This window comes from Saccharomonospora piscinae, assembly GCF_005862235.1.
GTDB classification, from domain to species: Bacteria; Actinomycetota; Actinomycetes; order Mycobacteriales; family Pseudonocardiaceae; genus Saccharomonospora; species Saccharomonospora piscinae.
This window is the reverse complement of sequence record NZ_VCEK01000001.1, coordinates 1,018,252-1,074,357: the sequence shown is the minus strand read 5'-3', so window position 1 is coordinate 1,074,357 and position 56,106 is coordinate 1,018,252. Positions and strand designations below refer to the sequence as shown.

Annotated in this window: 55 protein-coding genes (2 of these 55 cut by a window edge); 37 read left to right on the top strand and 18 right to left on the bottom strand. The window is 71.6% G+C overall.

Annotated features, from left to right (window positions below):
• A protein-coding gene (locus tag FFT09_RS05185; protein WP_024874617.1) for an AMP-dependent synthetase/ligase crosses the window boundary here: on the bottom strand, positions 1–1,378 show its 5' portion. 428 nt of this gene lie to the left of the window's left edge; only the first 1,378 of its 1,806 coding nucleotides appear in the window; the start codon lies at positions 1,376–1,378; its stop codon lies beyond the left edge, outside the window.
• 111 nt (positions 1,379–1,489) lie between these two features.
• On the opposite strand from FFT09_RS05185, the gene FFT09_RS05180 reads away from it, so the two are divergent.
• From FFT09_RS05180 to FFT09_RS05150, 7 genes are read left to right on the top strand one after another with little or no spacing between them, the layout of a single operon-like run.
• Entirely contained in the window at positions 1,490–1,897 is a 408-nt protein-coding gene (locus FFT09_RS05180; RefSeq protein WP_081190952.1) for a polyketide cyclase / dehydrase and lipid transport, read from the top strand.
• Between the two features lie 10 nt (positions 1,898–1,907).
• Positions 1,908–2,696, top strand: coding sequence for a metallophosphoesterase family protein (locus FFT09_RS05175; protein WP_024874615.1), 789 nt, complete (start codon positions 1,908–1,910; stop codon positions 2,694–2,696).
• A 27-nt stretch (positions 2,697–2,723) separates the two neighbouring features.
• Positions 2,724–3,167 carry an SRPBCC family protein gene (locus FFT09_RS05170; RefSeq protein ID WP_024874614.1) on the top strand — a complete coding sequence of 148 codons (444 nt, stop codon included), beginning with the start codon at positions 2,724–2,726 and terminating at the stop codon, positions 3,165–3,167.
• 1 nt (position 3,168) lies between these two features.
• Positions 3,169–4,302: an ArsA family ATPase gene (locus tag FFT09_RS05165; RefSeq protein WP_081190951.1), complete on the top strand. Its 1,134-nt coding sequence runs from the start codon at positions 3,169–3,171 to the stop codon at positions 4,300–4,302.
• Positions 4,299–4,760, top strand: coding sequence for a hypothetical protein (locus FFT09_RS05160; RefSeq protein ID WP_081190950.1), 462 nt, complete (start codon positions 4,299–4,301; stop codon positions 4,758–4,760). Before FFT09_RS05165 ends, FFT09_RS05160 begins: the two co-directional genes overlap by 4 nt.
• On the top strand, positions 4,741–5,682 hold the full coding sequence (locus tag FFT09_RS05155; protein WP_081190949.1) for an ROK family protein: 942 nt from the start codon (positions 4,741–4,743) through the stop codon (positions 5,680–5,682). Before FFT09_RS05160 ends, FFT09_RS05155 begins: the two co-directional genes overlap by 20 nt.
• 40 nt (positions 5,683–5,722) lie before the next feature.
• Positions 5,723–6,613, top strand: coding sequence for an NUDIX domain-containing protein (locus FFT09_RS05150; RefSeq protein WP_081190948.1), 891 nt, complete (start codon positions 5,723–5,725; stop codon positions 6,611–6,613).
• Positions 6,614–6,622: 9 nt separating this feature from the next.
• Here FFT09_RS05150 and FFT09_RS05145 read toward each other — a convergent pair whose 3' ends face one another.
• Positions 6,623–7,189: a hypothetical protein gene (locus tag FFT09_RS05145; RefSeq protein WP_024874609.1), complete on the bottom strand. Its 567-nt coding sequence runs from the start codon at positions 7,187–7,189 to the stop codon at positions 6,623–6,625.
• Positions 7,186–7,947, bottom strand: coding sequence for an alpha/beta hydrolase (locus FFT09_RS05140; protein WP_138381955.1), 762 nt, complete (start codon positions 7,945–7,947; stop codon positions 7,186–7,188). The genes FFT09_RS05145 and FFT09_RS05140 overlap by 4 nt, the downstream gene beginning before the upstream one ends.
• A 235-nt stretch (positions 7,948–8,182) precedes the next feature.
• On the opposite strand from FFT09_RS05140, the gene FFT09_RS05135 reads away from it, so the two are divergent.
• Both FFT09_RS05135 and FFT09_RS05130 read left to right on the top strand, forming a co-directional pair.
• Positions 8,183–8,944: a lysophospholipid acyltransferase family protein gene (locus tag FFT09_RS05135; RefSeq protein WP_081190946.1), complete on the top strand. Its 762-nt coding sequence runs from the start codon at positions 8,183–8,185 to the stop codon at positions 8,942–8,944.
• 50 nt (positions 8,945–8,994) lie between these two features.
• Positions 8,995–9,510, top strand: a complete 516-nt coding sequence (locus FFT09_RS05130) for a polyadenylate-specific 3'-exoribonuclease AS (protein ID WP_138381954.1) — start codon at positions 8,995–8,997, stop codon at positions 9,508–9,510.
• Between the two features lie 76 nt (positions 9,511–9,586).
• Here FFT09_RS05130 and FFT09_RS05125 read toward each other — a convergent pair whose 3' ends face one another.
• Entirely contained in the window at positions 9,587–10,690 is a 1,104-nt protein-coding gene (locus tag FFT09_RS05125) for a 3-deoxy-7-phosphoheptulonate synthase (RefSeq protein WP_081190944.1), read from the bottom strand.
• A gap of 265 nt (positions 10,691–10,955) precedes the next feature.
• Between FFT09_RS05125 and FFT09_RS05120 the strand changes: the two genes are divergently transcribed.
• The 4 genes from FFT09_RS05120 to tesB all read left to right on the top strand — a co-directional run bounded on the left by FFT09_RS05120 (position 10,956) and on the right by tesB (position 16,136).
• Positions 10,956–11,981 (top strand): 6-phosphofructokinase, encoded by a 1,026-nt coding sequence (locus FFT09_RS05120; protein WP_081191042.1) that lies wholly within the window; start codon positions 10,956–10,958, stop codon positions 11,979–11,981.
• 157 nt (positions 11,982–12,138) lie between these two features.
• On the top strand, positions 12,139–13,650 hold the full coding sequence (locus FFT09_RS05115; protein ID WP_138381953.1) for an SLC13 family permease: 1,512 nt from the start codon (positions 12,139–12,141) through the stop codon (positions 13,648–13,650).
• Positions 13,651–13,758: 108 nt separating this feature from the next.
• On the top strand, positions 13,759–15,183 hold the full coding sequence (pyk, locus tag FFT09_RS05110; protein ID WP_024874602.1) for a pyruvate kinase: 1,425 nt from the start codon (positions 13,759–13,761) through the stop codon (positions 15,181–15,183).
• A 47-nt stretch (positions 15,184–15,230) separates the two neighbouring features.
• The gene (gene tesB / locus FFT09_RS05105) at positions 15,231–16,136 is read left to right on the top strand and encodes an acyl-CoA thioesterase II (protein ID WP_024874601.1); all 906 of its coding nucleotides are present in this window, start codon (positions 15,231–15,233) and stop codon (positions 16,134–16,136) included.
• A gap of 33 nt (positions 16,137–16,169) precedes the next feature.
• Here tesB and FFT09_RS05100 read toward each other — a convergent pair whose 3' ends face one another.
• Positions 16,170–16,493, bottom strand: a complete 324-nt coding sequence (locus FFT09_RS05100; RefSeq protein ID WP_244231213.1) for a hypothetical protein — start codon at positions 16,491–16,493, stop codon at positions 16,170–16,172.
• A gap of 230 nt (positions 16,494–16,723) precedes the next feature.
• On the opposite strand from FFT09_RS05100, the gene FFT09_RS05095 reads away from it, so the two are divergent.
• From FFT09_RS05095 to FFT09_RS05080, 4 genes are all read left to right on the top strand, one after another.
• Positions 16,724–17,575, top strand: coding sequence for a helix-turn-helix domain-containing protein (locus FFT09_RS05095; protein WP_024874599.1), 852 nt, complete (start codon positions 16,724–16,726; stop codon positions 17,573–17,575).
• 35 nt (positions 17,576–17,610) lie between these two features.
• On the top strand, positions 17,611–17,820 hold the full coding sequence (locus tag FFT09_RS05090; protein ID WP_024874598.1) for a DUF397 domain-containing protein: 210 nt from the start codon (positions 17,611–17,613) through the stop codon (positions 17,818–17,820).
• 166 nt (positions 17,821–17,986) lie between these two features.
• Entirely contained in the window at positions 17,987–18,184 is a 198-nt protein-coding gene (locus FFT09_RS05085; protein WP_081190941.1) for a hypothetical protein, read from the top strand.
• A 24-nt stretch (positions 18,185–18,208) separates the two neighbouring features.
• A complete protein-coding gene (locus FFT09_RS05080) occupies positions 18,209–21,286 on the top strand; it encodes a helix-turn-helix transcriptional regulator (protein WP_138381952.1) in 3,078 nt (1,025 codons plus the stop codon).
• 6 nt (positions 21,287–21,292) lie between these two features.
• Here FFT09_RS05080 and FFT09_RS05075 read toward each other — a convergent pair whose 3' ends face one another.
• Together FFT09_RS05075 and FFT09_RS05070 are read right to left on the bottom strand one after the other, a co-directional pair.
• Positions 21,293–22,900 (bottom strand): succinic semialdehyde dehydrogenase, encoded by a 1,608-nt coding sequence (locus tag FFT09_RS05075; protein ID WP_138381951.1) that lies wholly within the window; start codon positions 22,898–22,900, stop codon positions 21,293–21,295.
• An 86-nt stretch (positions 22,901–22,986) separates the two neighbouring features.
• The gene (locus FFT09_RS05070; RefSeq protein ID WP_081190938.1) at positions 22,987–23,583 is read right to left on the bottom strand and encodes a TetR/AcrR family transcriptional regulator; all 597 of its coding nucleotides are present in this window, start codon (positions 23,581–23,583) and stop codon (positions 22,987–22,989) included.
• A 95-nt stretch (positions 23,584–23,678) separates the two neighbouring features.
• On the opposite strand from FFT09_RS05070, the gene FFT09_RS05065 reads away from it, so the two are divergent.
• The 7 genes from FFT09_RS05065 to FFT09_RS05040 all read left to right on the top strand — a co-directional run bounded on the left by FFT09_RS05065 (position 23,679) and on the right by FFT09_RS05040 (position 29,019).
• Complete coding sequence (locus tag FFT09_RS05065; protein ID WP_138381950.1) at positions 23,679–24,836, top strand: acyl-CoA dehydrogenase family protein; 1,158 nt, start codon at positions 23,679–23,681, stop codon at positions 24,834–24,836.
• Between the two features lie 23 nt (positions 24,837–24,859).
• Positions 24,860–26,017 (top strand): CaiB/BaiF CoA transferase family protein, encoded by a 1,158-nt coding sequence (locus FFT09_RS05060; RefSeq protein ID WP_081191041.1) that lies wholly within the window; start codon positions 24,860–24,862, stop codon positions 26,015–26,017.
• Between the two features lie 214 nt (positions 26,018–26,231).
• Positions 26,232–26,399, top strand: coding sequence for a hypothetical protein (locus FFT09_RS22855; protein WP_167305332.1), 168 nt, complete (start codon positions 26,232–26,234; stop codon positions 26,397–26,399).
• 316 nt (positions 26,400–26,715) lie between these two features.
• Positions 26,716–27,222 carry a hypothetical protein gene (locus tag FFT09_RS05055; protein ID WP_024874591.1) on the top strand — a complete coding sequence of 169 codons (507 nt, stop codon included), beginning with the start codon at positions 26,716–26,718 and terminating at the stop codon, positions 27,220–27,222.
• A gap of 77 nt (positions 27,223–27,299) precedes the next feature.
• A complete protein-coding gene (locus FFT09_RS05050; protein ID WP_244231212.1) occupies positions 27,300–28,205 on the top strand; it encodes a lytic transglycosylase domain-containing protein in 906 nt (301 codons plus the stop codon).
• Positions 28,206–28,265: 60 nt separating this feature from the next.
• The gene (locus FFT09_RS05045; RefSeq protein ID WP_138381949.1) at positions 28,266–28,694 is read left to right on the top strand and encodes a transcriptional regulator; all 429 of its coding nucleotides are present in this window, start codon (positions 28,266–28,268) and stop codon (positions 28,692–28,694) included.
• Positions 28,675–29,019, top strand: coding sequence for a DUF3817 domain-containing protein (locus FFT09_RS05040; protein ID WP_081190934.1), 345 nt, complete (start codon positions 28,675–28,677; stop codon positions 29,017–29,019). Before FFT09_RS05045 ends, FFT09_RS05040 begins: the two co-directional genes overlap by 20 nt.
• Here FFT09_RS05040 and FFT09_RS05035 read toward each other — a convergent pair.
• From FFT09_RS05035 to FFT09_RS05025, 3 genes are read right to left on the bottom strand one after another with little or no spacing between them, the layout of a single operon-like run.
• The gene (locus tag FFT09_RS05035) at positions 28,997–29,860 is read right to left on the bottom strand and encodes a spermidine synthase (RefSeq protein ID WP_138381948.1); all 864 of its coding nucleotides are present in this window, start codon (positions 29,858–29,860) and stop codon (positions 28,997–28,999) included. The genes FFT09_RS05040 and FFT09_RS05035 overlap by 23 nt on opposite strands.
• Positions 29,861–30,250 carry an adenosylmethionine decarboxylase gene (speD, locus tag FFT09_RS05030; RefSeq protein ID WP_024874586.1) on the bottom strand — a complete coding sequence of 130 codons (390 nt, stop codon included), beginning with the start codon at positions 30,248–30,250 and terminating at the stop codon, positions 29,861–29,863. It lies immediately after the preceding gene.
• Positions 30,240–31,409, bottom strand: a complete 1,170-nt coding sequence (locus FFT09_RS05025) for a type III PLP-dependent enzyme (RefSeq protein WP_138381947.1) — start codon at positions 31,407–31,409, stop codon at positions 30,240–30,242. Before FFT09_RS05025 ends, speD begins: the two co-directional genes overlap by 11 nt.
• Positions 31,410–32,028: 619 nt before the next feature.
• Between FFT09_RS05025 and FFT09_RS05020 the strand changes: the two genes are divergently transcribed.
• The 8 genes from FFT09_RS05020 (at position 32,029) to FFT09_RS04985 (ending at position 43,073) form a co-directional block, all read left to right on the top strand.
• Complete coding sequence (locus FFT09_RS05020) at positions 32,029–35,544, top strand: sensor histidine kinase (RefSeq protein WP_138381946.1); 3,516 nt, start codon at positions 32,029–32,031, stop codon at positions 35,542–35,544.
• Positions 35,541–35,993: a roadblock/LC7 domain-containing protein gene (locus FFT09_RS05015; protein WP_024874583.1), complete on the top strand. Its 453-nt coding sequence runs from the start codon at positions 35,541–35,543 to the stop codon at positions 35,991–35,993. The genes FFT09_RS05020 and FFT09_RS05015 overlap by 4 nt, the downstream gene beginning before the upstream one ends.
• Positions 35,994–36,135: 142 nt before the next feature.
• Positions 36,136–36,510: a DUF742 domain-containing protein gene (locus FFT09_RS05010; protein WP_024874582.1), complete on the top strand. Its 375-nt coding sequence runs from the start codon at positions 36,136–36,138 to the stop codon at positions 36,508–36,510.
• Positions 36,491–37,105: a GTP-binding protein gene (locus FFT09_RS05005; RefSeq protein ID WP_024874581.1), complete on the top strand. Its 615-nt coding sequence runs from the start codon at positions 36,491–36,493 to the stop codon at positions 37,103–37,105. Before FFT09_RS05010 ends, FFT09_RS05005 begins: the two co-directional genes overlap by 20 nt.
• 98 nt (positions 37,106–37,203) lie before the next feature.
• Entirely contained in the window at positions 37,204–40,440 is a 3,237-nt protein-coding gene (gene icmF / locus FFT09_RS05000) for a fused isobutyryl-CoA mutase/GTPase IcmF (protein ID WP_138381945.1), read from the top strand.
• A gap of 40 nt (positions 40,441–40,480) precedes the next feature.
• Positions 40,481–41,314, top strand: a complete 834-nt coding sequence (locus tag FFT09_RS04995) for an LLM class F420-dependent oxidoreductase (protein WP_138381944.1) — start codon at positions 40,481–40,483, stop codon at positions 41,312–41,314.
• A gap of 50 nt (positions 41,315–41,364) precedes the next feature.
• Positions 41,365–42,354, top strand: a complete 990-nt coding sequence (locus FFT09_RS04990) for a TIGR03557 family F420-dependent LLM class oxidoreductase (protein ID WP_081190927.1) — start codon at positions 41,365–41,367, stop codon at positions 42,352–42,354.
• Between the two features lie 122 nt (positions 42,355–42,476).
• Complete coding sequence (locus FFT09_RS04985; protein WP_138381943.1) at positions 42,477–43,073, top strand: DUF5134 domain-containing protein; 597 nt, start codon at positions 42,477–42,479, stop codon at positions 43,071–43,073.
• Between the two features lies 1 nt (position 43,074).
• Here the strand turns inward: FFT09_RS04985 and FFT09_RS04980 are convergent, their stop codons facing one another.
• Together FFT09_RS04980 and FFT09_RS04975 are read right to left on the bottom strand one after the other, a co-directional pair.
• The gene (locus FFT09_RS04980; protein ID WP_138381942.1) at positions 43,075–43,500 is read right to left on the bottom strand and encodes a type II toxin-antitoxin system VapC family toxin; all 426 of its coding nucleotides are present in this window, start codon (positions 43,498–43,500) and stop codon (positions 43,075–43,077) included.
• A complete protein-coding gene (locus tag FFT09_RS04975) occupies positions 43,497–43,745 on the bottom strand; it encodes an antitoxin (RefSeq protein ID WP_138381941.1) in 249 nt (82 codons plus the stop codon). Before FFT09_RS04975 ends, FFT09_RS04980 begins: the two co-directional genes overlap by 4 nt.
• A gap of 58 nt (positions 43,746–43,803) precedes the next feature.
• Between FFT09_RS04975 and FFT09_RS04970 the strand changes: the two genes are divergently transcribed.
• A complete protein-coding gene (locus FFT09_RS04970) occupies positions 43,804–44,547 on the top strand; it encodes an SDR family oxidoreductase (protein ID WP_081190923.1) in 744 nt (247 codons plus the stop codon).
• Positions 44,548–44,569: 22 nt separating this feature from the next.
• Here the strand turns inward: FFT09_RS04970 and FFT09_RS04965 are convergent, their stop codons facing one another.
• Positions 44,570–46,132, bottom strand: a complete 1,563-nt coding sequence (locus FFT09_RS04965) for a putative glycoside hydrolase (RefSeq protein ID WP_081190922.1) — start codon at positions 46,130–46,132, stop codon at positions 44,570–44,572.
• Between the two features lie 142 nt (positions 46,133–46,274).
• Here FFT09_RS04965 and FFT09_RS04960 point away from each other — a divergent pair, with 142 nt between their 5' ends.
• Positions 46,275–47,276, top strand: coding sequence for a polysaccharide deacetylase family protein (locus FFT09_RS04960; RefSeq protein ID WP_138381940.1), 1,002 nt, complete (start codon positions 46,275–46,277; stop codon positions 47,274–47,276).
• 105 nt (positions 47,277–47,381) lie between these two features.
• Complete coding sequence (locus FFT09_RS04955) at positions 47,382–47,939, top strand: MYXO-CTERM sorting domain-containing protein (protein ID WP_138381939.1); 558 nt, start codon at positions 47,382–47,384, stop codon at positions 47,937–47,939.
• Here FFT09_RS04955 and FFT09_RS04950 read toward each other — a convergent pair.
• Complete coding sequence (locus tag FFT09_RS04950; RefSeq protein WP_208544368.1) at positions 47,933–49,138, bottom strand: APC family permease; 1,206 nt, start codon at positions 49,136–49,138, stop codon at positions 47,933–47,935. The genes FFT09_RS04955 and FFT09_RS04950 overlap by 7 nt on opposite strands.
• Before the next feature lie 104 nt (positions 49,139–49,242).
• Here FFT09_RS04950 and FFT09_RS04945 point away from each other — a divergent pair, with 104 nt between their 5' ends.
• Positions 49,243–49,704: a hypothetical protein gene (locus FFT09_RS04945; RefSeq protein ID WP_024874569.1), complete on the top strand. Its 462-nt coding sequence runs from the start codon at positions 49,243–49,245 to the stop codon at positions 49,702–49,704.
• A gap of 200 nt (positions 49,705–49,904) precedes the next feature.
• Entirely contained in the window at positions 49,905–51,125 is a 1,221-nt protein-coding gene (locus tag FFT09_RS04940; RefSeq protein WP_138381937.1) for an MFS transporter, read from the top strand.
• A 195-nt stretch (positions 51,126–51,320) separates the two neighbouring features.
• On the opposite strand, the gene FFT09_RS04935 is transcribed toward FFT09_RS04940, so the two are convergent.
• The 4 genes from FFT09_RS04935 to FFT09_RS04920 form a co-directional block, all read right to left on the bottom strand.
• Complete coding sequence (locus FFT09_RS04935; RefSeq protein WP_138381936.1) at positions 51,321–53,027, bottom strand: fumarate hydratase; 1,707 nt, start codon at positions 53,025–53,027, stop codon at positions 51,321–51,323.
• A gap of 387 nt (positions 53,028–53,414) precedes the next feature.
• Complete coding sequence (locus FFT09_RS04930) at positions 53,415–54,443, bottom strand: sigma-70 family RNA polymerase sigma factor (RefSeq protein WP_081190916.1); 1,029 nt, start codon at positions 54,441–54,443, stop codon at positions 53,415–53,417.
• A 228-nt stretch (positions 54,444–54,671) separates the two neighbouring features.
• On the bottom strand, positions 54,672–55,097 hold the full coding sequence (gene dtd / locus FFT09_RS04925; RefSeq protein ID WP_138381935.1) for a D-aminoacyl-tRNA deacylase: 426 nt from the start codon (positions 55,095–55,097) through the stop codon (positions 54,672–54,674).
• Positions 55,094–56,106, bottom strand: partial view of a N5-glutamine methyltransferase family protein gene (locus tag FFT09_RS04920; RefSeq protein WP_138381934.1) — the 3' portion only. 481 nt of this gene lie beyond the right edge of the window; 1,013 of the gene's 1,494 nt are visible here — the last part of the coding sequence; the start codon falls outside the window, past its right edge; the stop codon is at positions 55,094–55,096. The genes dtd and FFT09_RS04920 overlap by 4 nt, the downstream gene beginning before the upstream one ends.

Genomic DNA, 56,106 nt, shown 5'->3' with positions numbered 1-56,106 from the left:
TGATCTTCAGGAAGCCGTCGTCGTCGAGCTGCCCGAGGTCGCCGGTGTGGAACCAGCCCTCCTCGAGCGACTCGCCGGTCGCCTGCTCGTTGTTCCAGTACGCGCCGAAGACCACGTCGCCCTTGAGCAGCACCTCGCCGTCGTCCGCGATGCGGACCGAGGTCCCGGCGACGGGCCTGCCGACCGTGCCGACCTTCAGGGCGTCCTCGGTGTTGACGTGGGCCGCCGCGGAGGTCTCGGTGAGGCCGTAGCCCTCGTACACCGGAACGCCAACGCCGCGGAAGAAGTGCGCGAGCCGGTCGCCGAGCGGGGCCCCGCCGGAGACCGCGCCGAGGCAGCGGCCACCGAGCGCCGCACGCAGCTTCGCGTACACCAGCTTGTCGAAGACGGCGTGCTTGAGCCGCAGCCCCAGACCGGGCCCGCCCGTGTCCTGGGCGCGGCTGTACTCGACGGCCGTGGCCTCCGCCGCGTCGAAGATCTTGCCCTTGCCGCCGGCGTGTGCCTTGAGCTTGGCGCCGTTGTAGACCTTCTCGAACACCCGGGGCACCGCGACCACGGACGTGGGACGGAACGTACCGAGGTCGGCGACGAGGTCCTTGATGTCGGCGGTGTGGCCGAGGGTGACCCGCGCGGTGAACGCCGTCACCGCGATGGCACGGGCGAGGATGTGGGCCAGCGGCAGGAACAGCAGCAGCGAGTTGCCCGACGACATGATCCGGGGGAACGCCTTGATGTCGGCGCGCACCTCGGCCAGCAGGTTGCGGTGGGTGAGCACGACGCCCTTGGGGCGGCCCGTGGTTCCGGAGGTGTAGACGATGGTGGCGGTGTCGTCGGCCGTGACGGCCCTGCGGCGAGCGTGGACGTCGTCGTCGGCCACGTCGGCACCCAGCGCCGCGAGCGCGTCCACCGCGGCGTCGTTGCCCGCACCGCCCTCGATCTGCCACACGTGGGCGAGCTCGGGCATGCGGCCCCGCACCGACTCCACGGTCGCCGCGTGCTCGGCGGTCTCCACGACGAGGGCCTTGGCGCCCGAGTCGGTGAGGATCCAGTGGGCCTGCTCCGCCGAGGAGGTCTCGTAGATGGGCACCGACACCGCGCCCGCGGCCCAGATCGCGAAGTCGAACAGCGTCCACTCGTAGCGGGTCTTCGACATGAGCGCCACGCGGTCACCCTGCCCGACCCCGGCCTTGACGAGCCCCTTCGCGGTGGCCAGCACCTGCGCGGCGAACTCCTTCGCGGTGACGTCACGCCACGAACCGTCGAGCTGCCGCCGGAAGCTCACCGTGTCGCCGAATCGCTCGGCGTTGACCCACACGACGTCCGACATGTTCTCGTCGTCGGCGACCGCGGCGATCGCGGGAGCGCTGTATTCGCGCACGTGAACCTCCGTGTTCGGCAGATGTTACTCGCCGGTTAAACTAACTCCTGCCGCGCTGTTTGGCTATGCCCGGGGGCGATGGTGTCGCCGCTTCGTGCGATTCTCACAGCCGTGTCAGCCACCGACAACGCACCCGCACTCGACGTCGTCGACGAGACGTTTCTCGCGGTGCCGCCGGGCACGGTCGCGGCGGCCTTCGCGGACCCCCGTTCGTGGAGCCGGTACTGGCCCGATCTCGTGCTCGAAGTCTACACCGACCGGGGTGCGGAGGGGCTCCGCTGGACGGTGCGGGGCGCCCTGGTCGGGACGATGGAGATCTGGCTGGAAGCGGTGCTCGACGGCACGGTGCTCCACTACTTCCTGCGCGCCGATCCGGCAGGCGCGCTCACCCCTCGCCTGCTCCGGCGGGAGGCCGATCGCCGGGCGCGCGCGGCCAAGGCGATCGCCCTGGAACTCAAGGACATCCTGGAGGACGGCAGGGAACCGGGGGTGGGGCCGGCCGGGACCGTGCCCGGCTAGGGTGACGCCTGTGCGGGTACATGTCGTCTCCGACGTGCACGGCAACGCCGAGGCGCTGGCGCGCGCGGGCGACGGTGCCGACGCGCTGATCGTGCTCGGCGATCTGCTCGACTTCATCGACTACCACGACCACGCGAGCGGCATCTTCGGCGCGCTCTTCGGCGAGGAGAACGTGCGGACCTTCGCCGCGTTGCGGCGCGAGGGCACCCGGGAAGAGATCGGTGTCTTCGTGCGGTCCCTGTGGGGCGGGCTCGCCGATCCCGAGGCCGCCGTCGACGAGGCCGTCCGGGAGCAGTACGCGCGGCTGTTCCCCGCGATGACCGCGCCGACCTACGCCATCCCCGGCAACGTCGACGCGCCCGCGCTGTGGCCCGAGTTCGCGCCGGAGGGCGTGCGCCTGGTGGACGGCGAGGTGGCCGAGATCGGCGGCCTGCGCTTCGGCTTCGTCGGAGGGGCGCTGCTGCCGGACGGCGTCACCCCGCGCCCCGGTGCCGCGTGGCGGCCCCACCTCCTGCCGAGGGAGGAGTTCGATGCGCGCGTGGCGGGCCTGCGTGACGTCGACGTCCTGTGCAGCCACATCCCGCCGTCGGTTCCCGACCTGACCTACGACGTGGTCTCCCGGCGCCTCGAGGTGGGAGCGCGGTCCCTGCTCGACGCGATCACCACGGAGCAGCCGAGGTGGTCGCTGTTCGGTCACGTACACCAGCCGCTGTCGGCGAGGACCCGGCTCGGGCGCACCGAGTGCCGCAACGTGGGTCACTTCCAGCGGGGCGCCACGCCCTACGTGCTGCGCTGGTGACGCGACGGGCAGCTACGCTCTAGCCTCATGGCGGAGCAGTCCACGCAGTCCATCGAGATCGAGGCCGCCCCGGGCGACATCATGGCGGTCATCGCCGATTTGCCTGCCTACCCGGAGTGGGCGAAGGGGGTGCGCGAGACCGAGGTGCTCGCCACCGATGACGCCGGAAGGGCCGCCGAGGTGCGGTTCACCCTCGACTCGGGGCCGGTGAAGGACGTCTACACCCTCGCCTACGACTGGGCCGACGACGGCCTGTCGGTGAGCTGGAACCTCGTGAAGGGCCAGATGCAGAAGTCACAGCGGGGCCGGTACCTGCTGGAGCCGAGCGGCCCGCACCACACGACCGTGACCTACACCCTCTCGGTGGAGCTGGCGTTGCCCATGATCGGGCTGCTGCGCCGCAAGGCCGAACGAATGATCATGGATACGGCGCTGCGGGAGCTGAAGCGCCGCGTCGAGGACCGGTCGTAGCGTGCGCGTACTGCTGTTCACCGGGAAGGGCGGCGTCGGCAAGACGACCCTGGCCGCCGCCACCGCCGCGTGCCTGGCGCGCCGGGGGCGCAAGACGCTGGTGGTCTCCACCGATCCCGCCCACTCGCTCGGCGACGCGATGGGCAGGTCGCTGACCGCCGATCCCTCCGAAATGGACAGCGACTTGTTCGGCGCGCAGATCGACGCGCGTGCCCTCGTCGACAGTTCCTGGGACGCGCTGCGCGGCCAGCTGCGCACGGCGCTGGCGGGGCTCGGCCTCGACGCGCTCGACGCGGAGGAACTCACCGTGCTTCCCGGGGTGGACGAGCTGCTGTCCCTGCAGGAGGTCCGCAGGCTCGCCGACGAGGGCCCGTGGGAGAACGTCGTCGTCGACTGTGGCCCGACAGCCGAGACGCTGCGGTTGCTCGCCCTGCCCGAGGCCGTCGCGGGATACCTGGCCCGGCTGTCGGCGTGGCGGGCGCACACCGCCGTGGCACGGTCGGTGGACCGCTTCGCCGCCCAGGTCGAGTCGTTACGCACGATGCTGACCGACGCCGACACGACGACCGTGCGGCTGGTGCTCACCCCGGAACGTGTGGTGGCGGCCGAGACCCGGCGCACGCTCACGTCGCTGGCGCTGCGAGGGATCAGCGTCGACGGGGTGGTGGTCAACCGCATGGTGCCGTCGGCCGGGTTGTGGCGAGGGGCCGCCGCGTCGTGGCTGCGCACCCGGCGTGCCCAGCAGGAACAGGTGATCGCGGACCTGCGGGAGAGCGGACTCGGGCCGACGGCGATGCGCACCGTGGAGCACCGCGCCGAGGAGCCCGTCGGGCTCCCGGCGCTGCTGGAGATCGCCGACGAGCTGTACGGGCAGACCAGCCCACTCGTGGGCGAGCCCGGTCCCGCTCCTTTGGTGGAGACCTCGGAAGTCGCGGGCGGCGTCGGGCTGCGCCTGGTCCTGCCGCTGGCGAAGGACTCCAGCGTGCAGCTTGCCAGGGTGGACGACGACCTCGCGGTGACCGTGGACGGGTTCCGCAGGCTCGTCGCGTTGCCGGAGTCGCTGCGCCGGTACACACTGACCGGCGCCGAATCCGACGCCCGCGGGCTGTTGCTGCATCTGGAGAAACCCTCATGACGAGCCACGACCAGGCGGAGCCGGGCGCGGACGGCGCACGGCTCGCCGAGGAGATCCGGCTGCTGGTGGACCTCGTGGTGGAGCAGGCGAGGCCCTGGCTGGACGGGGTGATCCAGGCAGGGCACGGCCGCGCGCACGGCTCGGAGCAGTCCAGCGAACAGGCGGCCGGGACCGACGACGGCGGGTGCGAGTGGTGCCCGCTGTGCGCGGTGGTGTCGTTGTGTCGTGGTGAGCGGGTCGACGTGGCCGCGCGCGTGCTCGACCACGTCACCCAGCTGCTGGCCCTGTTGCGGGCCGTGCTCGCCGACCGGTGGGCCCCCGAGGACGGTGTCCACATGCCCGGCTTCCGGCCGCCGCCCACCCGGTCGCCGGAGGACGAACGCCGGGAGAGCCGGGTGCAACACGTGGTGGTCACGCCCGCGAGCGAGTGGGAGCCCGATGCCCGCGATCGGCGTTGACGTCGGCGGCACCAGCGTGCGCGCGGGCGTCGTCGACGAGCAGGGCTGCGTGCTCGACTCGGCCCGGGTCGCCACGCCGGGCTCGACGGACGCGCTGGAGGACGCCGTCACCACCGTGGTCGACGAGCTGCGCTCCCGGCACCCGGTCGATGCCGTGGGCCTGGCCGTGGCGGGGTTCGTCCACCCCGACCGCCGTTCGGTGCGCTTCGCGCCGCACCTGCCGTGGCGGTCCGCCCCGGTGGCCGACCGGATGTCCGGCAGGCTCGGGGTGCCGGTGACGCTGGAGCACGACGCGAACGCCGCAGCCGTCGGCGAGCACCGCTTCGGCGCGGCGCGCGGCGCGGGCATCGCGTTGTTGCTGGCCGTCGGGACCGGAATCGGTGCGGGACTGCTGCTCGACGGCCGGATCTTCCGGGGTGCGCACGGCGTCGCGCCCGAACTGGGGCACCTGCGCGTGGTTCCGGACGGCCGCCCGTGCCCGTGTGGCGGACACGGCTGCTGGGAGCGCTACTGCAGCGGTACCGCGCTCGCGGCCACCGCGGTCGAGTTGCTCGCGCGCCGCCGTCCCCGCTCGTCGGCGCTGACCAGGGACTCCGCCGACCAGGCCGAGATCACGGGGCGGCGGGTCGCCCACGCGGCCAAGGAGGGTGACGGCGTGGCGCTCGCCGCCTTCGCCGACCTCGCGCACTGGCTCGGTGAGGGGCTCGCGCTCATCGCGGACGTCTACGACCCCGACGTCGTGGTGATCGCGGGCGGGGTGGCCGAGTCGGCGCCGCTGTTCGTGGACGAGGCCCGGGAACGCTATGCCGCGATCGTGACCGGAGCCGGGCACCGGCCGCTCGCCCGCGTACGAACCTCGCAGCTCGGTGACTCCACCGCGATCGTGGGCGCGGCCACTCTCGCCCGCGAGCGCACCCGGTGACGGCGGACGAACCCGGCGCAGTCGTCGCTAGGCTGGGTGAATGCTGCTCGGTGAGGGTGAAGGGTTCGTCAGTTGTGACTGCGGACGGCGGCACTGGGGACCGCACGGAGCGGCGGGTCTGCTGCTGACCGATCCGCGGCGCGGCGTGTTGCTCCAGCACCGCGCCGGGTGGACGCACCACGGGCGGACCTGGGCGCTGCCCGGCGGCGCCGTGTTGCCCGGCGAGACTCCCGCCGAGGCCGCGACCAGGGAGACCGAGGAGGAGACCGCCGTGCCGCCGTCGTCGGTGCGGTTGACCTCCTCCCGCGTCGAGGACCATGGCACGTGGTGCTACACCACGGTGCTGGGCACGGCCCGCGGCGCCGTGGAGGCCACTGTGGCCAACGAGGAGAGCGCGGAGCTGCGCTGGGTGCCACCCGGGGAGGTGGAGCGATACCCGCTGCACGGGGACTTCGCACAGGCGTGGCCGACACTGCGTGCGGAACTCGACCGCGCGCTCGTGCTGGTGGTCGACGCGGCGAACGTGGTGGGAGCCCGGCCCGACGGCTGGTGGCACGACCGCGCCGGCGCCGCCGTCCGGCTGCGCGACCGGCTCGCCCGCCTGTCGGTGGCCGGGGCCGCCGCGCATCGCCTCGGCCTCGGGGCGCAGGGCCGCTGGCACTGGTGGCCGAGGGTGCTGCTGGTGACCGAGGGGCGCGCCCGCGACGTGGGCAGCGTGCCCGGAGCGGAGGTCGTCGCGGCGCGCGGCGAGGGCGACGACACGATCGTCGACACCGTCGCCGGGCTGCGGGCGGAGCGCCCCAGGGACCACCTCGTCGCCGTTACCGCCGACCAGGAGCTGCGCCGCAGGGTGGGCGCGCACGACAGCGGCCTGCTGGGCCCGGGCGAGCTGTGGCGCCTGCTGGACTCGGTGGCTCCCTCCCGGCCGTGAGAGCCGGGGTCATACCTGGGCGCCGTTGGCGGGGTCGGCTCCGTCCGGCGGCCCCTGCCTGACCCGCAGCAACGCGAGCGCGATACCCGTCGCCAGTGCGAGCAGCCCCAGCGGCAGCGAGAGCGTGCGGCCCAGCCCCAGCAGCCCGGGGGCGAGCAGCAGCAACAGCCCCACCACGAAGAACAGCAGGACGACGACCGCGCCCTTGCGGGGCCGCGGCAGGGGCGGCGGTTCCGGTGGCACGAAATGCTCGTCGTCGTCGCTGTCGAGTGCGTCGAAGGCCGCCTCGGCGTCCTTGCCGAGCAGACTGTCGTCCCAGTCGGTGCCCGAATCCCGCCAGCCGGACCGGGTCGCGGTGTCCTGCTCCCTCGGCGAGCCGGACGAGCGCCGTCGCGATCCGTCCGCGCTCGCCGGGCCGTCGTCGTCCTCCGCGCCGGACTCGCCGTCGGTGTCGGCGTCCCGGTCCAGTTCGCGGCCCGTGTCCGTACCGAAACCCTCGGCCTGAAGGTCCGCGACGATCTTCGCGAACGTGGCGTCCACGTCCTCGGGCCCGTCGGGGCCTGACGTCCTGTTCATCGGGCACTCACCTGTCTGACGGACTCGACGAACTCCACGCTGCGCTGAAACAGCAGCGGCGCGTCGTTGTCGAGCGTGGCGACGTGGTAGCTGTTGTGGAGCACTACCTCGCGCAGGTCCTCGCTACGCACGTTGGCGGCCACCACGGCCGCGTTGACGGGCTCCACCACGTGATCGACGGCCGAGCGGGCCAGCAACACCGGCTGGGTCACCCTCGGCAGGTCCCGGCGCACGAGCGGCCACAACCGCGACAGACTGGCCAGCGCGCGCAGCGGGGTGCGGTCGTAGGCCTGTTCCAGGACGCCGGGCCGGGCGATGTCGCCGGCCAGCGCCGCCGCGGACGGCACCACCGGGGCGAGCAGCGTGGCGATCCTGGCGTCGAGCCTGCGGGTCAGCACCGACGGGTTGACCAGCACCAGCCCGCCGACGGCGGGGCCGAGATCCTGCGCCAGGCGCAGCGCGAGCGTGCCTCCCATCGAGAGGCCGAACACGAACACCATGTCGCACCGGTCGCTCAGGGCGGCGAACTCGCCGCGCAGCCACCCGTACCAGTCGGGCCACCGGGTGCGGTTGCACTCCTGCCAGGTGGTGCCGTGACCCGGCAACCGGGGACCGCGCACGGTGAACCCCGCCTCCGCGAGGTACTCACCCCAGGGGCGCATGGCCGCCGGAGTACCGGTGAAGCCGTGGCACAACAGCACACCCACCTCGGGAGAGCCGTCGAAGTAGAAGGGTTCAGCGCCGGCGAGCACAGGCATGCCCGGTCGTCCTCCCGTCAAGCCGCATCGTCCCATGGTCGCACGACTCGCGGCCGGGCAGCGCGGCTGTGTGGAACCTGTGACGTCGGCGCGTGTGACGACGGTCTCGTCCCGCCCTCGGTGTGACCTCGGTCGCGGCCTGGGTATCCCTGACGAGGGCGTGTTGTGCGGTGGCGGCGGACGTTCGTAGTCTGGATCGTCGGCAGGAAAACCGCAGGAGGAGGAACGAGACCCAGTGCTGTATTGGCTGATGAAGTACGTGCTGCTGGGTCCGTTGCTGCGCCTGCTCTGGCCGACGCGGGTCACGGGGACGGAGAACCTGCCTGCCGAGGGGGGAGCCATCCTCGCCAGCAACCACCTCGCGGTGGCCGACTCGTTCTTCATGCCGCTCTACGTGTCGCGCCGGGTCACCTTTCCCGCCAAGCAGGAGTACTTCACCGAGCGCGGCGTCAAGGGCAAGTTCAAGAAGTGGTTCTTCACCGGCGTCGGCCAGTTCCCGATCGACCGGTCCGGGGGCACGGCGGCGCAGGCCGCCATCGACACCGCCGTCCGGCTGCTGAGGGAGGATCACCTGCTCGGCATCTACCCCGAGGGCACCCGCTCGCCCGACGCGCGGCTCTACAAGGGCAAGACGGGTGTCGCCAGGATCGCGCTGGAGGCCAGGGTGCCGGTGGTGCCCGTGGCCATGGTCGGCACCGACCGCGTCAACCCGATCGGCTCGAAGATGTGGTGGCCCCGCAAGCTGGAGATCCGCTTCGGTGCGCCGCTGGACTTCTCCCGGTACGAGGGCCTCGCGGGCGACCGGTTCGTCGAGCGCTCCATCACCGACGAGATCATGTACTCGCTGATGGAACTGTCCGGGCAGGAGTACGTGGACATCTACGCGGCGAAGGCGAAGGAGCTGCTCGCCGCCGACGAGGCCGGGTTGCGCCCTGCCGTCCCCGCGCAGCCGGACGCCCGTGAGGTGACCAGGCTGCCGGAGTCGCAGGCGGGCTGAGCGGGGCGCGGGTGGGCCTGCCGCCGAGCGGGTCGAGTACGGTGCCCGGCGTGCGATTCTTCTACGACACCGAGTTCATCGAGGACGGCGTGACCATCGATCTGGTCTCGATCGGTGTCGTGGACGAGTCGGGGCGGGAGTTCTACGCCGTCTCCACCGAGTTCGACCCGGCCAAGGCAGGTCCCTGGGTCCGCGAGCACGTGCTGACGAAGCTGCCGCCGCCCGCCGACGCGGCCTGGCGCAGCAGGCGGCAGTTGCGGGCCGATCTGCTCGACTTCTTCGGCAAACCCCGCGACGGCATCGAACTGTGGGCCTGGTACGCCGCCTACGATCACGTGGCGCTGGCCCAGCTCTGGGGTGCGATGCCGTCGCTGCCCCGCCAGCTGCCCCGCTTCACGCGCGACCTGCGGCAGCGCTGGGACGACGTGGGGCGGCCACGGCTGCCGTCGGCCCCCGACGACGCGCACGACGCGCTCGCCGACGCCCGGCACAACCACCGCCGCTGGCAGGTCATCGAGCAGGCCCGCCAGGACCAGACCCGCAAGGGGGCCTACCCGGCGCGGTGAGCGTGGTGCCGCGAAGGCCACCTTCACTGCGTCAGACGCAACGTGGGTGGCCTTCGCGGCACTCACCGGGCGACCGTCACGCCCCCCGGCGCGCACGCACGGCAGCCGCCAGCTCGTCGAGGAGGGTCGCGGTCGTGGGCCAGTCGAGGCAGGCGTCGGTGATGCTGCGGCCGTAGTCGAGGTCTTCGCGGCGTCCGAGGGTGAGGTCCTGGCGGCCCGCCTCCAGGAAGCTCTCCAGCATCAGCCCCGTGACACCGCGTTCGCCGTCCGCTACGCGGGCGGCGAGTTCGCGGACCACGGCGGCCTGCCGCACGTGGTCCTTGCGGCTGTTGCCGTGGCTGGCGTCGACGACGACTCGCTCGGGCAGGCCCGCTTCGCGCAACCGCGCCAGCGTGCTCGCCACCGTCCCCGCGTCGTGGTTCGGGCCCGAGGCGCTGCCCCGGAGAATGACGTGGCAGTCCGGGTTGCCGGAGGTCGTCACCAGCGCCGCGAGACCGTCGGGGTTGATCCCGGGGAACACGTGGCTCGCGCCCGCCGCCCGGACGGCGTCCACGGCCACCTGCACGTCGCCCTCGGTCGAGTTCTTGACTCCCACCGGCATCGACAGCGCGCTGCACAGTTGCCGGTGCACCTGGCTCGCCGCCGTGCGCGCACCGATGGAGCCCCACGTGACGGTGTCGGCGAGGTACTGCGGCGTGATCGGGTCGAGGAACTCGGAGCCCACCGGCAGCCCGAGCGCCGAGATGTCCAGCAGCAGCCGCCGGGCCAGCCGGAGCCCGTCGTTCACGGCGTAGGTCCCGTCGAGCCCAGGGTCGTTGATGAGGCCCTTCCACCCGAGCGTGGTGCGCGGCTTCTCGAAGTACACCCGCATGACGATGTGGAGATCGTCGCGCACCCGCTCGGCGTGCTCGGCCAGCAGCCGGGCGTAGTGCCGTGCCGCGTCGGTGTCGTGGACCGAGCACGGGCCGACCAGCACGAGCAGGCGGTCGTCCCGGCCGTCCAGGATGTCCACGGTGTCGCGCCTGCCGAGCGTGACCGTCTCGGCGACGGCGCGGTCGACGGGGTGCTCTGCCCGCAGAAGCGCGGGCGAGAGCAGTGGGCTCATGCGGGTGGTGCGCCGGTCGTCCAGCGCGGTGATCGGGTCGGCCGCGGCCAGTGTGCTCGCGGGGTCGTGCGGCATGGGATGTCCTTTCCGCAAGCCGCCTCGCCGCCCGTGCAACCCGGTGCGCCGCCGTCGAGCCGGCTCGTCGTCCGGCTCGAGGTGTCAGGTCGGTCAGCGCAGGGTCTCGCCGACCGGCCCACCCCGGGCCGGCCCGCTAAACCAGAACGAGCGTTCGCGCTGCACGGCGGACACTCTAGCAGGCGGCGTCGCTGCACCGATCAAGAGTGTTGGGTACTACGCTGGCGACGAAAGTGTGACGCAGGACAACTGAAAGGCGCTGATGATGCGAGTCGGTGTGCTGACCGGCGGTGGCGACTGCCCCGGCCTCAACGCGGTGATCCGTGCCGTCGTCCTCAAGGGCATCGCGACGCACGGCTGGGAGATCTTCGGTTTCCGCAACGGCTGGCGCGGCCCCCTGACCGGTGAGGGCTCGTGGCTCACCCGCGACGACGTCGAGGGCATCCTCACCCGGGGCGGCACGATCCTCGGTTCCTCCCGTACCAACCCGTACAAGGAGGACGGCGGGGTCGACGCGATCAAGCGTGTCCTGGCCGAGAAGGGCATCGACGCCCTCGTGGCCATCGGCGGGGAGGACACGCTGGGAGTGGCGAAGCGGCTCACCGACGACGGCGTGAAGGTCGTCGGGGTGCCGAAGACGATCGACAACGACCTGGGTGCCACCGATTACACCTTCGGGTTCGACACCGCCGTCCACATCGCCACCGAGGCGATCGACCGGCTGCACACCACGGCCGAGTCGCACCACAGGGCGCTCGTCGTCGAGGTGATGGGCCGCCACGCGGGCTGGATCGCGCTGCACTCGGGCATGGCCGGCGGTGCGAGCGTCGTGCTCGTGCCCGAGCGCCCGTTCTCGGTGGACCAGGTCATCGAGTGGGTCGAACGGCGGTTCGAGCGCGAGTACGCGCCGATCATCGTGGTCGCGGAGGGCGCCGTGCCCGAAGGCGGCGCCGAGGTGCTCCAGGCAGGGGAGAAGGACGCGTTCGGGCACGTCCGGCTGGGCGGGGTCGGTACGTGGCTGGCCGACGAGATCGCCACGCGGACCGGCAAGGAGTCCCGCGCGGTGGTGCTCGGGCACACGCAGCGCGGCGGCACCCCGACCGCGTACGACCGGGTGCTCGCCACGCGGTTCGGCCTGCACGCCGTCGACGCCGTGGCCGAGGGGGACGCCGGGGTGATGGTGGCCCTGCGGGGGACCGACATCGTGCGCGTGAAGCTGGCGGAGGCCACCGCGGAGCTGAAGACGGTGCCGCCGGAGCGGTACGCCGAGGCCGAGGTGTTCTTCGGCTGATCGGGGCTCGCGGACTGAGGCCGCCGGGTGATGGCCCGGCGGCCTCGTCGCGTTCCGCGGTCGCCGCCGACAACGAGCGCGTCTCCTCATCGCTCGTCCGGGTGATCAATCCGCGTGGACGCGGTACATTCCGGACACTCAGCGATGGAGGTGAGTGATGGTTCAATCCGTGAGCGGTGAATCCGGGACCTCGAACCCCGGCACGGCGGCGGGGCGCAGGCAGTGGATCGGGATGGCACTCGGGCCCGTTCTCGCCGTGGTCGCGTTCCTCGTGCTGCCGGACAGCCTGTCCACCAACGGCAAGATCACGGCCGCGGTCGCCGTGCTGATGGCGGTGTGGTGGGTGACCGAGGCGTTGCCGCTGGCCGTGACGGCGTTGCTGCCGCTGGTGCTGTTCCCGTTCTTCGGGGTGAGCGAGATCGGGGACGCGGCGGCGCCGTACGCCGACGACGTGATCTTCCTGTTCATGGGCGGGTTCATGATCGCGCTGGCCATGCAAAGGTGGAACCTGCACAAGCGCGTCGCGCTGCGCACGGTCCTCGCGGTCGGCACCAAGCCCGTCATGCTGATCGCGGGCTTCATGATCGCAACCGCGTTCATCAGTATGTGGGTGAGCAACACCGCGACCGCGGTGATGATGATGCCGATCGGCCTGTCCGTTCTGGGACTGGTCTCCCAGCTCGGTGACGGCAAGGGTGACGTCAACTTCGCCACGGCGCTGATGCTGGGCATCGCCTACGCGGCCTCGATCGGCTCGCTGGCGACGATCATCGGAACGCCGCCGAACACCCTGCTCGTCGGGTATCTCGAGGAGAACTTCGACATCACGATCTCCTTCGGGCAGTGGATGCTGTTCGGGTTGCCGATCTCGATCGTGCTGCTGGTACTGGCGTGGTTCGTGCTGACGCGGGTGGTGTTCAAGCCGAGACTGGCGTCGCTGCCCGGCGGTCGCGAGCTGATCCGAGGCCAGCTGGACGAGATGGGCCCGATGAGCCGGGGCGAGTGGAACGCGCTGGCGGTGTTCGTGGCGGCGGCGCTGTCGTGGATCGTGATCCCCACCCTCGCCGACATCGACGCCGTGGCCGGGGCGTTGCCGTGGCTGGCCAACATCTCCGACGCGGGGATCGCCATCGCCGCCGCGACGGTGCTGTTCGCCCTGCCGGTAAACCGGGCGGAGGGTGTCCGCACCCTCGACTGGGAGACGGCGACGCGGTTGCCGTGGGGCATCCTGCTGCTGTTCGGTGGCGGGCTGAGCCTGTCGAGCCACTTCACCGACACCGGGCTCAGCGAGTGGATCGGCGAGCAGGTCACCGGACTCTCGGCGTTGCCGGTGATCATCCTGGTGGCCGCGGTGGTGGCGCTCGTGCTGGTGTTGACCGAATTGACCAGTAACACCGCGACGGCGGCGGCGTTCCTGCCGATTCTCGGCGGCGTGGCCGTGGGGCTCGGCTACGGGCCGATGGTGCTGGTCGTCCCGGCCGCGCTCGCCGCGACCTGTGCGTTCATGCTGCCGGTCGCGACGCCGCCGAACGCGATCGTGTTCGGCACGGGGCACGTCACCATCGGGCAGATGGTGCGCGGCGGCGTGTGGCTCAACGTCATCTCGGTGATCCTGGTGACGCTGGCCGCCTACACGCTCGGTGCCTGGGTCTTCGACCTGGCGTACTGACGCTTACCGCCCGGTCGCGCCGCGACGGACACTCGTCCGGCGCGGCCCGGCGGCGGGTTTCGGGATCGGTACAGACGTACGCGCGTGGAGCGGCTACGCTGTTCGGGTGTGACTAGACGAGCGAAAATCGTATGCACACTCGGCCCGGCGACGGCGACGGCGGACAAGGTCCGAGCGCTCGTTGACTCGGGGATGAACGTGGCGAGGATGAACTTCAGCCACGGCAGCCACAGTGATCACAAGCAGGTGTACGACCTGCTGCGCACCGCGTCGAAGGAGTCGGGCCGCGCGGTCGGGATTCTCGCCGACCTGCAGGGCCCGAAGATCAGGCTCGGCACGTTCGCGGGCGGCCCCGTCGAGTGGCGCACCGGCGACACCGTCCGGATCACGGTCGAGGACGTCGCCGGGACCCACGACCGGGTCTCCACGACGTACAAGGGCCTGGCCAGGGACGCCAAGCCGGGCGACCGGCTGCTGGTCGACGACGGCAAGGTCGGTCTCGTGGTGCGCGGCGTCGAGGGCTCCGACGTCGTCTGCGAGGTCACCGAGGGCGGCCCCGTCAGCAACAACAAGGGCGTGTCGCTTCCCGGCATGGACGTCTCCGTTCCCGCGATGTCGGACAAGGACGTCGAGGACCTGGAGTTCGCCCTGGAACTGGGCGTGGACTTCGTCGCGCTGTCGTTCGTCCGCTCGCCCGCCGACATCGACGCCGTGCACCAGGTGATGGACCGCGTCGGCCGGGGCAGGGTGCCGGTCATCGCGAAGCTGGAGAAGCCGGAGGCCGCCGCCAACCTGGAGGCGATCGTGCTCGCCTTCGACGGGCTGATGGTCGCGCGCGGCGACCTGGGCGTCGAGCTCCCGCTGGAGCAGGTGCCGCTGGTGCAGAAGCGCGCGATCCAGATCGCGCGCGAGAACGCCAAACCGGTCATCGTGGCCACGCAGATGCTCGACTCCATGATCAACAACTCGCGGCCGACGCGGGCGGAGGCCTCCGACGTCGCCAACGCGGTGCTCGACGGCACCGACGCGGTGATGCTCTCCGGCGAGACCAGTGTGGGGCGCTATCCCATCGAGACCGTGGCGACCATGAGCCGGATCGTGGAGGCCGTCGAGGCGGACATGCCGACGGTGCCGCCACTGAGCCACGTGCCGCGCACCAAGCGCGGAGTCATCTCCTACGCGGCGCGCGACATCGGCGAACGGCTCAACGCGAAGGCCCTCGTCGCGTTCACCCAGTCGGGCGACACGGTCCGCAGGCTCGCGCGCCTGCACACCCGGCTGCCCCTGCTCGCGTTCACCCCGCTGGAGAGCGTGCGCAGGCAGCTCGCGATGACCTGGGGCACCACCGCGAGGCTGGTCGACCAGGTCGACTCCACCGACCGCATGATCCAGCAGGTGGACCACGCCATGCTGGAGACGGGGCGGTACCGGCGCGGCGACGTGGTGGTCATCGTGGCCGGCTCACCCCCCGGCACGGTGGGCTCCACGAACCTGATCCGGGTGCACCGGCTGGGTGAGGACGATCTCTCGTAGCGCCGGCCGGAGTGGCGCGGCCTGCGACACGGTGTTCAATCGCGGGTATGACTGAGCTGGCGAGGCAGGCCGCGTCGGGGCTGGACGCCGACGGTGGTCACGGCGGGCAGCACGTGCTGGACAGGCTGGTCGGCCTGCTCGATCTGGAACGGATCGAGGAGAACATCTACCGGGGGGTCAGCCCGCCGCACTCGCCGACCCGGGTGTTCGGCGGCCAGGTCGCGGGCCAGGCGCTCGTCGCGGCGGGGCGCACGGTCCCGGCGGAGCGCGGGGTGCATTCGTTGCACGCCTACTTCATCCGGCCGGGCGATCCGCAGGTGCCGATCATCTACGAGGTCGACCGCATCCGGGACGGCCGGTCGTTCACCACCCGGCGAGTGGTGGCCGTCCAGCACGGCAAGGCGATCTTCTCGCTGTCGGCGTCGTTCCAGGTGGCCGAGCCCGGCGTGGAACACGCCCAGCCGATGCCCGACGTGCCAGGGCCCGAGTCGCTTCCCACGCTCGCCGAACGCGCCGCGGGCTACGAGCGGAAACTGAACGTCGCCAACCAGCCGAGGCCGCTGGACGTCCGCTACGTCAACGACCCGCCGTGGGTGACCAGGTCCTCCGGCGACCGTCCGAGCCGCAACCAGGTGTGGATGCGCGCCGACGGCAGGCTGCCCGACGACGAACTGCTGCACGTGTGCGTGCTGACCTACGCCTCGGATCTGACGTTGCTGGACGCCACGCTGGCGCGGCACGGGGTGTACTGGGGGCTCGACCAGGTCCTCGGCGCGAGCCTCGACCACGCGCTGTGGTTCCACCGCCCGTTCCGCGCCGACGAGTGGTTTCTGTACGACAGTGCCGCGCCCACGGCGTCGAACGCCCGCGCGCTGGCGACGGGCGAGTTGTACTCCCGCGACGGCACCCACATCGCGACGGTGGTGCAGGAGGGCCTGATCCGGGTCCTGTGAGCCGCCGAGCCGACTGAGTGGCCCAGGCCGGGCTCAGGACAGAAAGTACGGCGTGCGTTCGCGCACCCGGTGGGCCGGTGCGGGCCGACGCGGTCCGGGCGCTGGCGGCTCGTCCGGTACCAGCGCGACCTGGGCCGCGAGGTAGGCCCGGCAGGGCAGTGGGCCCCGCCGCCGGGCGAACGGCCTGCGCCTGCCGTGACACAGCGTGCAGTGTCCGCTGGGTTCGGGGCGGTGTTCGGCCAGCACGGTACGGAGTGCGCCCGCGAGCAGCGCGACGCTGAGACCGTCGAGTTCGTCCCGGATGCCGGGCGACGTCGTGTGCCTCGAGTGCGTGATTTCGTCGAGTCTACGATGCACGCTCTCCTGTAGCGGAGTGACGAAGAGATCGCGCCCGGCCACGTGTTCTCCCGATTACTCGTGTTCCGCGGAAACGGTCGTTGGTCCGCGAGCACGAGCGAGCATACAACCCCCTCGTGCAAATTGCAGTCCGTCGTTCGGGGAATCCGGTGTCTACCGTCCGTTGTCAGATGTTCGATGCGGCGGCGCTCCTGGTTAGATATGCGCGAACAGGACGCGGAGGTGGAGTCATGACGCGAGGCCACGGCCCGACCGTGCGGCGGCGCAGGCTCGCGGGGGAGCTGCGGCGGCTCCGCGAGCGCGCCGCCCTCACCATCGACGAGGTGGGCGAGAAACTGGAGTGCTCGGCTTCCAAGATCAGTCGCATTGAGACGGGGCACGTCGGGGTCACTCCGCGCGACGCTCGCGACATGCTGGAGCTGTACGGAGTCCACGGCGACGAGCAGGAGGCGCTGGTCCAGCTCGCCAGGGAAGCCCGCAAGCGCGGCTGGTGGCATGCCTACAACGAGGTCTTCACGGGCGCGTTCGTGGGGCTGGAGGCCGACGCGAGTTCGCTGCGTGCCTTCCAGGCCCTGCTGGTGCCCGGTCTGTTGCAGACCGAGCGGTACGCGCACGCGGTCATCCGCGCGATGCGTCCCGGTGCGGAGGACGCGGATATCGAACGCAGGGTCGCGGCGCGGATGGCGCGGCAGCGGCTGCTGCACGACCCCCACCCGCCGGAGTACTGGTGTGTCATCGACGAGGCCGTCTTGCACCGGGTGGTGGGGGACCGGGCGGTGATGGCAGAGCAATTCACTCAATTGTGTGAATTCGCGCGGTTGCCGCACATCACGATCCAGGTGGTGCCTTTCGGCGCGGGAGCCCATGCGGGGATGGAGGGCCCCTTTCTCATCCTCGGCTTTCCCGAGCTCGCCGATCCCGACGTGGTTTATGTGGACAGCACCAGCAGCGGGGTCTACCTCGAAATGGACACCGACGTGCGCCGGTACTCCCTGATGTTCGATCATTTGCGGGCTGCCGCGCTCAAACCCGACGACTCCGCGGAGGCGCTCGCCGGTGCGGCGCGACGGTTCGCGAAGTGACAACGACTCCAACCGGAGCTGACGAAGGAGCAGGGATGGTGACCGACACCGATCTGGCCAGGCTCGAGTGGCGCAAGAGCAGCTACAGCGGCGGCGGCAACGACTGCGTCGAGGTGGCGTTCACCGGCGACGGCGCCGCCGTGCGGGACTCCAAGAACCCCGGCGGTGGCGCGCTGCGGTTGTCGCGGCGTGAGTGGGACGGGCTGCTGGCCGCCGCACGGGCGGGGCGACTCGACCCGCGCTGAGCCGGGACCGTCCCACACTCGGCCCCTTACCCTCCGGTCCTCCGCGACCGCTCGGGTAAGGGGCCGAGCCGCGCCGGTCGGCGTGAACGACCGATGCCGTGAGCCCGGCCTTCGCGGCACTGTTCGAGACGTAGCAGATCGCAGACGTGTCGAGGAGTGAGTCGCGATGGTGGGAGCGAGCTGGACGGTCGATTCGGCGTGGGGTGAGGCGGCCTACCGGGAAGCCGAACTCCGGCGCGCCGCGCGTGGCGGCGTGGTGCCGTGGCCGGGCACGCGGGAGACGAGACCCCGGGGTGGCAGGGGGCGGGCCAGGCGCCGGTCGCGGGCAGAACGGAGCCCCGACGAGATGCGGCTGGCCGGCTGAACCCGGCGGCAGGGTGCTGTGAGAATGGACGCCGTGCCCCGACTTGGTCTCACCCTGCCGCTGGTCGGCCGGGTCGCGGAACTGCGCGCGCTGTCCTCGGCACTCGACGACGCCGAACGGCAGCACGCGCGCGGCGTCCTGCTCTCCGGTGACGCCGGGGTGGGCAAGACGCGGTTGCTGGCCGAGTTCACCGCCGACGCGACGCGCCGGGGCTGCGTCGTGCTCCAGGGACGTTGTCTGGACCTCAGGGAGGGCGGGCTGCCCTACCTGCCGTTCACGGAGGCCCTGAGCGCGCTCGACGGGCTCGACGGGACCGGCGGACCCGGCGGAGCCGGTGACGAGGTGGCGGCGCGGGCGCTGGCGGAGCGGCCCGCGCTGGCGACCCTGCTCACTCAGCACGCCGGGAGCGCCGTCGGGCCCGCCGACGGGGCCACTTCCGGGCCGAGCGTGGCCTCCGAACAGGAGGCGCGCCGGGTGCGGACCGAGATCGATCTGGGCCAGCTCCGCCTGTACGACGCGGTGCTGGGCGTGATCAGCGACCTCGCTCGCCACCGTCCGGTCGTGCTGATCGTCGAGGACCTGCACTGGGCCGACGGTTCGACCCGCGACCTCGTGTCGTTCCTGCTGGGGCGGCTGGGCAGGCAGCGCGTGGTGATCGTCGCGAGCTACCGGGGTGAGGACGTGCATCGCGGGCATCCGCTGCGGCCACTGCTCGCGCAGCTCGTGCGCCTGCCCGCGGTCGAGCGGGTCGAGGTGCCGCCGCTGACGGCCGACGAGGCTCGCGCGTTCCTGGCCGCCCTCGCGGAGCAGCCGCTGCCCGCCGACCGGCTCGACGCGCTCGTGCGGCGGTGCGAGGGCAATCCGTTCTTCGCCGAGGAACTGCTGGCGGCCGGAGTCACGGGCGACGGCATGTCGGACGGGCTCGCCGACGTCCTGCTGTCCCGGCTGGAGCAGCTCTCGCCGGACGCGCGCCGGGTGCTGGGCGCGGCGGCGGTGGCCAGCGCCGCCGTGTCGGACACCGCGATCACCGAGGTCACGGGAAGTGCTCCGCTCGACGTCGAGGAGGCCCTGCGCGAGGCGGTGCACCAGCACGTGCTCGTGGTGGAGCAGGGATGCTACGTGTTCCGGCACGCGCTGATGCGCGACGCCGTGTACGGCGACCTGCTCCCGGGGGAGCGTTCGCGCGCGCACGCGGCGTACGCGGCGCGCCTGCGTGAGCGCGAGCGCCACCGGGGCCAGGACGCCATGCTGGCCTATCACAGCCTGCGAAGCCGGGACCTGCCGACCGCGCTCGCGGCCCTGGTGTGCGCCGCCGACGAGGCCGAGGGGCTCGGAGCGCCCGGCTCGGCGCTGCGGCACCTCGAACAGGCGCTGGAGATCTGGGATGCCGTGCCCGCCGAGGCCCGCCCTCCGGGCCGCGGCGAACTCGACCTGTTGCTGCTGGCTTCCAAGCTGGCGGCGACGTCGGGGGAGCCCGAACGCGCCATCTCCTACGCCCGCGCCGCGACCCGGCGGATGGGCGAGGCTCCCGCCGTCCGGCGGGCGGCGACCTGGCGCAGGCTCGCCGAGGGCCTCATGACTCTGGAGGGCACCTTCGACGAGGCCGTCGACGCGATCGAGCAGGCCTGGGACCTCGTGGCCGACGAGGGACCATCGGCCGAGAAGGCGTGGGTGCTGGGCGTGCGCGCCCAGGCGCTGCGGGGAGTGGGTCGCCTCGACGACGCGGCCCAAAGCGCGCGGCTGGCGGTCGAGGCCGCACGGGCCGCCGGTGCCGAGGCTCCGCACGCCGCGGCGCTGGCGACGCTGGGCATTCTCGCCGACGTCGGCGGGGACGCGGTGGAAGCCAGAAGGCTGTTCGCGCAAGCCGAGCGGGAGGCGCTGGCGGTCGGTGCGTCCGATGTGGAACTGCGCGCGAGCTACTACCACGCGCTGAGCTACGACGACCGGGGCGAGCTGGCCGAGGCGCTGCGGGGCTATCGTCACACCGCGGAGCGCGCGATGCGGACCGGGCTCACGTGGTCGCCGCTGGGCGTGTCGGCCCGGACCAGGCTGCTGGCGGTGCGCTACCTCGCCGGGGACTGGCCGGACGACATCGCGACGGATCATCCGGAGGCCGGGGTCTCCGACCTGGTCAACGCGATTCTCCAGTCCAGCTGGGTGCATCTGGCCGTCGCCAGGGGCCGGTTCGACGAGGCCGAACGTCTGCTGGTCGAGCTGCTGTCCCCGAGGGACGGCGACCGGCGTGGGGTGGATCTCTGGGTGGTGGCCGCCGCGGCGGCGGGCGCGGCCGAGCTGGCCACGTGGCGCGGTGACCATCGCGAGGCGGTGCGCGTGGTCGACGAGGGCCTGGACCGCGCCGAGCGGGTGATGCCCACCGGACTCGTCGGACTGCGCATCGGGGCGCTGGGCGTCGAGGCGTGCGCCGCGTGGGCCTCGGCGGTCCGCCGCCACGGCGATGTCGAAACAGCGCGCGAGGCCGCCGCCACCGGCCGACGCCTGCTCGACCGGGTGGAGCGGACGGCGGAGCGCGGCAGTCCCCGCTCTGGCGAACTCGGCCCTGAGGGCAGAGCGTGGCTGTGGCGGGCGAGGGCGGCGGCGACCGGCCTCGACGGGCCGGCCGATCCGGCGGCGTGGGAACGCGCGGTGTGCGAGTTCGGCTTCGGTGCCGTCTACGAGCAGGCCCTGTGCCGGTGGCGCCACGGTGCGGCCCTGCTGGAGGCGGGTGACCGTGCCGGCTCCAGCAGAGCCACGGACATGCTGGCCGAGGCGTACGCGGTGGCGGTGCGCCTGCACGCCGAGCCCCTGCGCGCGGCCGTGGCCGAGTTGGCGGGGCGAGCGCGGCTCGATCTGCCGGGCCTGCCGCAGCGCCGGTCGCGGGTCGAGCTGCTGACCGAGCGGGAACGCGCGGTGCTGGAGCGGGTCGCCGAGGGCCTGACCAACCGGCAGGTCGGCGAGCAGCTCTACATCAGTGAGAAGACCGTCAGCGTCCACCTGTCCCGGGCGATGGCCAAGCTCGGCGCGAGCAGGCGCGCCGAGGCGGTGGCCCTGGCCTACGACCGGGGCCTGCTGAGCGGCGAGGCCGGGCGGGTACCGGAGCCCTGAGCGGGCTCAGCGACCGGGCAGGCGCCGCAGCAGGCGCAGCCCCGCGGTGAGTGCCGCCGTCCACAGCGCGGGTGGCACGCCGCGCCCGGGACGCAGCCGCAGGCCGTGCTGCACCGCGACCGACTGCGACTCCGTGTACCGCAGCAATCCCTCCGCGCCGTTGCGCCTGCCCACTCCCGAGTCCTTCATCCCGCCCATCGGCACTCCCACGGTGCCGAACGTGGCCGCGTAGCCCTCGTTCACGTTCACGGTCCCCGCGTTGAGCCGCAGCGCCACCTCGCGCGCCAGCCGGGTGTCCCGGGACCACACGCTGGCGTTGAGCCCGAAGGCCGTGTCGTTGGCGCGGGAAACGGCGTCGGCGACGTCGGTGTAGCCGTACACCGACACGACCGGGCCGAACGTCTCGTCGGCGAAGACGGCGCAGCGGTCGGTGACCCCGGTGAGGATCGTGGGCTCGTAGAACAGCGGTCCCACGTCGGGGCGGGCCCGGCCGCCCGTCACCACGGTCGCCCCGTTCGCCCTGGCGTCCGCCACATGCTCGGAGACCGCCCGCAACTGGTCCTCGTTGGTGAGCGAACCCATGCCGGCCCGGTGGTCCAGAGCCGCGCCGAGGCGCAGCGCCCGGGTGCGCTCCGCGAACGCGGCGAGGAACCGCTCGCGGACGCTGTCGTGGGCGTAGATGCGCTCGACCGAGACGCAGAGCTGACCCGCCGACGAGAAACACGCGCTGACCGCTCCCGCCGCCGCCGCCTTCACGTCGGCGCCGGGCAGCACGATCATGGGGTTCTTGCCGCCGAGTTCCAGCGAGTAGCCCGTGAGCCTGCCCGCGATGGCCGACGCGAGGCGCTTGCCCGTGGGTGTGGACCCGGTGAAGCACACGTAGTCGGATTCCTCCACGATCGCGTCACCGATCGCCGAACCCCGGCCCAGCACGATCTGCCACGCGTCGCGAGGCAGCCCCGCGCGCTCCGCCATTTCGTGCAGCCACAGTGCCGACAGGGCGGTCTGGTTGTCGGGCTTCTGCACGACCGTGTTGCCCGCCGCGAGCGCGGGGAGCACGTCCATCGCGGTCAGCGCGAGCGGGTAGTTCCACGGTGAGATGACGCCGACGACACCCCTGGGCCTGCGCACGTGCGTCGCCCGGGTGAGCAGCGGCAGTGCCCCGGGGGCCCGCCGGGTGGCGAGCAGCCGGGCGGAGTGCCTGCCGTAGTAGGCGGCGACGAGCGCGGTGGCGCTGATCTCGTCGAACGCGTCGAGGCGCGCCTTGCCCGACTCCACCTGAACGAGGTCCAGCCCTTCGTCGCGGTGGGCGAGCACGAGATCGTGCAGTCGCAGCAGAACGCGCTCGCGTTCCGAGGGTGAGGTGGCCGCCCAGGACGGTTGTCCGGTGCGCGCGTGGGCGAAGGCCGCGCGCGCCAGCGCGTCGTCGGCCTGCGGCAGGACGGCGGTGGGCAGGCCGGTGAAGGGCGCCGACATCGTGACCGACTCCAGGCCCGGCCCGGTCACGGCCCGTTCGACGAGGCCGGTGCCGCGCGATGCCGGGGGAGCGCCGGCGACTCCGCCGATCGGGTCAGGGCCGCTGTCGTGCCGTGCCGCCGTGGTGGTCCTGGTCATGACTCCTCCGAGCACCGCGTTGTTACTCCCGGGTAGTTTCCCGAGTGAAGCATACCGTCGGTACGGAGGGGAAGGGGCGGCCCGATTCAGGCGCAGAGCGCCGTGGCGATGCGCTTCCACTCGGCCAGCAGGTGCTCGCGTCGCTGCGGATCTCCACCCAGTTCCGCGTCGAGCGCGAGTCCCCTGGTCAGATTGACAGTGAGCCAGTACAGCGTGTCCAGGCGCTCGCGCGGGATGTCGTCGAGCAGCGTCGCGAGCCGGTCCAGCGTGGACCTGCCCAGCTCGCGGTCCACCGGTCGCATCGCCGCGCGCAGATCGGGGTCGGTCCGCGCCGCGACCCACAACTCCATCGCGGCGCTGGCCAGCGTGCCCGAGAACGAGTGCCACAGCAGGTCGATCACGGCGGGCACGCGGTCGGGTCCGGGTGGCAGCCGGTCGAGTGCCGGGCCGCCGCGCACGGTCAGTTCGGTGGTCAGGTGCCGGACCGCCGCCGCCATCAGCTCGGCCTTGTCCGTGAAGTGGTGCTGGGCCGCGCCCTTCGACACGCCGGCCCTGACGCAGATCTCGGACATGGACGTGCGTGCGTGACCCAGCTCCGTCAGGCACGCGATGGTGGCGTCCAGCAGCGCGGCCCTGGTTCGCGCGCTGCGTTCGGCCTGGGTGCGGGGATGACCTTGCGGCATGGTCGCACTGCGCTCCTTTACCGCGCGGGGAACCTGGCGTACATTCCGGTCAGAACTTACCTGCCGGTCGTAATGTTTTCTACCCGAGGAGCGCCATGCCGTTGCAGACCCCACGCAGCTCGTGGATGACGGCGGAACTGGACGACGTCCGCGATCTCGCGAAAGCGTTCTGCCGCAACGAACTCACGCCACACCAGCAGCGGTGGGCCGAGCAGAAGCACATTGACCGAGAGGTCTGGACCAAAGCGGGCGAGGTGGGGCTGCTCGCCCTGTCCGTGCCCGAGGAGTACGGCGGCGGCGGAGGGACCTTCGCCCACGAGGCCGTGCTCTACGAGGAGCAGGCCCGCAGCGGCGACAGCGCGTGGGGCGTGTCGGTACACAACGGCATCGTCGCGCACTACCTGCTGGCCTACGCTTCCGAGGAGCGCAAGCGGGAGTGGCTGCCCAAGCTCGCCAGCGGCGAGTACGTCGGCGCGATCGCGATGACCGAACCGGGCACGGGCTCCGATCTGCAGGGCATCAAGACCAGGGCCGTGCGCGACGGCGACCACTACGTCGTCAACGGCGCGAAGACGTTCATCACCAACGGGGGCATGGCCGATCTCGTCGTGGTGGCCGTCAAGACCGATCCCGACCCCGAGGCGGGTGCCAAGGGCGTGTCGTTGCTCGTCGTGGAGACGACGGCACCCGGATTCCGGCGCGGGCGCGTGCTGGACAAGGTCGGGCTGCGAGGGCAGGACACGGCGGAGTTGTTCTTCGACGACGTCCGCGTCCCCGCCGCGAACCTGCTCGGCGACGCGGATGGGCAGGGCTTCGTCCAGCTCATGCAGCAGTTGCCGCAGGAACGGCTGCTGATCGCGGTCACCGCCGTCGCGGGCATGGAGAGCGCCATCGACCAGACGCTGGAGTACACGAAGGAGCGAACCGCCTTCGGCCGCCCGGTCTTCGGCTTCCAGAACACGAAGTACACCCTCGCCGAGGCCGCCACCGAGGCCGCCGTCGCCCGCGCGTTCCTCGACCAGTGCATCGAGCGGCACCTGCGCGGCGAGCTCGACGTTCAGGGGGCCGCGATGGCCAAGCTGTGGACCACCGAGCGGGTCAACAAGGTGGTGGACGACTGCGTGCAGTTGTTCGGCGGGTACGGCTACATGACCGAGTACCCGATCGCCCGCGCCTGGGCCGACGCGCGCGTCTCGCGCATCTTCGGCGGTACGAACGAGATCATGAAGGACATCATCTCCCGCACGCTGTGAGCGGTGGAGCCGACAGGAAGGCGATGCCTGTGACCGCGACGAAAGCCGGACCGCTGCGCGGGTTGACGGTCGTCGAACTCGCCGGCCTCGCGCCGGCGCCGTTCGCCTGCACGATACTGGCCGATCTCGGCGCCGACGTCGTGCGCGTCGATCGCGTCGGCGCGGGCGAGGACGTGCTCGCGATGCCGAAGGACCCGTTGCTGCGGGGCCGCAGAACGGTCGGTGTGGACCTGAAGTCGAGCGAGGGAGCCGAGGTCGTGTTGCGGCTGGCCGAACGCTGCGACGTGTTCGTGGAGGGCTTCCGGCCCGGGGTGGCCGAGCGGCTCGGGGTCGGTCCCGCGGACGTACACGCCCGCAACCCGGGCGCCGTCTACGGCCGGATCACCGGCTGGGGGCAGGACGGCCCGCTGGCGCACACGGCGGGGCACGACATCAACTACATCGGCCTCTCCGGCGCACTACACCCGATCGGCAGGCGGGGGGAGGGGCCGGTGCCGCCGGTGAACTTCCTCGCCGACTTCGGGGGCGGCGGGCTGTTCCTCGCGATGGGGGTGCTCGCCGCGCTGTACGAGCGGACGTCGTCCGGGCGCGGGCAGGTGGTGGACGCCTCGATGGTCGACGGCTCGGCGCTGCTCACCACGCACCTGTTCGGGCTGCGGGCCAGTGGCCTGTGGCAGGGGGAGCGGGGTGAGAACATGCTCGACGGCGGGGCGCCCTTCTACGACACCTACCGCACCGCCGACGGTGGCTGGGTCGCGGTCGGCGCGATCGAGCCGCAGTTCTTCGCCGCGCTGCTGGAGGTACTGGACCTGGACCCGTCGGAGGTTCCCTCGCATCTGGACAGTCGGGAATGGCCGAGGCTGCGGGAGATCCTCACGGAGGCCGTCGGCAGGCACACCCGTGCCGAACTCGCGGCGAGGGCGGAGGGCACCGACGCCTGCCTCACCCCGGTCCTGTCGCCCTGGGAGGCGGCCGAGCATCCGCACAACGCCGCGCGGGGCACGTTCGTCGAACTCGACGGTGTGCCGCAGCCCGCGCCCGGCCCGAAGTTCGACCGCACCCCGCCCGCAACGCCCTCGGGCCCACACGCGCGCGGCGCGGACACCAGCGAGGTGCTGGCGGAGCTGGGATACGCGGCCGGGGACATCGCGGCGCTCAGGGAGGCGGGCACGATCAGCTGAGATCCCCGCGTCATCGGGTCACCGGCGGCGGCGTGTTGCCCGCCCCGGAGGGCGGGCCGATCGCCTACAGTCGGCGTACTCGCCGGGCCGACCCCCCTTCGCGTGACTGGCGCTCGCGCGGCGCCGGGATCGGGCATGATGGAGGAACTGGCGGGAGCGGAGCCGTCGCCGGAAGCAGCGGTGACGCCGGGACGAGACGGAATCGGGTGGAGCTATGTCGCCGGGACTCAAGAAGATACTCATCTTTGGTGTCGTCGCGCTCGTACTGTTCCTGCTGATCTCGCGGCCGAACGAGTCGGCGGACGCGGTGCGTTCGGCGCTGGGCTGGGTACAGGACGGCGCCGAGGCCATCATCCTGTTCTTCCAGAGCCTGTTCGCCTGACCTCATAACACGACCGAGGCCCGGTACCCGCGATCCGGCGGGTGCCGGGCCTCGTGCTGCGCGCGTCCGGCCGGTACGCACAGTGATCAACAGGCGGGGCGGAGCCGTTTCGCTGCGGCAAACGGGTGGATTACGGCCCCGAAGGCACAGGTCGGCGGATTCTTGCACGCATGACCTCTTCCGGTTTGTCGGTCGGCTCTCCTACGGTGCTCACATTGCGTGACCCGCGGTAGGTAAAAACTCACGCTTCGAAATCTGCAGACGGTGCTCGACCAGTCCTTGAGAACCACGGCAGTGGGTTGCGAAGGAGGCAGTCATGGGAGATCCCGGTGTTGACGCGGTGATCCGGCAGTGGGCGGCGGAACGGGAGCAGAGCGCGGAGGACCAGGAGGTCAACCGCCTCGCGTCCGCCTGGTTGGCGGAGATCCCGCGGGGGGAGGCGCAGGCGGCGGCCCGCACCCCCGGAATCCCCGCACAGCGCGGCGGAGCGGGCACGGCGGGCTGGGCGCCGGTCGATCTGGCCGACCCCGCGTTCGTGGAGGCCATGCGCGAGCGGTTGCCGGAGGCGCCACTCGACCTGCTGGTGGCCGCGGCGGGCTGGTGGCAGATGGTGGGCGACGTCGAGGAGGCCAAGGCCTGGTGGGACGCGGGACTGAGCCCGCTCGACCAGCGCGCGCTGGATTACCGGGCGGCCGGGCTCGCGCCGTCGGACCTGTCCCGCAGGCTCGGTCCACTGACCGTGCTGGAGCATCTGCGCCGGGGTAGCGCGCCCGCGTGGTGTGTGGCCCGGCTGTCGCGGCAGCGCCGCGACGCCGCGAGCTGAGACGGCCGGGACGTGCCACGACACGTCCCGGCCGAGCACGTTGTCTTGTTGTCAACGACCGGATACAGTCCGGTCCCGTGCCCCCGACCCCGCCCGACCCGGTGCCGTGGCCCCCCACGCCGGGACGCTCCGTGCTCGGGCGGCTGCTCGTCATCGTGGTGGTGCTCGCGCTCGGCGCGGGCGGTGTGTGGCTGGTGGCCAGGGCCGCCGTCCCGTCGGCGGGCCCGACGACCACCGACATCCCAGCCCTGCGGCTCGAACCGGCTGACGTGGAGCCCGGTTCGGCGGCACCCGTGCGGGGCGAGGAGACCGGTCCCGGCGACGACGCCGGCACCGAGACGGGCTCCGGCACCCTCGCCGAGTGGGCCGAAGCTCTCTCCCCGGCCGTGGGAGTACCGGCCAGGGCGCTCACCGCGTACGGCAACGCCGAACTCGTGCTGCGCAAGCAGGCACCCGGATGCGGGCTCTCCTGGGCCACGCTCGCCGGAATCGGCAGGGTCGAGTCCGACCACGGCCGCCACGGCGGCGCGGAACTCGGGGCGGACGGGAGACCCTCGCCACCCATCATCGGGGTCGCGCTCGACGGCGCACCGGGTGTGCAGGCCATCCCCGACACCGACGACGGTGTGCTCGACGGCGACCGCGAGTACGACCGCGCGGTCGGCCCGATGCAGTTCATCCCCAGCACGTGGCGGGTCCAGGGTGTCGACGCCTCGGGAGACGGGCGGGCCGATCCCCAGCAGATCGACGACGCGGCGCTGTCCGCGGGGCGCTACCTGTGCGGACCGGGCCGCGACCTGACCGGCGGGCAGGGCTGGTGGGAGGGCGTGCTGTCCTACAACCAGTCCGTCGACTACGGCCGCACGGTGTACGGGCTGGCTGAGCAGTACGCCGACCTCGCCGGGACCGCGGCGGCGGAGGCTGCAGAGGACTCGAAGAACTCGAAGGACTCGGAGGCCCCGGAGGACTCGGAAGCCCCGTAGGCCACAGCAGCCGCAGGGTAACGCGCCGGTCCGAGCGGCGGGGGTGCTAGCGTCGAAGGCGTGTCCGATCGCTCCACGATGTCGCGTGTGCTGCTCATCGTGTGCGTGTGCGTGCTGAGCCTTCTCGCGTGTTCCGCGCTCGCGTGGTGGCAGTGGGACCGTTTCACGTCCGTGGGCGGCAGCTACCAGAACCTCGGTTACGTGCTGCAGTGGCCGTTGTTCGGCCTGTTCCCGGCCTTCATGTTCTGGCGGATGCGCACCCTGCGCGCCAGGGCGCGGGCGGAGGAAGGCCGGACGGAGGCCACCGACGCCACCCGTGAGCCCCCGGCCCGTACGGCGGTGCCCGCTCCGCGACGGGCTGCGGCCCGGGTGCCCGCGCGCACCGCGAGGGACCCCGAGGACGCGGCGCTCGCCGAGTACAACGCCTACCTCGCCGAACTGAACGCCCGTGAGCAGGAGGAGAACCGACATGGTGACGACCGCGCGTGACGAGCAGGCGGCGACCGCGGCACTGCGGAAGCCGTTGCAGCGATTCCGGGTCGCCGCCTTCGTCACGGGTGTGGGCCTGCTCGGGCTCGTCGTCGTGATGGTGATCCGCTACGGTTTCGACAACCCCGGGCCCTCGGCCGTGTACTCACCCGTCCACGGTGTGATCTACATGGTCTACCTCGTGGTCGCCGTGGACCTGGCGCTGAAGGCGCGGTGGTCGGTGAAGGGCACGGTCGGCGTGCTGCTCGCCGGGTGCGTGCCCTTCTTCTCCTTCGCCGCCGAGCGCGCCGTCACCCGTCGCGTCACCGAGGGCCGGAAGCTCTGAGCCGCACCGAGCGCGGCGGGACGGTGCAGCCCCGCAGCGTGTCGGCGTCGATCGAGTCCGGCCGGTGGCTCGCCCCCGCCAAGCGGCTGATCATGGAATCCACGGGTGCGTCGAGCACGTCGGGCCTGCCCGACAGAAACGCCCACTCGTGCTCGTCGGAGCCGAAGTAGACCACCGTGCCGAAGGCCGCTCCGAACCGCTCCCACGCCGCCAGCAGCGTGTCGTTGCGCCACACCGTCGGGCAACCGGCCTGGGCGCACACCACGCCGCCCTGAGTCAGCACCTCCGAACACCGCCGGAGGAACTCCCCGCCGTAGAGGCGGTTGTGCTGGGCCTCGGGGTCGAAGTTCTCGTCCGGCAGGTCGATCACCACGACGTCGTAGCGAGTGCCCGTGGTGGCCAGGAACTCCCAGCCGTCCGTGTAGTGCATCCGGACCGGGCCCCGGCCCGCTTCGGCGTCGGCCAGTTCCTCCGGCGTGTATCCGTACGGCAGGTACCGCGCGCACAGTCGTACGGTCTCGGCGTCGATGTCCACGTGGTCGACCAGCTCGGCGCCGAACGCCACGGCGAGCTGACTGGCGACGCCCTCGCTCGATCCGATGACGAGGACCCGCCGCACCGCGTCGGCGAGCAGCATCGGCGGCACCATGAGGGCCTCGTGGTAGACGAGCTGGCTGGCCTCGGTGCTCTGCCGTTCGTCGTCGCAGAACAGTGACAGGCCCTGTGCCGTGTGCCCGATCACCACGTGCTGGAAGTCGGTGCGGGTGTCCAGCACGACCTCGGACAGGTCCCAGACCCGGGTCAGCCCCTCACCCATCGGTTCGACGATTCGCGCTGTCATTCACTTCCCCGTCTTCGCGGGCGCCTTGCCGCGGCTGATGGTGGACACGGACATCGGCTCGGTGCCGAGCGCCTTCGCGAGCAGTCGCACGGCGTGCTCCGGATCAGCGCGGTCGCCGCAGGTGAAGACGTCGACGAACATCGCGCCGATCTCCGGATAGGTGTGGACGGACGCGTGCGACTCGGCCAGCATGGCCAGCACCGTCACGCCCTGTGGTTCGAAGCGGTGCGCGATCACTTCGCACACCGTCGCACCCGCGTCGGCCAGCGTGGTCGCCAGCGTGCTCCGCAGGAACTCGTCGTCGTCGAGCAGGTGGGCGTCGATACCGTCCAGCTCGGCGAGGACGTGCTTACCGGCGAATACGCCAACCGGCACGAACTCACTCGGCACTGATCAGCCTCCCTTCGGAAATGCAGTACGTACGCAGGGGCTCTATCCCGTTGAACGCGACCGACGAGTAACTCGCCGTGTACGCACCGGAAGCGAGGATGTCGATCCGGTCGCCCGCTCGCAAGGACAGCGGGAGCCGGTACGGCGTCCGCTGGTAGAGCACGTCGTCACCATCGCACGTCGGCCCCGCGATGATCACAGGACCGTCCTCGGACGAGTGATCCCGTTCGGGGACCAGCCGGTAGGCGATGGCTTCGTTCTCCGTCTCCGCGAGCCCGTTGTAGCGGCCGATGTCCAGGAAGACCCACCGGTGCGGATCGTCGGGCCGTTTTCGGGACACGACGACGACCTCGCTGCGGATCAGCCCGGCCTCCGCGACCACCGCACGCCCCGGCTCGCACACCAGCTCCGGTGCCTCGCCGAAGTGGTCGCGCACCGCCGAGTTCACGGCGCGGGCGTACGCGGGCGGGTCAGGCGCGTGCTCGGTGTAGGCGATCCCGAACCCTCCGCCGACGTTGAGGCGCCGCAGTGGCACACCGTGCTCGGCGGCGCGGGTGAACACCGCCGCCGCCGCGCCGACGGCGACGTGCCACGCCCGGGGGTCGAGTTGCTGTGACCCCACGTGGAAGCTGACCCCGACCGGGGCGAGTCCGGAGCGCGCCGCACGGCGCAGCAGCGCCACGGCGTCGTCGGCGGCGCACCCGAACTTCTGCCCGAACGGGGTGGCGGAGTCGGGCCCTCCCTCCACGAGCAGCCGCACCGACACCTCGGCCCCGGGCGCGTGCCGCGCGAGGTGGTCGAGATCGCTGGCCGAGTCCGTCGTGTACTCGCGGACCCCCGAGGCCGCGGCATGGGCGATGTCGGCCGGTTTCTTGATCGGGTTGCCGTAGGACAGGGTTTCCGGCCGCGCGCCCGACTTGAGGCACAGGTCGATCTCGCCGGGACTGGCCACGTCGAACGCGGCTCCGGCTTCGACCAGCGCCTCGATCACGGCGGGCTGCGGGTTGGCCTTGACGGCGTACTGCACCCGTGCGTCCGCGAAGGCGGTGGCGAGAGCGGTGTACCGGTCGACCACGGTGTCGACGTCCACCACGAGGCAGGGGGTGGGCGGTTGGTAGCTGTCGAGGAACGTCCGAATCCGGTCAACCGTCGTACTCACTCCTTCGAGGGTAAGGGCTGCGAACAGCGTGGGCGCGGGACCGTGCGCGGCGGTCGGAGGGATGTGAACCGGCCTGCCCGTCGCGTTACGGTGCGCGTGTGCCGACACAAGATCGTGCGCATTTCGTCGTGCGCGGTCCACCGAGAATTCACACGGCTGAGCTGATCGGGTGACGCCTCGGGCAGGCTCTGGGCTGTGTGGGTGAGCCTTGATGCTCTCGAACAGATGAAACCCGTATTCACAGGGCGAGCTCGCGGTGGCCCAGCGGAGTCGCACGCCGCTGAAGAACGCCTTCGATGCCGTGTTTGCGCAGGTCAAGGGGCCGTTCCCGACCAAGATCAACGACGTGGCCGGTGGTGTAGGCTCGTCCCACCCCGACCGATCGCCACCCGGCGCGGCCGACGGGCGTCACGGAGGGTGCGGTGATCCGCACCGCCCGTGCCACGGCGCGATCGGTGGTGCCGGCGAGCCGGCACGGGCGAGCGACGACCGGGCGGCGCCCAGGACGCGGCAATGACGATCCGGTGATCCGGCGATCCGGCTCCCGGGTCGCACGTCGCGGCGGGCGGTCACACCACATCGTGAGGACAGCGGGCAAGCCGGAGGAGGAGTCACCTTCGTGAAGGTTGCGTCGGATGGCCAGGTGCCGGTGGGTGAACTCCTCGGCGAGGAGGATCGCCCCCGTTCACGCTGGCGTGCGGCCCTGCGGTGGCGTGACTGGAACCTCCCGCTCAAGCTCGGCGCCGTCACGCTGGTTCCGATCGTCATCGCCGTGGCGCTGGGCGGCATCATGCTCACCGGCCAGATCGACCGCGCCGACCGGTACGAGACGCAGCAGCAGCTCACCGACGTCGGCGAGGCGGGCCGGGCTCTACTCGACGCGTTGCAGCGCGAACGGACCCTCACGGCTTCGGCCCTGACGGCCGGGACCGGCCTCGACGACCCGGAACTCCGGGACGTCAGGGGCGAGGTCGACCGCGCCCGCGCTCCGCTGACCGACGCCGTGTCCCGGGCCGACGGCAGGCTGACCGGCCTGCGCGGCAGGCTCGGCGAGGAGCTCGACGGGCTGGCCGGGATCAGGGAGCAGGTGTCGTCGGGCAGGCTCGACACCGTCGAGGCCGTCGAGTCGTACAGCGAGATCACCACGACCCTGCTGGAACTCGACACGGCCGTGGTGGCCGGCATCGGCGCCGAGGGGCTCGGCGCCACGGCCGACGCCGTCCACAATCTTCTGGTGGCGCGGGACGAGGTGTCCGTACACCAAGCGCTGCTCTCCTACGGCATCGCGTACGGGCTCACACCGAGCGAGTTCAACGCGGTCCGCACCGCCGACGTGCGGCGCAGCGACCGGGTGGTGGAGTTCGCCGCCGTGGCCACCGAGCGGCAGCGGACGCTGTTCGACAGCACCGTGCGCGGTTCGGCGTTCGACGAGTACCAGCGCATCGTCGACGCGCTGCTGTCCAGCCAGGACGCGGACAGTGAGCTGTTCTCGTCGACCTCGGCCGAGGACTGGTCCACCACCGGCCAAGCGGTGTTCGCGGCACTGGGCGAGGTCATCGACCGGCTCGGCGGCGAGCTGACCGGCGGTACCGGCGCACTGGCCGACGACGCCGACGGGGCCGTCGGGCTGCTCGCCGTGGCCCTGTTCGTCGCGCTCGTACTCGCCGCACTCGTGGTGTTCTGCATCACGCGCCAGCTCCTGCGGTCGCTGAAGGTGCTGCGCCACAGCGCACTGGAGGTCGCCCAGCACGAGCTGCCCGAAGCGGTGCAGGCCATCCAGGAAGGACACACCGACGACACCGAGATCAACCAGGTGCCGGTGCGGACCCGCGACGAGATCGGCGAGGTCGCCAGAGCGTTCGACGTCGTCCACAGCGAGGCGCTGCGCCTGGCCGCCGAGCAGGCCGGGATGCGCGCGGGTTACGCGGGCATGTTCGTGAACCTGTCGCGGCGCAGCCAGAGTCTCGTGCAGCGGCAGCTCCAGCTCATCGAGCGGCTGGAACGCGACGAGGAGGACGCCGACCAGCTGGCCACGCTGTTCCAGCTCGACCACCTCGCGACGCGGATGCGCCGGAACAACGAGAACCTGATGGTCCTGTCCGGTGCGGAGCCGGCGCGCCGGTCGGGGCAGCCGGTGAGCGCCACCGACGTGCTGCGCGCGGCGGTGTCGGAGATCGAGCAGTACCAGCGCGTGGCCGTGCGCACCCCGCCGCCGGTGAGCGTGGTCGGCTACGCGGCAGGCGACCTCATCCGGCTCGTGGCCGAGCTGCTGGACAACGCCACCGCCTTCTCCGCCCCGGAGACACAGGTGACGGTGGCGACCCGGCAACTGGACGACGGGTCGCTGTCGGTCGACATCCTCGACAAGGGCATCGGCATGAACGAGGCCGAGGTCGCCGAGGCCAACGAGCGGCTGTCGGAAGCGACCTCGATCGACCTCACGACGTCGCGGCGTATGGGCCTGTTCGTGGTGGGCAGGCTGGCGAGCAGGCACGGTTTCGGTGTCGAACTGCACGGCGGCAAGGACATCGTCGGGGTCAGGGCCACGGTGACGGTGCCCGCCGAGCTGGCGACCGACCAGTCGGCACCGTACGCGCCGCCCGAACCCGCGTCCGCTCCGTCCGTCGGGCAGACTCCCCGCGACCCCGTGCCTGCGGCTGATCCGGCTCGCGACGCCGGGCCGGTGCAGACCGCGGCGGGCCCGCTGCCGCGCCGGACACCGGGCGCGGGCAGCCGCAACGGCGGTCCGCGCGGTGGCGACGGCGGCAGCAGCGCCGACGGTGCCGGTGGAGTGCCGCGGCCGACCGAGAACGAGATGACCGGAACGGCGCTGTTCACGCCGATCGGCTGGGACGACGCGGAGGTCCGGCAGCCGCCACCGGCCGGTCCCGCTGGCGTGCCTCCGCGTGGCGGGCACCCTGCCCCGGCCGCCGCGCGCGAACAGCCGGACCCCGCGTCCGGCACGGCGGCTGCCGAGGACAGCGGCCCCGCGTGGCCGTCGGAAGCGCAGGCCGCCGAGCACGCCGACGAACCGCTGTCGGGCAGTGACCTGTTCGCGGCCAACAGCGCGGCCGTCAGCGACTGGTGGAGTACCGCGGTCACCGAGAGCAATGCCGGAACCACCACCGAGGCGCAGCGGGAGGCACGCCGGGCGGCGGTGGAGAACGCCGAGACCACGCCGATCTTCGACGAGATGGTCTCCGCCTGGTTCCGCAAGGTCACCGACGCGGCGGGCAGCGGGACGACACCAGGCGACGACTGGGAGTTCGCGGCCGACGAGCCGTGGAAGGCCGTCCAGGCGATGTCGCAGCGCCAGGCGCCGTCGGAGTACACCGAGGCGGGACTACCGCGCCGACGTCGCGGTGAGCGCCTGCTGCCGGGCAGTGCGTCGCCGGGGGAGCAGCCACAGCCCGAACCGCCCGCCGAGCGTCCGCGCAGGCAGCGGGACCCGGCCGACGTGCTCGGCAGGCTCAGCAGCTTCCAGCAGGGCGTCACCCGAGGGCGCAGGCACCGGCGGGCCGAGGCGGACGCACCGGACACAACTGACGCACCGGACACGGTGGCCCCGTCATCGCGGGCGGAGCCGGTCTCCGACGCGGGACAGACCGACGCGGGACAGACCGCCGCGGGTCTGCCCCGCAGACCCCGGCGAGTGCGCCCGGGGGCCGCGCCGAGCGGGCCGGACCCGACCGAGACCACGGACATCGTCTCCGGTGGAGCCGCGCTGTTCACCGACGGTTCCGCACCGGCCGCCGATTCACCGGGCGGTACGGAAGCGGACGAGCCGGGCGGCCCCCCGTCGGCGGCGGCGGCCGGAACCGGGCCGGAGGACGGGTCCCGCGGCTTCGGGAGCTGGGATTTCTCGGCGGACGAGCGTTGGCGTGCGGTCGAGGAGGTCTCCCGAGCCGTGCCGTCGAGCTACACGGCGGCCGGTTTGCCTCGCAGGCAACGCGGGGAGAGGCTGCTACCCGGCAGTGCGACCACCGACGACCGGAGCGAGCCGCGTCGCCGGTTGCCGAGGGATCCCGCCGATGTGCGCGGGAGGCTGGCGAGCTTCCAACAGGGAGTCCGCCGAGGTCGGCACCGCACCGCGGGTGAGGCCGACAACGCAGACGAAGGACTGGAGGGTGAATGACCGTGTCGGATCGCGCTGCGCCACAGCAGAACCAGTTCGGGTGGCTGGTGAACGACTTCGCCGAGCGGGTTCCCGGGGTGGCGCATGCCGTCGTGGTGTCGGCCGACGGTCTGTTGCTCACGTCGTCGAACCGGCTGCCCCTTGACCGGGCCGACCAGCTGGCGGCGGTGGCGTCGGGGCTGGTGAGCCTCACGCAGGGAGCCGCGCGCTGCTTCGAGGCGGGCGCGGTGACCGAGACCGTGGTGGAGATGGAGCTCGGCATCATGGTCCTGATGTCGATCAGCGACGGGTCCTGCCTCGCCGTGCTGGCGGCGCCGAACTGCGACATCGGCCAGGTGGCCTACGAGATGACGTTACTGGTCGACCGGGTGGGGCAGATCCTCACGCCGGAACTGCGGGCCCAGCTCCAGGGCTCGGGCGGACCTCGGGTCGGCGAACCGGTGGGATGACCCCGAGATGAGTACGGGGCCCGGGACTCCCCGCGACGATCCGGGCGCGCCCGCCGTGACGCGCCGGGTTCCGCGACGCCCCGGGCATGGACGAGGCACCGAGGACGACGGCGAAGACGGAACGAGGAGCAAGGAGCAGCCAGTGGCAGTCGAAGCTTTCCCGTTGCAGCCGACGGAGGAGACCGGATTCGTCCGCCCCTACGCCCTCACCGGCGGACGGACGAGGGCGAACCATCACCTGGAACTGGAAACCTTGGTCTCCACGCGCGCGGTCGCGCTCCTCGCGGTGCCCGAGCAGATCGAGCTTCAGGTGATCATGGAAGAATGTCGTACCCCGCAGTCGGTGGCGGAGATCGCCTCGAAACTTCGGGTGCCGCTGGGCGTGGCCCGGGTGTTGATCAGCGATGCGGCCGACGCGGGCCTGGTCACCGTGCACAGGACCGTCTCGGGTGACGAGGGCGCCGAGGCGCATCTGACGTTGATGGAAAGGGTGTTGAGTGGACTCCGCCGGCTTTAAGGCACCGCGCGAGGCCGCGCCGAAGACGATGACGTCCGCCAAGATCGTCGTGGCTGGCGGGTTCGGCGCGGGCAAAACGACGTTCGTCGGTTCGGTGTCCGAGATCGTCCCGCTGACCACCGAGGCGATGATGACCGATGCGAGCACCGGCATCGACGACCTGGAGGCGACGCCGAACAAGGCCACGACGACGGTGGCGATGGACTTCGGCCGCGTGTCGCTGGACGAGGATCTGATCCTCTACCTGTTCGGGACTCCGGGCCAGCAGCGGTTCTGGTTCATGTGGGACGACCTCGTGCGCGGCGCGATCGGGGCGGTCGTGCTGGCCGACACCCGCAGACTGGCCGACTCGTTCGCTCCGGTGGACTTCTTCGAGGACCGGGGTCTGCCCTACATCGTGGGCGTCAACACGTTCGACGGCGTGCTGCAGCACGACCTCAACGACGTGCGGGAGGCGCTGTCGATCGATCCCGGCGTGCCGATCGTGCGCTGTGACGCGCGGGACCGCGAGTCGACCAAGCAGACGCTCATCACGCTCGTGGAGTACGCGATGCGGCAGTGGATCGCGCTGCGCGCGGCGCACTCCGCGTCCTGAAACCCGACCGGGCTTCTGGACCGATTCGGCCGGGGTGAGGTCCGCGTCACGACCTCGCTCCGTTCTCAAACAGTAGGAAGTCCAAGTATTTTGGAGGTATGACCTCCGAACTTCACCGCCCCGCGCACCCGGTCCGGTTCGTGACCGCGGCGAGCCTGTTCGACGGCCACGACGCCTCGATCAACATTATGCGCCGCATTCTGCAGTCGCAGGGTGCGGAGGTCGTCCATCTCGGGCACAACCGGTCGGTCGACGAGGTGGTCACCGCAGCCATCTCCGAGGACGTCCAGGGCGTCGCCATCAGCGCCTACCAGGGCGGGCACGTCGAGTACTTCTCCTATCTCGTCGACCTGCTGCGGGAGCGCGGCGCGGGCCACGTGCGGGTGTACGGCGGTGGCGGCGGGGTGATCGTGCGCGACGAGATCGAGCTGCTGCACTCCCGGGGCGTCGCGCGCGTGTTCTCGCCCGACGACGGGCTGGAGCTCGGTCTGCCCGGCATGATCAATCTGATGATCCGGGAGTGCGACACGGACCTCGCCCCGCAGGAGGTCGGTTCTCCCGACGCGCTGGTCGCGGGGGACATGCCGACGCTGTCGCGTGCCCTGACCCGGCTGCAGCAGGGCACGCTGCCCGGGTCGTGGCACGAGGTCATCGCCGAGGCCGCCGCCGCCCGCACCGTGCCCGTCCTCGGGATCACGGGCACGGGTGGCTCGGGCAAGTCGTCACTGACCGACGAGCTGATCCGCCGGTTCCGTCTCGACCAGGAGGACAAGCTCCGCATCGCCGTGCTCGCCGTCGACCCCACCCGGCGTCGCGGTGGTGGGGCCCTGCTCGGGGACCGGATCCGGATGAACAGCCTGGACCGCGACCGCGTGTTCTTCCGGTCGATGGCGACCCGGGGGGCGAACTCCGAGATCCCCACCGGGCTCGACGAGGCCGTGCTGGCCTGCAAGGCCGCCGGATACGACCTCGTGATCGTCGAGACGCCCGGGATCGGGCAGGGCGACGCGGGAGTCGTCGACCACGTCGACCACACGCTGTACGTGATGACGCCCGAGTTCGGCGCCGCGTCTCAGCTGGAGAAGATCGACATGCTCGACTTCGCCGACGCGGTGGCCATCAACAAGTTCGAGCGGCGCGGTGCCGAGGACGCGCGGCGAGACGTGGCACGGCAGCTGATCCGCAACCGCGAGGAGTTCGGCGTCTCGCCCGAGGCCATGCCGGTGTTCGGCACGAGCGCGGCGAAGTTCAACGACGACGGCGTCACGGCGCTGTACCAGCACCTGCGCGACCTGCTCGCCGACCACGGGCTGTCCGTCTCGTCCGGCGTGCTGCCGCCCGTGGCGGGCAAGGTGTCCACCGACACCAGCGTGGTGATCCCGGGTCACCGCACGCGCTACCTCGCCGACATCGCCGACACCGTGCGCCGCTACCACGAGCACACGCGCCAGCAGGTGGCCGCGGTCCGCAAGCGCGAGCAGCTGGCCGCGGCCCGGGAGGCACTGGCGGCCGAGGGCAGCGACACCGGCGACCTCGACCGTCTGGCCGCGAAGGCCGAGACGGCCGTGGACGCCGACACCACCGGACTGCTGGAGCGCTGGGCCGAGCTGGCCGAGTCGTACCGCGGTGAGGAACTCGTCTTCACCGTGCGCGACCGCGAGATCCGCACGCAGCTCTGGCGCGACACGCTGTCGGGCAGCCGCGTGCCGAGGGTGGCGCTGCCGCGCTACACCGAGTCCGGCGAGCTGCTGTCGTTCCTGCGCCGGGAGCACCTGCCCGGCTACTTCCCGTTCACGGCCGGCGTGTTCCCGTTCAAGCGCGACGGGGAGGACCCGGCGCGGATGTTCGCGGGCGAGGGAGACGCGTTCCGCACCAACCGGCGCTTCAAGTACCTCTCGTCCGACTCGGAGGCCAAGCGGCTGTCCACGGCGTTCGACTCGGTCACGCTGTACGGCTGGGACCCCGGCACCCGGCCCGACATCTACGGCAAGGTCGGCACCTCCGGCGTGTCCATCGCGACACTCGACGACATGAAGGCGCTCTACGACGGGTTCGACCTGACCGCGCCCACCACCTCGGTGTCGATGACGATCAACGGCCCGGCGCCGACGATCCTGGCGTTCTTCCTCAACACCGCCATCGACCAGCGGCTCACGGCGTTCCGGGACGAGCACGGTCGCGAGCCGGACGAGCAGGAGGCCGCCGACATCAGGGCGTGGACGCTGCGTCAGGTGCGGGGCACCGTGCAGGCGGACATCCTCAAGGAGGACCAGGGGCAGAACACCTGCATCTTCTCCACCGAGTTCTCGCTGCGGATGATGTCGGACATCCAGGAGTGGTTCATCGCGAACGGGGTCCGCAACTTCTACTCGGTCTCGATCTCCGGCTACCACATCGCCGAGGCCGGGGCCAACCCCATCACCCAGCTCGCGTTCACGCTCGCCAACGGGTTCACCTACGTCGAGTCCTATCTCGCGCGGGGGATGGACATCGACGACTTCGCCCCGAACCTGTCGTTCTTCTTCTCCAACGGGATGGACGCCGAGTACTCGGTGCTGGGCCGGGTCGCCCGCCGCATCTGGGCCGTGGCCATGCGGGACCGCTACGGCGCGGGGGAGCGTTCGCAGAAGCTCAAGTACCACATCCAGACGTCCGGTCGTTCGCTGCACGCGCAGGAGATGAGCTTCAACGACATCCGCACCACCCTGCAGGCACTCTGCGCGCTGTACGACAACGCCAACTCGCTGCACACCAACGCCTACGACGAGGCGATCACGACCCCCACCGAGAGTTCGGTGCGCCGCGCGCTCGCCATCCAGATGATCATCAACAAGGAGTGGGGAGTGTCGAAGAACGAGAACCCGCTCCAGGGTTCGTTCGTGATCGACGAGCTCACCGACCTGGTGGAGGAGGCCGTGCTCACCGAGTTCGAGCGGATCACCGAGCGGGGTGGCGTGCTCGGCGCGATGGAGACCGGCTACCAGCGCGGCAAGATCCAGGACGAGTCGATGACCTACGAGCGGCTCAAGCACGACGGGTCGCTACCGGTCGTCGGGGTCAACACCTTCCGCAACCCCCACCCGGAGGACGACGAGGTGGAGGTCGAACTCGCCAGGGCGACCGAGGACGAGAAGCAGTCGCAGCTGCGGCGGCTGGGGGAGTTCCACGACCGGCACCACGACGACGCGCAGCGGGCACTGGCCCGGCTGCGGGAGGTCGCCGCGAGCGGCGAGAACGTGTTCGCCGTGCTCATGGACGCGGCCCGGGTGTGCTCGCTTGGCCAGATCACGCACGCGTTCTTCGAGGTCGGCGGGCAGTATCGCCGGAACGTGTGAGCGGGGAACAAATCGCGACCGCGCGTGGTTGCCCGGGAACATGAAGTTCGGCATCTCGACCTTCGTCACCGACGAGGGGATCCGGCCCACCAGCCTGGCCAGTGCTCTCGAGGAACGGGGCTTCGACGCGCTGTTCCTCGCCGAGCACTCCCACATTCCGGTCAGCCGGGAGTCGCCGTACCCGGGCGGTGGCGACCTGCCGCGGCACTACTACCGCACGCTGGACCCGTTCGTGGCGCTGAGCGCGGCGGCGGCGGTGACCGAGCGGCTGCTGCTGGCCACCGGGGTCGCGTTGCTCGTCCAGCGTGACGTGATCCACACCGCCAACGAGGCGGCCAGCCTCGACGTGGTGTCGGACGGCCGGTTCGCCCTCGGTGTCGGTGTGGGCTGGAACCGGGAGGAGATGCGCAACCACGGCACGGACCCGCGCACGCGCGGCGCGCTGCTCGACGAGCAACTGCAGGCGCTGCGCGCGCTGTGGACGGAGGAACAGGCCGAGTTCCACGGCAGGCTGGTGGACTTCGACCCGGTCTACGCGTGGCCCAAGCCGGTCAGCTCACCGCATCCGCCGATCTACGTCGGCGGCGAGAGCCCCGCGGCGCTGGCCAGGCTGGCGGCGTACGGCGACGCCTGGCTGCCCAGGGGTGACACGGAGCCCGCCGAGATCGGTGCCGTGCTGCGGTCGCTCGCCGAGCAGGGCCGCGCCGACGTCCCCGTGACGATCTTCGGCGCCGGGCGTGCCGAGGACCGGCTCGCGGGCTGGGCCGAGGCCGGGGTCGAGCGGGTCGCGTTCGACCTTCCCACGGTGCCGGAGAGCGAGACGCTGACCGTGCTCGACGAACTGGCCGCGTTGGCGGCGCGGCACTCCGGGTAGTTTCCCGGTGGCAGGCACATCGCGGACTGCGACGAGATGGGGATGGACACGTGAGTGACGTGCAGATCGGTATCGCGGCGGCGCTGGAACAGTTCTCGCCGAGGGAGTCCATCGAGGTGGCGCGCCTCGCCGAGCGGAACGGTTTCTCCGGCCAGATGGCCGCCGACCACATGCAACCGTGGGTGCCGGCCCAGGGCGAGGCGTCGTTCGTGTGGAGCGTGCTCGCCTCGCTCGCCGAGAACACCACCGGCGATCTGGGGCCCGGAGTGACGTGCCCGTCGTTCCGGCAGCACCCGGCGGTGGTGGCGCAGGCCGCGGCGACCCTGGAGGCGACCTATCCGGGCCGCACCTGGCTCGGGCTCGGGTCGGGCGAGGCGCTCAACGAGCACGTGGTCGGTGGTTACTGGCCGGAGGCGCCGGAGCGCGTGCGCCGCATGTTCGAGGCGCTCGAGGTCATCCGCAAGCTGTTCAGCGGCAAGGACGTCAAACACGGCGGGGAGTTCTTCAAGCTGCACAACACCCGGCTGTGGACGATGCCGGAGGCGCCGCCGCCGGTCTACATCGCCGCCGCGGGCCCGTACACGTCCCGTAAGACCGGCGAGCTGGCCGACGGAATCATCACGCCGGGGGCGTCGCTGTCGAAGCTGGGCGGCATCCTCGACAACTTCGGCAACGGGGCACGCAAGGCGGGCAAGGACCCCGACACCATGCCCAAGCTGCTCCAGGTACACCTGTCCTGGGCGGAAACCGACGAGCAGGCGTGGGCCAACGCGCTGGAGCAGTGGCCCAACGGCGGCATGAAGTTCCCGAAGGCCGATATCCGCTCGCCGTTCGACTTCGAGCAGATGGCCAAGCTCGTGCGCCGCGAGGACTTCGAGGGCCGCATGGTGGTCTCGTCCGACCCGGACGAGCACCGCGCCTCGCTGCAACGCTACGTCGACGCGGGCTTCAACCGCATCTACGTGCACAACGTGGGCCGCAACCAGCGCGAGTGGCTTGAGGTGTTCGGCCGCGAGGTGCTGCCGAAGCTGACGGCCTGATCGGGCGGCTGCGGAGCAACATCACCTGGGTGACCGCTGGTCGAGCACGGCGCGGGGTGTCATCGTGACCCCGGTGGGCGGTGGCGACGGTTCCCGCTCGCGTCTCGGAAGTGAGGCGGCACATGGGGATCCCGGTGGTGGCGGCCTGGCCTGCGACGATCTGTTTTCTCGCGCTCGCCTACCCGTGCCTGGCGCGGCTGGGCACCCTGAACTACCGCCAGCTGGGGCCGGGCGTACGGCAGGCCGACCTCGCGAGCCTGCTCATGACCGTCGCGATGGCGGCGATGGTGTCACCGGTCGGCTTCCCGGTTCCCGTGGCGGGGTGGCAGGCGGTGTTCGTGGTCACCGCCTGCTGGTTCACCGTGTCGCTGCTGCGGGCGCGGCCCGTGCGGGGCGGAAGCCGCCGCTGCGACCTGCACCACGGTGTCAGCGCGGTGGCCATGGTGTACATGCTGGCGGCGATGCCGCACGGCGACGTGGGCCACCGCGTGTGGCCCACGATGGTGGACCCGGCCACGACGGCGGGGTTCGCGGTGCCCGTTCTCGCCGCGCTGGGGCTCGCGTACTTCGCCGCCGACGGCGCCGTCACGGCACGCGGCGCGCTCCGGGCTCGCCGCGACGGTGCGGCCGCCGCATCCGGCACGCTCTCCCGCGCCGGATGCCGGGTCGTGATGAGCGCGGGGATGGCCGGGATGTTCGCGGCCGGGCTCGCGGTGTGAGTCAGCCGAGCTGGTGGACTCGCACCCCGTCGAAGCGGCCGAAGTCGCTGTCGAAGGTCACGACGGTCGCACGATGCTCCAGCGCGAGCGCCGCGAGGTGTGCGTCGTCGACCAGGTTGCCGCCCGTCCCCGAGGTCTCCAGCAGACCGCGCAACACGACCAGGTGGCGTGGTGTCGGGTGGAGCACGACAGCGGTGGGCGCGGCCAGCCAGTTCGCGACGATCTCGCTCGCGGTGTCCGGGGTCAACGGCTGCGCGAAGATACTCGCGTGGGTGCTGATGCGCAGGAACGCGGTGAGTGCGGGCCACGCGAAACCCGTGGTGTCCGAGCCGGCGAGGCTCGTGTCGAGCCACTCGCGGGCGGTCCGGTGCCGCACGGTGTCCTCGTTCACCGCATAGAGCAGGACGTTCGCGTCGACGAGGTTCACCGGCCCACGCCGAGTTCTCGCCGGATCTCGGCGTTCTCGAGCTCCGCCGCGACCTCGAGCGCCCGGTCCAGCGGCACTCTCGGAGGCCCCATGGCGTAGCTGGGCGTGCGGAACTCGGCAGGTGGCGGGGCCAGGGCCGACCGGATCGCCTTGTTCACCGCTTCCTTGAAGGACAGGCTCTGCTCGGCCATCAACCGTTTCACCAGTTCGGCCACGTCCGGGTCCAGTGTCACGGTGGTACGCATGGCTAGCATCATAGCATCAGGAAGTGTGATGGTGTGATGCGACACAGGAGGGTGCGCGATGGACGACGGGCGAGTGGCCGTGGTGACCGGTGCCGGATCGGGCATCGGGCGGGCCGTGGCGAGGGCGCTGCTGGACGACGGCTACCGGGTGGCACTGGCGGGCAGGCGGGAGGCGGCGCTTCGGGAGACCGCGGCCGACGCGCGGCACGCCCTGGTGGTGCCCACCGACGTCACCGAACCCGCCGCCGTCGCCGCCCTGTTCGACCGGGTCGTCGCCGACTGGGACCGGGTGGACCTGCTGTTCAACAACGCGGGCACGTTCGGGCCCGCGGCGCCGATCGACGCGGTGAGTGTCGAGGACTGGCGCGCCACCGTCGACGTGAACCTCACGGGCATGTTCCTCTGCGCCAGGGAGGCCGTGCGGCGGATGAAAGCGCAGCGTCCCCGGGGCGGGCGGATCATCAACAACGGTTCCATCGCCGCGCGCACGCCCCGTCCCGACAGCGTGGCCTATGCCGCCACCAAGCACGCCGTCACGGGTCTGACCAAGTCGATCCTGCTCGACTGCCGGGAGTTCGACATCGGCTGCGGGCAACTCGACATCGGCAACGCCGCCACGGAGATGACGGCCGGGTTCGCCGACGGCGCGAAGCAGGCCGACGGCAGCGTGCGCCCCGAACCGGGGTTCGAGGTCGAGCACGTCGCCGACGCCGTGCGCTACATGGCCGCCCTGCCGCTGCACGCCAACGTGCTCTCGCTCACCGTCACCGCGACCGGCATGCCGTTCGTGGGGCGCGGCTGAGCGGGGACGGCCGCGTCCGGCTTCACGTCGGGGCGAGTGCGCGCGGGTCGTACCGGCAGCCCGCGTTCCACAACAGGAACGAGTCGATGCCGAGATCCTCGGCCGCCTCGATCTGGGCCCGGACCTCGTCGGGGCCGTAGGGGACCCGGAGGCTGAACGCCTGGAGCCACGGGATCACCTTCGAGTGCCCGTTCTGCCGGGCGAGGTCCTGGAACTCGGCGAGCGAGCGGGCCGTGATGTCGTACGGCTGGCTCTCCGGGTCCTCGACCCCGTACTCGCCGGGCCCCCAGTGCGACGGGTAGACCATCGGTGCCACGTAGTCGACGTGCTCCGACATCGCGGGGATGTCCTGCGCGATCTGGGTGGGCCGGCTGGCCGCGATCCCGAACACCGAGGCGCCCTGGAACGCGCCGTGACGGTGGATCGCGGCTCTGGACTCGGCGAGGAAGGTCGCGATCGACTCCTCGGGGCTCGTGTCGAGTCCCGGAAACACCATTTGCGACACGTCACCGTCCGGCCTGCGGATGTAGTCCCAGAGGATGTCGTCGAATCCCAGCTCGGCGGCCTCCTCGGCCAGCGCGATGTTGTACTCGCGCACCTCGGGGTCGGCGAAGTTGGTGAAGGAGTAGTCGCCGTAACCACCGGACCAGGCGCTGCCGCCGGAGGTCTGGACGACCTGGTCGTGCTCGCCGGCCTCCCAGGCCGCCCTGCCGTGTACCGGGTCGCGGAACGCGACGATCCGGCCCACCACGTGAATTCCCTCGGAGTGCAGGAGCTCCAGCGCGGCCCTGGCGTCGTAGAGCCCGGTGTTCGCGCCGATCCGCTGTGCCATCGGAACCTGCGAGGCGTATCCGATCTGGCCGCTCTCGTCCTTGATGTCGAGCTGGATCGTGTCGATGCGGCCCTCGCGCACCAGGTCCAGCACCGGTTCCCGGAGCGTGGGGCTGGCCCACGCACTCGCCGTCAGATGCACGGCCCGCATCCCGGGATGGCGCAGTGCGACGGGCACCTCCTGGATGGCGGTGTTGCCCGCCGCGTCGCGCGCGGTGACGGTGACGCTGCGCAGGCCCGCTCGGATGGGCAACGCGAACTCGCCGTCCTCGTTCGGCCGCACCTGTTCGTCACCCGCCGACACCGTGACCGCGCCGTGCGCTGTTCCCCTGATCTCGCCGGCCGTGCCCCGTTTCACCGGTTCGGGCGGGTACACGTCCAGCTCCGGAGGGGTGGCGTCGACGCGGAAGAGGACGCGCGCGGGCTCGCCCTCACCGAACAGGCCGGGTGGCGGGGTGACCACGAGCGTGTGACCACCTTCGGGCAGTTCGCCGATGTCGGGCCGCACCAGGTCGCCGTCCCGGCGCAACGGCAGCGGCTCGCCGTTCAGGGCCGCCGACAGCCCGTCGTAGCCGCGTGGCGAGGCGATGACGACGTCGCGCAGCGCGGTCGGTGACACCTCCGCTCCCGGAAGACCGAGCACGGCGACGTCGGCGCGATCCGGCATGCTCAGCGGGATCGCCACCGCGGCGGTGACCGCGGTCGCCGACACGATGCCGACTATCCAATACGGATTCATGCGCGCACTCGGCATCGCCGGTATCCCTCCCGTGGCCGTGGTGTGGACAGCGCTGGGCTACCCACGGTGTGTCCGTTGCGGACGCGCGTCCCGCCAGGAATCACCGGTCGAGTGAGACGCGACGCGGCCGGGTGCGCGCTGGTCTACCTTCCCGCTCATGGCCTTTCGACGCTTTCTCGTCCTGGCTGCGGCGGCGGCCGTCGCGGCGGGCTGCACCCACACCGTCACCCCGGAAGCCAGTCCACAGCAGACGGACGCGCCCGGTGAGCCGACGTCCGCCGTGCCCCCGGACCCGGCTGAGATCGGCGCCAACGAGCTGGGCGTGGTGCCGGTGCTGATGTATCACCGGCTGGTGCCCGAGCCCACGTCGGTCTACGACCGGACACCGGAGGGGTTCCGGGCCGAGCTGCAACGCCTCGCCGACGAGAACTACGTGCCCGTCACCACCGCCGAGCTGGCGGCGGGGCGGCTGGACATCCCGGCCGGGACTCATCCGGTGGTACTGACGTTCGACGACGGGGATCCGAGCACGATCCGCATGACCGAGGGTGGTGTCGCTGCCGACACGGCCATCGGCATCCTGCGCGACGTCGCACGGGACAACCCCGGTTTCCGGGCCACGGCGAGCGTCTACGTCAACGAGGCACCCTTCGGCGGCGGGGAGGACGGGCGGCGGGCGCTGCGCTGGCTGGCCGGCAACGGGTTCGAGGTCGGCAACCACACCCGGGGCCACGTCAACCTCGGCACCGCGGCGCCCGGGACCGCGCAGGAGGCCATCGCGGAGGGCGACCGCCTGATCCGCGACGCGGCGCCGGGCTACGAGCCGACGACGCTCGCGCTGCCGTTCGGGGCGCGCCCCGAACCGGGTGAGCTGGCGTTGCGGGGCGACGGCTACGACTACACCGCGGTCCTGCTCGTGGGGGCCAACCCGGCGCCCTCGCCGTTCACCACGGACTTCGACGCCGCCGCCGTCCCGCGCATCCGCTCGCAGGGGCCCGACGGGCAGGAGGCCGAGTTCGGCTCGGCCCGGTGGCTCGACACGCTCGCCGCCGAGCCTGGCCTGCGGTACACCTCCGACGGCGACCCACGCCGCATCTCGTATCCGGCCGGTGACGACTCCCTGGCTCCGGAGTTCGCCGAGGCGGCCGTCGCCTACTGAGCACCACAGCCCGCTCGGGTGACGTCGGGTCCCGAACGGGTGGTCCTGTTGCTGAAGGCCGCCGTGGGTGGGTAGGAATCTCGTGACCCGATGTGGAGGGAAGCTATGCCCAGAGTGACCGGCGGCCGGATGGCGGCGGCGGTGTGTGTCCTGGCCCCGCTGCTGACGGCCGCGCAGAGCGCGGGCGGCGACAGCCCGGCCCCGTGGGGACTGCTGGGCCTGCTGGGCCTGGTGGGGCTGGCCGGACAGCTCCGCGTGCGTCGCCGCAGGCGGGTCGTGGCCGACCCGTTCGACGCCTATCCGGTGATGCGTGGCACCTCGGCCCAGGACGCCGTCACCCCACCGCACGGCATCAGTGGCGTCGCCAACCCGGTCCGGCCCGCGCACTCGGCCGCCGTGGCCCCGGTGATCCCGGCGCAGAGCCGGAGTGAACAGCAGCACTCCGGGCCGTGGCCCGCGCCGGCCGGGCCCCGGCCGGAGGTGGCGCCGGGGCCGGTGCCCACGGTCGCGGGGCCGTCGACCAACCCGGACGGCAGCATTCGCCTGGCGCCCGCGCCACCCCTGCACGCGCGGCGGCTGACCGAGCCGAACCTCGACATCTCCGGCACGCCGGGCGGGCCCGGCGCCGCCGAACCTCGGTGGCCGCAGCGCGACTACTACTGAGCAGGCCCGCGCCCGGCGCGGCGTGACCACGCGGCCCGGCCGCCGTAGAGCAGCGCGCCCGTGGCCAGGACCACGAGACCGGCCACGACCGAGGTCGCCGGCAGCGTCGCCGCCAGCACCAGGCAGCTTAGGACCCCGGCGGCGGGCACGAGGCGTCCGGCGCGCAACGTCCACGCGCTCGCACCCGCCACGGCGTAGTAGCCCAGCACCGCGAACGACGAGAACCCGATCACCTCGCGCAGGTCGGCGGTGGCCGCCGCCACGGCCACGACCGCGCCCACGGCCAGCTCCGCGTGGTGGGGCACGCGGTGCCTCGGGTGGACGGCGGCCAGCGTCCGCGGCAGATGCCCGTCGCGCGCCATCGCGAGCACCGTCCGGGACACCCCGAGCAGCAGCGCGAGCAGCGCCCCGAGGGCCGCCACCACCGCACCGGCCCGCACCACGGGAGCGAGCCCGGCCCACGACGTCGTGGAGACGGCATACGCCAGCGGGTCGGGGTTCGCCGCCAGCCCCGCGGGGCCGAGCTGCGTCAGGGCCGCCGCCGCCACGACGACGTACACGGCGAGCACGAGCGCGAGCGCGACGCCGATCGCTCGCGGGATCGTGCGGACGGGATCGCGGACCTCCTCGCCGAGGGTCGCGACCCGCGCGTATCCGGCGAAGGCGAAGAACAGCAGCCCGGCCGCCTCGGCGACACCGAGGACGTCGGCGTCCCCACCGGGCAGCAGCCGGTCCCTCTCCGGCGTTCCACCCACCGCCACCGCGGCCACCACGAGTGCCAGCACCACGAGGCTCAGCGCCACGAGCACCCGGGTGGCCAGCGCCGAGCGGCGCACACCGACGTAGTTGAGCCCCGTCAGCGTCACCACGACGGCCGCCGCCACCACGCCGCGCCAGGGCGAGGAGAGCCCGGGCACCGCGTAGGTCACCACGGTGAGCGCCATCGCCGCGCAGCTCGCCGTCTTGCCGACGACGAAGCCCCAGCCCGCGAGGTAGCCCCAGAACGGGCCGAGTCGCCGCGTACCGTACACGTACGTCCCGCCCGAGTCGGGATAGCGGGCCGCGAGCCGGGCCGAGGACGTCGCGTTGCAGTAGGCCACGAAGGCGGCCAGCGCGAGCGCGAGCAGGAGCGCCGAGCCCGCCGCCTCGGCCGCCGGGGAGAACGCGGTGAACACGCCCGCGCCGATCATCGCGCCCATACCGATCACCACGGCGTCGCGGGTGCCGAGAGTGCGGGCCAGCGGGGATCGAGGTGCCGTCACGAGATGCAACCTAACCCGGGGCGGGTTACGTCCACCCGGACATGAGGTGGATACGAGGGATCATCGCCGCGACCGCCCTGCTGGCGGCGACGGCGTGTGGAGAGCAGACGACCGCGCAGAACCAGCCGGGGGCGGGGGCGGAACCGCCACCCGCGTCCCAGGAGCTGTCCCGTGCTCCCGAGGACGTCCCCCACGACGGCCCCGTGCCGATGGGCCAGATCGACTCCGCCGCGCTGCCGGAGGGATATCCGCTCGACGTGGCGGTGTCCGAACAGGGGCGCACGCTCACCATCGTCGCGCAGGAGGGTGGCTGCACGAAGGCCAGCGCGACAGTGGAGGAGCAGACCGAGAGGAAGGTCGCGATCACTCTGGTGGAGTCCAAGCCGGCCGACAAGAACGTGGCCTGCACGATGGACATGCGCTACCCGCCGCTCACCGTGGAGCTGGAGGAGCCGCTGTCCGACCGCAAGGTGGTGCTCGACCACGAGACGAGCACGCACTGACCGCGCCACGGGTGTCCGGTGGGAACGCGCCCACCGGACACCCGCGTGCGTCATCGAACACCGACTGTGCTTCACGGCCTGGCGCAGACGGCAAGGACCCAGCTGTTGACGCGCGCAGGCACCAGGCTGCTCAGCATCACAGCGCACGACTTTCTTGATCTCCGCCCGCGCACGCGAGAACATCGGCACACTGTGCCCCTATGGAGACGCAGGGTGTCACCTACCGGTCACTATTCGCGGTCGCGGAATTTCGCTGGTTGTGGCTGGCGCACGCGCTTTCCGTGGCCGGAAACCAGCTGGCCCGCGTCGCCTTGACCGTTCTGGTCTTCGACCGCACTGCCTCAGCAGGACTGAGCGCGCTGACCTACGCCGTCAGCTACGTACCTGACCTGATCGGCGGGGCCTTCCTGTCCGGGCTCGCTGACCGGTACTCCCGACGCACGGTCATGGTCGTCACCGACCTACTCCGCGCGGGCCTCGTTGCCGCCATGTCTATCCCGGGTATGCCGTTGGGCGTACAGATCACTTTGCTCGTCGGCGTGCAGTTGGTGGCTGTGCCATTCTCAGCCGCGCGGCAGGCCGCGATGCCCAGCGTTCTGCACAGCGACGCACTCGCACTGGGCCTGGGGGTCATGTCGATGACCTACCAAACCGCCCTGGTCATCGGATTCGGAGTCGGCGCCAGCGTCGTGGCCGCTCTCGGCTACCACGACGCACTCTTGATCAACGCAGCGACGTTCGCCGTCTCAGCGTTGGTCATCAGGTGTGGCATGGCCCCACACCAACCCGCACGCCGCGCGACCGCACACCGCGACGGCCGGTGGCACACCATCACTGCAGGGTGGCGCATTGTCGCGAGCGACCCCAAGCTGCGGATACTCCTGCTGATCGCCTGCCTCTCCGGGTTCTATGTGGTCCCCGAAGGTCTCGCCGTGCCGATGTCAGAGGAGATCGGCGCCGGAACGACCGGAGCCGGATGGCTGCTGGCGGCCAACCCCATCGGCACCGTGCTGGGCATGTTGGCGCTCAAGCGAATACGCCCCGAGCGCCAACTCGCCCTCCTGGGGCCGATGGCGCTTGCCACCAGCCTCATGCTCATACCGACCGTGTGGCAACCACATCTCATCGTGCTGGTCTTGCTGTGGGCTGCCAGCGGCGCCTTCAGCGCACACGACATGATCACCCAGGCGACCTATGTCAAGACCGTGCCCGACAGCCACCGCGGTCAAGCTGTCGGACTCGCGATCGCATCCCTGCGCGCAGCCCAAGGGCTGGGCATCATCGCCGCCGGTCTGGCCGCACAGGTCCTGCCACCGACCTGGGTGATTGGCATCGCCGCGGCACTTGGCGTCGCGATCGCCGCAGCCGCATGGGCCGCGTGGTCACGTGTGGCAGCACCGTCTGCCAACTCCACCCAATGAGTACGCACTCAGAGAGTCCAGTTGTTGTCGCGCATGGCGGGATTCACCTCCGCATCGCTGTGTGGCTCGTCCCGGGAGGGACATCGTCTTGTTTTACGCTATGACGTTCGCCCGCTCGGGTGTAGTGGCCGTTACTGAGACCAGCGAAGCCACGGGTGTCCGGTGGGAACGCGCCCACCGGACACCCGCGTGCGTCTACTGCCGGAACGAGATCTGCAGCACCGGTTCCGAGGTGTCGGCGAAGAAGTCGTTGCCCTTGTCGTCGATCACGACGAACGCGGGGAAGTTCTCGACCTCGATGCGCCACACCGCTTCCATCCCCAGCTCGGGGTACTCCAGGACCTCGACCTTCCTGATGCAGTCCTGGGCGAGCCTCGCGGCGGGGCCGCCGATGGATCCGAGATAGAACCCGCCGTGGGCACGGCACGACTCGGTGACCTTCGCCGAGCGGTTGCCCTTGGCGAGCATCACCATCGACCCGCCCTCGGCCTGGAACTGGGCCACGTAGGAGTCCATGCGCCCCGCCGTGGTCGGGCCGAACGAACCGGAGGCGTAGCCGTCGGGGGTCTTGGCGGGTCCCGCGTAGTAGACGGGGTGATCCCGCAGGTACCGCGGCATCTCCTCGCCGGCCTCCAGCCGTTCCGCGATCTTGGCGTGGGCGATGTCGCGAGCCACGACCAGCGGTCCTGTCAGGCTCAGCCGCGTCTTCACCGGCAGGCTCGACAGCTGTTCGCGGATCTGCGACATCGGCCTGGTGAGGTCGACCTCGACGACCTCCTCCGACAGCTCGTCGGCGGTGACCTCGGGCAGGAACCGCGCGGGGTCGCGCTCCAACTGCTCCAGGAACACGCCCTCCGGGGTGATTTTGGCTTTGGCCTGCCGGTCGGCCGAGCACGACACCGCGATGCCGACCGGGCACGACGCTCCGTGGCGGGGCAGGCGGATCACCCGCACGTCGTGGCAGAAGTACTTGCCACCGAACTGCGCGCCGATGCCGAACTGCCGGGTCATCTCCAGCACCTGCTGCTCCAGCTCGACGTCACGGAAGCCGTGGCCGAGTTCCGAGCCCTCGCGGGGCAGCTCGTCCAGGTACCGGGCGGACGCCAGCTTGGCCACCTTGAGGTTGTACTCGGCCGACATGCCGCCGACGACGATCGCCAGGTGGTACGGCGGGCAGGCCGCCGTGCCGAGGCCGCGCAGCTTCTCGTCGAGGAAGCGCGCGAGCCGCTTCGGATTCAGCACGGCCTTCGTTTCCTGGTACAGGAACGTCTTGTTGGCGCTGCCGCCGCCCTTGGCCATGAACAGGAACTCGTAGCTCGGGTCGCCCTCGGTGCCGGAGTCCTTGTGGTACAGCTCGACCTGCGCGGGCAGGTTGGTGCCCGTGTTGCGTTCCTCCCAGAACGACACCGGGGCGAGCTGCGAGTACCGCAGGTTCAGCTCCTGGTAGGCGTCGAACACGCCCTTCGACAGGGCCCGCTCGTCGTCGCCCCCGGTGAGCACGCCCTCGGTGCGCTTGCCGATGACGATGGCCGTGCCGGTGTCCTGGCACATCGGCAGCACACCGCCTGCCGAGATCGCGGCGTTGCGCAGGAGGTCCATGGCCACGAAGCGGTCGTTACCGCTGGCCTCGGGGTCGTCGACGATGGACCGCAGTTGCTCCAGGTGTGACGAGCGCAGCAGGTGCTGGATGTCGGTGACGGCGGTGCGCGCCAGCAGCGTCAGCGCCTCGGGATCGACCTGGAGGAACGTCCTGCCCGCGGCCTCGACGACCCGCACGCCGTCGGCTGTCACGAGGCGGTACTCGGTACTGGTGTCCTGCCTCAGGGGCAGCACGTCGGTGTGGTGGAAGTCGCGGGTGGTGCGGGCGGGGGACGACCCCGGCCCTGGAGAGGTCACAGTCACAGCTCGGGCTCCGTTGCGCGTCATCAGGGCTGATCACAGGGACTGGCGAAACAACGCCCCGGACCGTATCGCGCATGCTCGTCACGCAGGGCGAGCCCACGCCGCCGCGCGACGCAGATCACCACGGGCGGAAGGTCGGACCCACCGTGGCGGGCCCGACCTTCCGGGCAGGCGACCGGTCGAACCGGTCGCGAGGACCGCACCCCCGCGGGGCCCGCTCGTTCTCCCTGGGACCGGGCGGCGGAGACCACGGAGCCCGGAGACGGAAAACGGTCGAGACCGCGTGAGCGATCTCGACCGTCTCGTGTTCCGCGCCGCACGTCAACGCGACGTCCGGGTGATGTGTGGCCCCCGCCCCGCTACCGCGAGCAGAAGCGGTGGCCCTGCTCAGCTGGCATAGGCGCGCAGGCGATCCGCGCGCTCGCCGTGCCGCAGTTTCGACATGACTTCCCGCTCGATCTGCCGCACCCGCTCGCGCGACAGGCTGAAGTGCTTGCCGATCTGGTCGAGCGTCCTCGGCTGCCCGTCGTCGAGGCCGTAGCGGAGCCGGATCACCTGCTGCTCGCGGTCGTCGAGCGTGGCGAGCACCCGGCGCAGATCGTCCTGCAGGAGGGTGGAGATCACCGTGGATTCGGCGTCGGTCGCCTCCGAGTCCTCGATGAAGTCGCCCAGCGGGGCGTCCTCCTCGGTGCCCACCGGCATGTCCAGGCTCACCGGGTCGCGAGCGTGGTCGAGCAGGTTCGAGACCTTGTGCGCGGCGATACCGGACTCTGCGGCCAGTTCCTCGTTGGTGGCCTCGCGGCCGAGCCGCTGGTGCAGGTCGCGCTTGATACGCGCGAGCTTGTTGACCTGCTCGACGAGGTGGACGGGCAGGCGGATGGTGCGCCCCTGATCGGCCATCCCCCGGGTGATGGCCTGGCGGATCCACCAGGTGGCGTAGGTGGAGAACTTGAAGCCCTTGGTGTAGTCGAACTTCTCCACCGCGCGGATGAGCCCCAGGTTGCCCTCCTGGATCAGGTCCAGCAGCGGCATTCCCCGCCCCGTGTAGCGCTTGGCCAGCGACACGACGAGACGCAGGTTCGCCTGGAGCAGGTGGGTCTTGGCGCGGTCCCCGTCGCGCACGACCGCCGCCAGCTCCGCCCTGCGCTGGCGGGACAACTCGCCCGCCGAGTCGAGCATGTGCTGGGCGAACACGCCGGCCTCGATGCGCTTGGCGAGGTCGACCTCCTCCCCGGCGGTCAGCAACGCCGTCTTGCCGATCCCGTTGAGGTACACACGCACCAGGTCCGCGGCGGGGCCCTGGGCGTCGAGGTCGGGCTCCTCGACGGCCACCGGCATCACCACGTCATCGGCTGGCGCGGGAATGCTCCGTTCGCGAATCCCGCGAGCCTCACGTTCCAGTGTCTGGACGGACATCTTGCCTCCCCGGTCAACGGGCTGACGTGTCGTGCTTCGCTCACGCCTGCTTCTGCCACGCACGACGAGCCTGTGGAACCCGCCCCGCGTGCCCAGCGCCACGGCTGGACATTGGGGTCAACGTCGGGGTAAGGCGAATCGTTCCCGGAGATGACTCCGTGTTGACTGACTCACGCAGGGCATCCACGGAGCGTGCTCGTGCGTGTCACCGAGTTGGCCGCCGGCGTGCTACACCTCGACGAGCACGGTGAACGGTCCGTCGTTGACGCTGTGCACCGACATCATGGCGCCGAATCGGCCGGTCGCCACGGTGGCGCCCCGCTCCCGCAGCGCGCTCACCACGGCGTCGACGAGCGGTTCGGCGTGCTCGGGCCGGGCCGCGGACGTCCAGGAGGGGCGCCGTCCCTTGCGCGTGTCCCCGTAGAGGGTGAACTGGCTGACGACCAGCAGGGGCGCTTCCGTGCTCGCGCACGACTCCTCGTCGCGCAGCACGCGCAGCTCGTGCAGTTTGCGAGCCATCGTCGCGCACTGCTGTTCGGAGTCGTCGGCGTGGACCCCGAGCAACACGAGTAGTCCGGGCCGTTCCAGCGCCCCGACGAGGTCGCCGTCCACCGTGACGGCGGCCTCGGTGACCCGCGAGACCACCGCCCTCATCGGCACACCTCCAGCATCCCGTGCCGCACCAGTTCGGCGACCAGTGGCCGCGCCGCATCGCGCAGCGTCGCGGCGTCCTCGCCGTGCGCCGCGGCCAGCAGCTCCAGCAGGTCGGCCATCGGCAGCGCGCCCCGGCAGCCCGCGAGCAGCGTGGCGGTGAGCTCGTCCAGTTCGTGCGTCCAGCCTGGCCCGTCGCCGCGGTGCAGCCGGCGCACCGTCGTGGTCCAGCCGTCGTCGCCCGGCGCGTCGACCCGCTCCAGCGCGACGGTGTCCGGCACCCGGTAGGTCGCGTCGAGCAGGTCGTCGGCGTGGTGGCGCAGCCAGGCCACGCGATCCAGCCAGGCCGCCGCCTCCTCGCCGAGCGGATCGTCGTAGGCGTGCCGCAGGTCCTCGCACACCACGGTGGGCGCCTCGTCCGTGCGGCGCAGCGTGACGAAGCCGAACCCGACGCCCTCCACGTCGTGTTCGGCGAACCAGTCCAGCCACGCGCCGGACTTGGCCCTGCCCTCGGCGGAGCGGGGATCGATCCCGGCGTCGCGAAGCCACGTCCCCACGTACAGCGCGGGGTCGGCGATGTCGCGCTGCACGAACCAGGCATCGGTGCCCGCGGGCAGCCACCGGCCCACCCGGTCGGCCCAGTCCTCGCCGCGGACGTGCAGCCACGAGGCGAGCAGGTGCCCGGTGCCACCGTCGGTGAGAAAGCCCGGAAGCTGGCGCACGAGCAGGGCGCTGGCGTCGTCCCCCGCGAGACCCGAGTCGCGGTACACGTAGTCCACCCTCGGCGGGCCGACCACGAACGGCGGGTTGCAGACGATCCGGTCGAATCGGCGCCGCGCCACGGGCGCGAACCACTCGCCCCGCAGCAGCTCCACGTCCAGCTCGTTCAGCGCGAACGTCGCCTCGGCCAGTCGCAGCGCCCGCGCGGACGTGTCGGTCGCGGTGATCTTCCCGGCGTGCCTGCCCGCGTGCAGCGCCTGGACGCCGTTGCCGGTGCCGAGATCGAGCACGC

Excerpts from the sequence above, each read along its gene's own strand:
- FFT09_RS05140 (WP_138381955.1), bottom strand. The coding sequence starts at position 7,947 with ATGCCTGTGCTCGCCGGCGCTGAACCCTTCTACTTCGACGGCTCTCCC.
- FFT09_RS05090 (WP_024874598.1), top strand. The coding sequence starts at position 17,611 with ATGGTGACCGACACCGATCTGGCCAGGCTCGAGTGGCGCAAGAGCAGC.
- FFT09_RS05115 (WP_138381953.1), top strand. The coding sequence starts at position 12,139 with ATGGTTCAATCCGTGAGCGGTGAATCCGGGACCTCGAACCCCGGCACG.
- FFT09_RS04985 (WP_138381943.1), top strand. The coding sequence starts at position 42,477 with ATGGGGATCCCGGTGGTGGCGGCCTGGCCTGCGACGATCTGTTTTCTC.
- FFT09_RS05040 (WP_081190934.1), top strand. The coding sequence starts at position 28,675 with ATGGTGACGACCGCGCGTGACGAGCAGGCGGCGACCGCGGCACTGCGG.
- FFT09_RS04930 (WP_081190916.1), bottom strand. The coding sequence starts at position 54,443 with ATGTCCGTCCAGACACTGGAACGTGAGGCTCGCGGGATTCGCGAACGG.
- FFT09_RS05075 (WP_138381951.1), bottom strand. The coding sequence starts at position 22,900 with ATGACCAGGACCACCACGGCGGCACGGCACGACAGCGGCCCTGACCCG.
- FFT09_RS04960 (WP_138381940.1), top strand. The coding sequence starts at position 46,275 with ATGGCCTTTCGACGCTTTCTCGTCCTGGCTGCGGCGGCGGCCGTCGCG.
- FFT09_RS04950 (WP_208544368.1), bottom strand. The coding sequence starts at position 49,138 with ATGGGCGCGATGATCGGCGCGGGCGTGTTCACCGCGTTCTCCCCGGCG.
- FFT09_RS05160 (WP_081190950.1), top strand. The coding sequence starts at position 4,299 with ATGACGAGCCACGACCAGGCGGAGCCGGGCGCGGACGGCGCACGGCTC.
- FFT09_RS05070 (WP_081190938.1), bottom strand. The coding sequence starts at position 23,583 with ATGCCGCAAGGTCATCCCCGCACCCAGGCCGAACGCAGCGCGCGAACC.
- FFT09_RS05065 (WP_138381950.1), top strand. The coding sequence starts at position 23,679 with ATGCCGTTGCAGACCCCACGCAGCTCGTGGATGACGGCGGAACTGGAC.
- FFT09_RS04940 (WP_138381937.1), top strand. The coding sequence starts at position 49,905 with ATGGAGACGCAGGGTGTCACCTACCGGTCACTATTCGCGGTCGCGGAA.
- FFT09_RS04945 (WP_024874569.1), top strand. The coding sequence starts at position 49,243 with ATGAGGTGGATACGAGGGATCATCGCCGCGACCGCCCTGCTGGCGGCG.
- tesB (WP_024874601.1), top strand. The coding sequence starts at position 15,231 with ATGACTGAGCTGGCGAGGCAGGCCGCGTCGGGGCTGGACGCCGACGGT.
- FFT09_RS05015 (WP_024874583.1), top strand. The coding sequence starts at position 35,541 with ATGACCGTGTCGGATCGCGCTGCGCCACAGCAGAACCAGTTCGGGTGG.
- FFT09_RS05035 (WP_138381948.1), bottom strand. The coding sequence starts at position 29,860 with ATGACAGCGCGAATCGTCGAACCGATGGGTGAGGGGCTGACCCGGGTC.
- FFT09_RS05155 (WP_081190949.1), top strand. The coding sequence starts at position 4,741 with ATGCCCGCGATCGGCGTTGACGTCGGCGGCACCAGCGTGCGCGCGGGC.
- FFT09_RS04965 (WP_081190922.1), bottom strand. The coding sequence starts at position 46,132 with ATGCCGAGTGCGCGCATGAATCCGTATTGGATAGTCGGCATCGTGTCG.
- dtd (WP_138381935.1), bottom strand. The coding sequence starts at position 55,097 with ATGAGGGCGGTGGTCTCGCGGGTCACCGAGGCCGCCGTCACGGTGGAC.
- FFT09_RS04975 (WP_138381941.1), bottom strand. The coding sequence starts at position 43,745 with ATGCGTACCACCGTGACACTGGACCCGGACGTGGCCGAACTGGTGAAA.
- FFT09_RS05120 (WP_081191042.1), top strand. The coding sequence starts at position 10,956 with ATGCGAGTCGGTGTGCTGACCGGCGGTGGCGACTGCCCCGGCCTCAAC.
- FFT09_RS05125 (WP_081190944.1), bottom strand. The coding sequence starts at position 10,690 with ATGCCGCACGACCCCGCGAGCACACTGGCCGCGGCCGACCCGATCACC.
- FFT09_RS05055 (WP_024874591.1), top strand. The coding sequence starts at position 26,716 with ATGGGAGATCCCGGTGTTGACGCGGTGATCCGGCAGTGGGCGGCGGAA.
- icmF (WP_138381945.1), top strand. The coding sequence starts at position 37,204 with ATGACCTCCGAACTTCACCGCCCCGCGCACCCGGTCCGGTTCGTGACC.
- FFT09_RS05145 (WP_024874609.1), bottom strand. The coding sequence starts at position 7,189 with ATGAACAGGACGTCAGGCCCCGACGGGCCCGAGGACGTGGACGCCACG.
- FFT09_RS04955 (WP_138381939.1), top strand. The coding sequence starts at position 47,382 with ATGCCCAGAGTGACCGGCGGCCGGATGGCGGCGGCGGTGTGTGTCCTG.
- FFT09_RS05150 (WP_081190948.1), top strand. The coding sequence starts at position 5,723 with ATGCTGCTCGGTGAGGGTGAAGGGTTCGTCAGTTGTGACTGCGGACGG.
- FFT09_RS05170 (WP_024874614.1), top strand. The coding sequence starts at position 2,724 with ATGGCGGAGCAGTCCACGCAGTCCATCGAGATCGAGGCCGCCCCGGGC.
- FFT09_RS04970 (WP_081190923.1), top strand. The coding sequence starts at position 43,804 with ATGGACGACGGGCGAGTGGCCGTGGTGACCGGTGCCGGATCGGGCATC.
- FFT09_RS05060 (WP_081191041.1), top strand. The coding sequence starts at position 24,860 with ATGCCTGTGACCGCGACGAAAGCCGGACCGCTGCGCGGGTTGACGGTC.
- FFT09_RS22855 (WP_167305332.1), top strand. The coding sequence starts at position 26,232 with ATGTCGCCGGGACTCAAGAAGATACTCATCTTTGGTGTCGTCGCGCTC.
- FFT09_RS05095 (WP_024874599.1), top strand. The coding sequence starts at position 16,724 with ATGACGCGAGGCCACGGCCCGACCGTGCGGCGGCGCAGGCTCGCGGGG.
- FFT09_RS04995 (WP_138381944.1), top strand. The coding sequence starts at position 40,481 with ATGAAGTTCGGCATCTCGACCTTCGTCACCGACGAGGGGATCCGGCCC.
- FFT09_RS05085 (WP_081190941.1), top strand. The coding sequence starts at position 17,987 with ATGGTGGGAGCGAGCTGGACGGTCGATTCGGCGTGGGGTGAGGCGGCC.
- FFT09_RS05080 (WP_138381952.1), top strand. The coding sequence starts at position 18,209 with ATGGACGCCGTGCCCCGACTTGGTCTCACCCTGCCGCTGGTCGGCCGG.